The following is a 47,223-nucleotide window of genomic DNA, read 5'->3' on the forward strand; positions in this document are numbered from 1 at the left end:
TCCGCCTGCACGCGCTTTACGCCCAGTCATTCCGGACAACGCTTGCCCCCTACGTATTACCGCGGCTGCTGGCACGTAGTTAGCCGGGGCTTCCTCCTCGGGTACCGTCAAAACTTCTTCCCCGAAGACAAGGGTTTACAATCCGAAGACCTTCATCCCCCACGCGGCATTGCTCCGTCAGGCTTTCGCCCATTGCGGAAGATTCCCCACTGCTGCCTCCCGTAGGAGTCTGGGCCGTGTCTCAGTCCCAGTGTGGCCGTTCACCCTCTCAGGCCGGCTACCGATCGTCGCCTTGGTAGGCCGTTACCTCACCAACTAGCTAATCGGACGCGGACCCATCCAAGAGCGGATTGCTCCTTTGGTTCCCGAAGGATGTCCTCCAGGAACATTATGCGGTATTAGCAGCCCTTTCGGGCTGTTATCCCCCACTCTCAGGCAGGTTATCCACGCGTTACTCACCCGTCCGCCACTAAGAGCCTCCATCGAAACTTCAGCTCTCCGTTCGACTTGCATGTGTTAGGCATGCCGCCAGCGTTCGTCCTGAGCCAGGATCAAACTCTCCACAAAAAATGTAGATAAGCTTGAGTCAAGCTCTGATTGATAAAATTTGTCCGTCCCGCTTGCGCGGGCCGAATTGACTTTAGTTTCGCACGCTTTTGCTTTAACAACTGTTTGATTTTCAAGGACCAAATTTTTCTTCCCGTTTACCGGGGCGAGAACTATAATATCACGCCTGCAAAACTAAATCAACTGGTATTTTCAAGAAATTGTTTTGTTTTTCTTTAAAACCGATAGATTAGTTCGCCTCTTAGATATCCATAAACGTGTAGTCCCTTTGCTGAAAGCAGGCTACTCACCTAAATCAGCTGCAACAGATAGATAGTTTATCAGTGAATACACTTAAAGTCAAATGGGATATTTTGGGACAACAAAGGCTTACGTTTAAGAATCTCCCGTCATCCCGCACAACCGCTGGAGAATATCTTCAGCCCGACGGACCATATCGGGGCAACTGTCAAACAGCGGCTCTCCTTGTAGATCTGCCTGTACTGCCTCAGTGGTATAGGGGAATAGGCCAAGCAGCGGGATGTCTCCCAAGGCATCTTGAATGACCATGGGAGATACTTCGCCGACTTTGTTGGCCACGGCATAAACCTTTTTCACACCTAGATCTTTGGCCATATGGACGACCGATCGGGCTGTGGCAAAGCTGCGCTGTCCAGGTTCCACGACGACGATGAAAGCATCAACCCCTCTGGCCGTACCCCTTCCTAAATGCTCCAAACCGGCCTCCATATCGACAACTAGAGCGTCACGATCATCCAGAACCAAATGCGAGAGCAGCGCCTTTAGCAGCGTACTTTCGGGACAATAACAACCAGCCCCCCACTCGGAGCAGCCCCCATCTGCAACAGCTTGATCCCTCGATAGGCGATTACGTACTTTTCCGGAATATCATCGACAGTCGGATTGAGGCTGAACCACTGCCCCGATGTACCCGGTTCCGCACCAGTTCTCTCTTTGATCAATCTCCGGTCTTGAGCGATCGTGATCGCCTTCGCCATTAAGTCCGGCGGAAATCCCAAGGCCATACCGAGGTTGGCATCGGGATCGGCATCGACAGCGAGCACCTTGTTTCCCTGATTGGCTAGGACATAGCAAAAGAGGGAGGCCAATGTGGTTTTCCCGACGCCGCCCTTGCCTGATATAGCGATTTTCAGTCCTTTTTGTCCCACAAAAAAGCCTCCTTGATCCCATTGGTACGTGTAATGTCACTCGTTTAAGGTCCTCATTCTCTAGGAGGCCATCTTATTCCTTCCCAATATCTTGACAATCTTTCACCTACATCACCGTTTCGACAGAGTCTTTTCTTTCTATTGGACAGGCCTGCACTCAGTTGATACAATTTTTATAGCTGTAATTAAAGGGGAAAAACCAAATGGGAGCTTTGCTTCGGCCATTTATGAAATGGCCAGGAAACAAATATCAAATTCTTCATCACATCCTCCAACGACTGCCTGCAGGTCGACGACTCGTAGAGCCTTTTGCCGGTTCCTGTGCCCTATCGCTGAATGCTCCCTTTGATAGCCATCTTGTATGTGATATCAATGCAGATCTAATCCATATGTACCAGTCACTGGTAGCCCAACCGGATGCCTTTATTGAAGATGTCCGGGCACTCTTTTGCCCGGAAAATAACCAAGGGGAAACATATTATCATTTTCGGAATAAGTTCAACGAGACGGAAGATCCCTATGAACGAGCGCTGCTGCTCATTTACCTAAACCGCCATGGCTACAACGGTCTCATGCGGTTCAATCAAAAAGGAAAATTCAATGTCCCCTTTGGCCGGTATACAAAGCCCTATTTCCCAGAGAAAGAGTTGCGGGCCTTCGTGGAGCGCCTTTCCCGGGCCGAATTTTTAGTGCTTAATTTCGAAGATGTCGAAGAGCTGGTTCAGCCGGGCGATGTTTGCTATATGGATCCCCCCTACCTGCCGCTTTCTTCGACGTCTAACTTCACGACCTATGCCACCAACGGCTTTTCCTTTGTCCAGCAAGAGAAACTCGCCCGCCTATGTGAACGATTGGCCCGAAAAGGGATCCCGGTCCTACTCTCGAACCACCACACCACAGAAGCTCGAGAGTTATATAGCGCCTCCGATATGCAGTTGATTCAGGTCCAACGCTTCATCAGCCGCGACGGAAACAATCGGAACAAGGTGGAGGAAGTGTTGGCCCTCTTCACGGGGGAAACGGTATCTGGGCAGGGAGGTGAACCCGGTGGTCAAAGGGGCGCTGCCTGGTAAATCGCAAGGCAACCAAACCAACAGCACCGGCAATACCTTGGAAAGTGTCGTGCTCAGTGTGCTTGGCAGCAAAGGTTTTGTTGCCGTCCGATACCGTGACTACATATCCTATGTGGAACGGTTTGGACAAGCCGCCGCCGATGCGCACTATGGTCAGGAATTACTCTTCCAAAACGTACCGTACCGAAGTATCTATGGACATAATGGCAATACGGAGTTTCTTCTTCGTTCCAGCTGTTGGAGTTGTCGCATCCGCATCGAATGCAAATGGCAACAAACCGCTGGCAGTGTCGATGAAAAGTACCCCTATTTATATCTAAACTGTCTAGAGGCCATGCTGGAAGAAGAGATTCTCATCTTGTTAGACGGCGGTGGCGCTAAACCCACTGCCGTGCACTGGCTCAAAGATGCCGCCCGGCAAAAACTCTATGCTGTTACGCCGGAACAGCAATCTAAAAACATTGAAGTGATGAACCTAGTCGAGTTTGTCACATGGGCAAATAAACGGTTTCGCTAAGTCTGCTTCGGCAGGCTTTTTTCATTTGTCGGTAGTATGGTCGGGTCATCTATTTTAGAAGAATGCTATCCAAATGCCACCGATAATGATCCCCCATACTGGTACGCTCAGCAGTACCGCTACCAACAGACCTTTAAAAAAGGCCATCGGGAAATCTTCCATACTTCACACTCCTGGAATGAAGTATGGACGGGTGCCCGATGGCATAAACCTTCAAAGCAGTACGACAACGTACAATAACAAATCTTAACTTTTCCGTTCATATCCCAAACTATCCAACAACAGATCTAACGCTCGCTTTGCTTGGATATTCATCTGTGCCATCATCGCTTGAGCGACCTGGGCCAAGATACTATGACGGGTATACTCGAGCATCATTTGTGCGATATCGGCATCCCGTATACGTGATTCGGCAGCAGTGAGGTTTTCTGCCGAGGTCGTGAGGTTATCAATGGTATATTCTAAACGATTTTGCACAGCACCTAAAAGACCCCTTCGGGAAGAAACCTTCCCAATAGCACCATCTACGATGTCCAGGGCGTCACTAGCCCCTTCTGGAGTTTGAAGTTTTGCGAGGAGACTATCCAGGCCTAGCGTAGATTTATCGTTAGACCCTATGCTTAAATCCATAGACTGCCCCGTGTTGGCTCCGATTTGAAAATGTTTATTCTGAAAAGAGCCGTCCAATAACTTAATCGTATTAAACTCTGTTTGGTTTGCGATATCATTAATTCCCTTCAGAAGCTGATCCACTTCATCGGTAATCGCTTGGCGTTCGAGGGATGTGAGAGTTCCGTTTCCTGCTTGAACAGTTAATTCACGGATCCGCTGCAGCATGTCATGAGTCTCATTAAGTGCCCCTTCCGCCGTTTGTACAAGCGATATTGCATCTTGTGCATTACGTGCAGCCATATTTAGCCCTCGGATCTGAGCACGCATCTTTTCCGAGATTGCCAACCCCGCGGGATCGTCAGCAGCCGTCAAGATACGCTGACCCGAGGATATTCGAGCTATATAGTATCCTTGCATTTTCACATGATAATTGTAATATCGACATGCCTGTCTAGCACCCTGAAAGTAAAGGTTGAACATGAAGCAACCCCATTTCGAAGGTGTCCATGACACCGAAGATTATCCTTATACATAGTATCGACAGAAACACTTCGTGGCTTTACTGCATCTGGTGCCAAAAGGGATATTGACGCAGTTAGTCGCCCTAATCTGCCCCACAGGTAAGATAAGGGCTTCTTTTATAGCGCTCCAGCGTTGATACACTTTGTAATTTACCTCACTAAATAGTCTTTCCTTGCCGCCATCCCCATTTATTGTTTAGAATTGTATTATGAACGTATCCAGGAGGTTAAGGAATTGAACAACACCGACAAGGTTTTCCTGTCCAAAAAATCTACACTACAATTTCCCATTGTCATCGCAAACATCGCTATGCTAATAGCAGTACTCTTTTGGGGACTTTCTTTTATCAGCATCAAAGAGGCGGTTGCCGAGGTGCCGCCGATCACTTTAGCCTTGCTCCGGTTTGTGATCGCTTCGATCTTGTTATGGATTGTGGTAAAAATTAGCGAGCCCGCTACGCGGCTCGAGAAGTCGGACCGAATCCCCATGCTCGGTGCCGGTGCCATGGGTATTACACTTTATTTCTTCTTCGAAAACAGCGGTATTAAACTGACGACCGCCTCCAACGCTTCCTTGATCACCTCTATCGTTCCGGTCCTCGCCATCATCATGGATATCGTCATATACAAAACCCGCGTCTCCCTCATTCAAAGCATCGCGATCATAGCCTCATTATTAGGTACATATCTCTCGGTCACCGCAAACGGGCAAGTCGACTTTACATCCAATACTTTTCTCGGCAACCTGCTCGTTTTAGGTGCCATGGTCTCCTGGGCTGTCTATACGATGCAAAACAAGTCTCTTTCTCTCAAATACTCCGGCTTGTATCTCACCATGATTCAGACCCTTTTGGGCACTGCCCTCTTATTCCCCTTATCGCTGCTCGAACGGAACGAGTGGCAGCCTTTTTCTTATGTCGCTTTTGGTCACATTTTGTTTCTTGCCGTGCTCTGCTCGGCTGCCTGTTATTTTCTCTATAATTACGCCTTACCCAAGTTGGATGTGACCGTAACGACGCTGTACTTAAATCTGATTCCCATCGTCGGAGTGTTCGGAGGCTATGTCTATCTCAACGAGACCATCATTCCCATCCAACTGGTTGGCGGTGTCATCATCATCATCTCCATTTTACTGGTGACCTGGGAAAAGACCTTTCGGAAAAAGACTCGTTCATTGCAAGCGGATTAAATTTATCATCATGATGATGTCGGTAAGACGCAGTTTATAAGCGTTAGTAAACTTTCAAGATTCAAGGATAAACGGGGAAAGAAATATACCATTATCATTCGCTCTTGGGAAACCAATTGGCTTGAATTGACCATCTATTTCGCCTTTCCCCAAGCAAAGGAGTAAAAATACCCCGCTCATCCTTGAAGGACGGCGAGGCATTTTATTTTCAACTACCTTTAGAATCAATCCTTTAAAATAAACCATCTTTTAAATCAAATAAATCTCGAATCAACTGTGGAGCGCATAGACACAAGCGTTATGGAGCACCTTCATGCCTGCCTTCTCGGCCACTTCTACAGCTTCAGCACTATCGGCCCCCGGTTGAAACCAGGCATAAGTGATTCCCAGTTTACTGCTTTCCTCGGCCAGCTTCCGACTCACTTCCGGTGGCGTCACCAGGTTGATGACCTGTGGAATTTGCGGCAAGTCTTTGAGTTCCGGGTAGGTCCGATCGCCATCGACCTCTTTTACAGCCTTGTTGAGCGCATAAACAGTGTAGCCTTTGTTTTTTAGCTTGCGGTAAATCTTATAGGCCCATTTTTCTTCGTTCCGAAAAGAACCGGCCACGACCCAGACTTTCTGTTCGAGCATGGATGTAATCAAGTCTTCCATCGCACACACCTCAGTAAAATTTTGCATTCTCTGTTTATCATAACAGCAAAGGACTTTCCTGGTAAGTTTATCCAAGCCAAAAATCTTTAAGATATAGGTTCCAACGAATGATTTTTCTCCCCTTAAAATCCCCAAAAGGGAGCATCCTTATCGTTCCACTTTGAAGAGACATGCCAAAAAAGCGGGTTTCAGTTATTGTCCGTAAACAGTCCTCTTCCATTCATACGATGGCCAAAAGAATTATACCGAGAACCTGTCAAAAGGGAGTTTAGTAAAGGGGCTATTAGAATTTTACGCTCTAATAGCCCCTTTCTTTGTGACTTTTACTAAATCGCCTTCGCTGCAGCTAGCGCTTGGTCTAGATCTTCGATAATATCATCCACGTTCTCCAGTCCGACAGAGAGTCGAATCATCCCGGGAGTGATCCCGGCCGCTAAGAGTTGTTCATCGGTGAGTTGCCGATGGGTCGCACTAGCCGGATGAAGAACACAGGTCCGGATGTCTGCCACGTGGACAACGTTAGAGGCGAGTTTCAAGCTATCCATGAATGTAATCGCCTTTTCTCTTCCGCCCTTAATGGAAAAGGAGATCACTCCGCTGCAACCTAATGGGAGATATTTTTTCTGCAGTTCATGATATTTATTTCCCTCTAATATAGGGTAGTTGACGAACTCGATATCTTCACACTGGTTTAGATATCGAGCGACTTTTTCGGCGTTTCGGCAGTGTTTTTCCATCCGGACGGCGAGCGTTTCCAGGCCCAGATTGAGCAAAAAGGCGGCGTTCGCCGACGGATAGGTTCCAAAGTCTCTCATGAGCTGAACTCTCGCTTTGACGATATATGCGGCTGCGCCAAAGTCTTTGGTATAGGTCACTCCGTGATAGGATTGATCCGGTTCCGTAAACTCTGGAAACTTACCATTGGTCCAATCGAATTTTCCACTGTCGACGATCACCCCGCCCACTTGAATGGCATGTCCATCCATATACTTAGTGGTCGAGTGGATCACAATGTCTGCGCCATATTCAATGGGTCTGCAGAGAATCGGCGTCGCAAAAGTATTATCGATGATCAGCGGCACCCCGTTGGCATGGGCAATGCGAGCAAATTTCTCGATATCCAATACAGCCAATGCCGGGTTGGCGATGGTTTCGCCGAAGACAGCTTTCGTATTGGGGCGAAACTCTTTTTGGATCTCCTCTTCGGAGGCGTCAGCATCGACGAAGGTGCATTCAACGCCCAGCTTTTTGAGGGTTACGGCGAAGAGATTGATCGTTCCGCCGTAAATAGTGGAGGCGCTGATAAAATGGTCTCCCGATTTCATGATGTTCAGCAAACTGATCAAAGAGGCCGCCTGTCCCGATGTTGTGCATAATGCACCGACGCCGCCTTCTAATGCAGCAATCTTTTCTTCTACGGCTGCCACGGTGGGGTTGGAGATCCGTGAGTACATATGTCCTTCCGCGGTGAGGTCAAAGAGCTTGCCAATATGTTCTGTGGAGTCATAGGTATATGTAGTGCTTTGGTAAATCGGCAGCGCTCTCGGCTCGCCGTTTCCTGGCTTGTATCCCTCGTGTAAGCATTTCGTTTCGATTTTCATCTTTTACCTCCATAGATTCAAAATTAGTGACTGCGGTTGCTTGACAAATTAACCCCCTTCCTAGAAAGACTACGCAGAAGAGGGCGAAAATTCCGAAGATACCAATTTGGAGATAATTATACCTCCCCCTAAATGAGAATACAATCCGAACGCTCCCATTTATACTGTCGCTATATTTTGCGAAGATACCCAGTTGTTTTTTATCGAAATAATAGCAAAGGGGTTTTGCCTCTTCGCGAAGAGACAAAACCCCTAGAACGCCGGATAGGCCTCTCTGATTTCGAGTTGAACGCTTTACTGAGTCATGAAGTACATAATGCTGTTTTCGATTTTATTTATTTACTGTTACTTTATACTGCACTTTAACAGTGGAGTTATTTTTTGATTGTACAACAATCAATATATCCGTACTGTTTCCTAGTAAATTCACTGACGGTGATATGGAACCGCTCGCAACAACATTACCGGCTACGGTTATCGTTACGTCATTCGGGTACACCGCAGTCGGCTTTACCGTTACACTTGCTACTGAACTGCCTACAGAACCGGTATAAACCAGCGTTGTTTGATTAAACGTGGGGTTGAGTGCCACCGACGTTTTCAGCGCTAAAACCTGAAGCCCTAACAAAAATGCCGTATAGGATAGCCTTGTAACCACTAACGTATACGACTTGGTAGTCCCGTCTTGAGCCGTAACGTCTATCGTTATCGAGTTAGCTCCCGTTGACAAATTAATCGCCTGGGAAGTGCCTCCGCTTGCTACAACCTGCCCGTTAACCCTTATCGTTGCATTTGGATCTGCTGCAGTAGGGGTTACCGTAATGCTGGCTACATCTGCTGTGACCGTATCAGTATACGGCGTACCAGATACACCGGGTGGCGGAGGCACCACCGTTCCGCTGCTTGCGGTGAGGTTAGCTAAATCCGCATTGGAAGACGCCGGTCTTGTCACGGTGACGGTGTATTGCTTACTTGTCGAACCATCGGGGGAAGTCACAGTGACTGTTATCGCATTGCTTCCAACAGCAAGGCTTATTGCTTGGGATGCCGTCCCACTTGTTACGGTTTGCCCGTTGACCTTGAGCGTGGCAGTAGCGTCTGCCGCCGTGGGCGTTACCGTAACGGTGGCTACATCTGCTGTGACCGTATCGGTATAAGAAGTATTACCCGAAGTAAATCCAGGTGTCAACGTACCGTTGCTTATGGTCAGGTTAGACAAATCAACATTTACAGGCGCTTGTCTTGCAACAGTTATGGTATATGTTTTTGTTGTCGATAAATCAGGGGATTTTACAACGACTGTTATGGTATTTTGTCCAACAACAAGGTTTATAGCTTGGGACGCCGTTCCACTCGCTACAGCCTGACCGTTGACGGTAATGGTGGCGTCAGCATCTTGAGCCGTAGGGGTTACCGTAATGCTTGCCACATTATTTGCTACTGTGGCGTTGTATGAAGTAACAGTTGAGGAAAACGCAGGAGTCAGCGTGCCGCTGCTTAAAGTGAGATTCGCCAGGTTTGCGTTATTTGTAAGAGCGTAGCCCATTGCGCCGAAATTGAGTATAGACGCAAGTTGGCTTATAGGCCTTGAATCTCCTTTCATGACGTAAAGCCTCAATGCATTTGCTTTAACTGATACGTTTCGGTTAACTATGTTGGCCATATTCCCCGCCATAACGTCCACATCGATCCACACAGGGCTTGCTATAGAACTGGTATTAACCTGAAGTTTAAAATCACTTAAGTTACAGGTCTGATTCCATCCTGCTTGACCGATGCAAGTAACTCCCCAACTGGTAACTTTGAACATGCCGCCTAGATTCACCATCAGCCAACTAGCCGTCGAAGAGGCGCAAAGCCATCTGCTGTAGGGCGCTACGGAATCATCAAGCGCCCTGGCAGGCTCATATGGCCTTACATAGCCGCTTGCCGAGGCTGGCTTGCCTTGGGTAATGTTCACTGAGTTCGGCAAGTGAAATCCCCCTCTCAATTACGGTCTTACCGGCCAATCGCCAGTGTAGGAAATACAGTACATCATGTGGGGGTCTGGCTCTGCACCTGTTAAGTCAGGCACTGCAAATGTATTTTGCTGTGCATTTCCCCCATAAATGTTGCCGATCAAAGCATAGAGCGGCTGGTATGATTGCCAGTTATACAGGCTTCCATCACACTTTAACCAGCCCTGTGGGACAAATGAGGTGAATGCAAACAGCCTGATTTCGCCCACCATTTGTTCCATCTATAACACTCCTATCGTGTACAAATTAAGGTCTCGGTGGGTAAATCCCCATCGTCGCGATGTAATAGGCACAGTTTGGTGCCGACGGGTTTGTGGACGGAAAAGGAGCAGCATTTCTCAAGTCAGGCAGATTGAACGTGGTTCTTCCATCGCCGCCATACGTATTGCTAATGAGAGAAAATAACGCCTGATTTTGAGCCACCTGGAGTTGTCTTCCATCACATAATGTCCAACCATCTGGAGCGTAGTTGAAAGCGAAAATCTGAATTTGTCCCAAAATAGGTTCCATAAAATCATCCTCCTCATTGTCTTCTAAACGAATGCTCGAACCCTTGACTTAACACCCTTCGTGGAATAAACGTCATTAATTTCGGGATAGCATTGCCTATTAAGTTTGTTTTAGAAAGACTTAGTTGCAACTGCTTTGAAACCTCGCAACACCTCACTCTCTGCCTTCTATTAGATTTTCTAAGCGAGCCGGCAGTTAGATTAACTTTGCCCGATAAAGAGTCAACCAAATGCCGGAACTAGCCTCTTTCAATCTGTTGTTCTATGGGCGGTAAACAGGCAAAGCGGCAGTCTTAAAATCTACGTAATTCTAACAATTACTTTCTCTATATTGGTTATTGTTTCTTTCTAGATATTTACCCGATTTCCTGCTATATCCCAATCCACTCAGCAAATTTCTTACATCAATAATCAAACTTTAACGGCAAAAAAGGCAACTCGTGTCATAACCCTTTTGATCTTATTCACATATAATACCGAAGATTATGAACACCACTGCCACAGACTTATTTATATTTATAATAAAACGTTCATGGCCCATTGGGCCACAGGCTATCATGAAAATGGCTTTTTCATAAAAAAAAGCCCTTACCCGAAAATAGGTAAGGACTCTTACTTTTAAGCATCACCGCCTGCAAATCCCCCGCGACAAGATTATCCTGACGAGCATAGGCCAAATTATATCCCTCAACTGATTTTAGAAAAATAAAAAATCAACGTCTGAGTCGTTCAAACGCTGATTTAACGGGCTTTAATATGGCGGAGAGGGTGGGATTCGAACCCACGAGACGCTGTTAACGCCTACCCGATTTCGAGTCGGGCGCCTTCGACCAACTCAGCCACCTCTCCGTATTAGCTATTCATTTGAAACTACTTCTTCCGCAAGCGTCGAAAAAACGCCTGCATCAACTCGCGGGCTTCTTCTTCCCGGATACCCGAGACCACTTCTACCCGATGGTTTGTCCAGTGGCTTTCCAAGATGTTAAAGCAGGTGCCTGCGGCGCCGCCTTTTAAGTCCATCACCGAAAAGACCACTCGGGGAATACGCGCAAGCACTATCGCACCAGCACACATCGGACAGGGCTCTACTGTAACATAGAGTGTCGTGCCTGTCAACCGCCAACCGTTCAGGTTCCGGGCCGCATCTTGAATGGCTAGTACTTCCGCATGGGCCACGGGATTTTTATCGGTTTCCCGAAGGTTATATCCACGGCCGACGACTTCACCGTCTTTGACGATGACACAGCCGATCGGCACTTCGTCTTGTGTAAAGGCTTTGCGCCCTTCTTCTAATGCCATTCCCATGAATTTGTGGTCATCGGCAAACACTGGAGACCCCTGCTTTCCGGTTGCCCGGCGGATTCTATCGATAACACCTTTATCAGGCGATGCACTCCTGGTGCCCCCGGAGAGAATCGAACTCCCGACGACAGGGCTTAGGACGCCCTCGCTCTATCCACTGAGCTACGGAGGCAAGAATCGAAAAGAAGAATGGCGCGCCCGGAGAGATTCGAACTCCCGACCTGCTGATTCGTAGTCAGTTACTCTATCCAGCTGAGCTACGGGCGCACATGTTACCGGTACTCTCGCACCGCAGAAGAAGTATACCAGTTAACTTGGCTAGAAGTCAAGAACCGGGCCTCTCCAAATCCTGGGGGCAGCCGCGAAATGCAACTAATACATGTTTTCAAAATAAATCGCCGACCAAACGGGAATATCCTATGGATTTTTCTGCTTTCATAACGGACTTTTTTGTTTGGCAGGGGAGCATTTTCAAAGGGAACATTTTTTTAATTGGCAATCCCCAATCGGATCTTCCGCCATATACTGAAGCAAATGTATGTCACGGAGGTGGTCCCTTGCTCATTCATACCGTAGGGCCAGGCGAGAACCTTTATGCCATTTCCCGCCGCTATGGCGTCAGCATTGACGATACCCAGCGGGCCAATCTATTGCCCAATCCGGGCCAATTAATCATCGGCCAGTCTATCGTTATCCCGATTACCGCGCAATCCCATACGGTTCGTCCCGGCGATACCCTGTTTACATTGAGTCAACGGTACGGCGTGACGCCAGAAGCGCTGGCACAGGCCAACAACATTCCTGTAACGGCCCCGTTGATTCCCGGGACGGTTCTGCGCATCCCCCAGCGGGAGAGAACCCCCATCGAGGTCAACGCTTATTTGGAAATCATGGGAGAGCGGGGACGGCAGATCACCCGGGATGTGGGCTTCTTCCTCACCTATATGAGTTTTTTCAGTTATCAAGTCAGAGCGAATGGCGATCTCGTTCCCATCAATGATCAAACAGTGATCAATGAAGCCTTAAATCAACGGGTAGCGCCGTTGATGGTCATTACGAACTTTGCTGAAGGTACCTTCAGTTCCGAGATTGCCCGAGCCGTTTTTACGGATCAGACGGCGCAAAACCGTCTCTTTGACAATATTGAGTCCACCCTGCGTACCAAAGGATATCGTGGGCTGAATATCGACTTCGAGTACATCTTCCCGGAAGACCGAGAACTGTACAACCAATTCCTGCGGCGGGTTGTCGCTCGCTTCCGTCCTCAAGGCTACCTGCTTTGCACGGCCGTGGCGCCCAAAACGAGCGGCACGCAAACGGGAACTCTCTATGAAGCCCACGATTATCCCGTCCATGGGCAGTTGATGGACTTTGTCATCTTGATGACCTATGAATGGGGATGGTCTGGCGGGCCGCCGCTTGCCGTCGCACCAGTCCCTCAAGTCCGTCAAGTCCTCGACTACGCTACAACGGTAATTCCTGCAAATAAAATTATGATGGGTATGCCGCTCTACGGATACGACTGGGTTCTCCCCTACGTTCCCGGAGGACAGTGGGCCCGAAGCATCAGTCCCCAGGAAGCGATTCGCCTCGCCCTTCGCTACAACGCCGCCATTCAATATGACCCTCGGTCCCAGGCGCCCTTTTTCAATTATTATGATGAACAGGGAAGAGAGCACATCGTTTGGTTTGAAGACGCCCGGAGTGCCCAGGCCAAATTTGACCTAGTGAAAGCCTACAACCTGAGAGGGGTCAGTTACTGGGTCTTAGGGGGCGATTTTCCGCAAAACTGGATTCTTCTCGCCGATAACTTCACCATTCGAAAAATCGTTTAACCTCGTAGTGCACCTATCCTATCCTAAAAATTAATCATTTTCATTCCCCTGATGGTACCGCTCTAGCGACATAGACGTCTTATCTATGGGATACCCAGAAATAGCGAAGGCCCCATCCCTCTTATATCGGGGAACGGGACCTTCCTATTTAGATTATGTAAAGGAACTAACCTTTGACTTTTAGGCGTGAACCAAACTGTCGATCAGATCCTGTGCTTTGGAATCCATCGTCATCAACGTTTCTAACTGATCGTCAAACTCCTCCCACATCCCCGCGTAGCCGTTGACCTTTTCATCGAGTTCTTTTAAAAAGCCCGCGATCTCATGGATGCTTTGGGAAATCTCATCCAGCGATCTTCCAATCTGATCGGCAGCCCCATTGGAGTTCTTCGATAAGGCTTGAATTTCTTTGGCCACAATCGAGAAACCAGCCCCATCGGCACCAAACCGGGCCGCCTCGATGGACGCATTGATTCCCAGGAGATTCGTCTGTTTGGCGATCTTCCGGATAAACTCCAACACTTTTTCGGTTTGATAAGAGTTTTGATTCGCCTGTTCGGCGTTACTGCGGACTTCGGCGATGATCGTCACTAATTGCTGGACCGCCTCGGCAATCCCCCGGGAACGCTCTTTCAAATCCTCTGTCACCTCTTTGACCTGCTGAAGCAAGCCTTCGATTGACACTTGCGTCGAAATATTGTAACCAATCCCTAACGCGCCGAGCACATTCCCATGATCATCACGAATCGGGATGGTTTTTCCGAGAAAAGGTACGCCGTAGGCTTCGTCCGGAATCCGCAAGGATGAGGGTCTTCCTTGGAGGGCATCCTGCATCGACTGGTCCTCTTGGGGAACGGGTGTACCCGGCTTGACACCGAGGTTGATGGTCTTACTTGGAATATAAGCTAAAAATTTTTCCTGGTCTACAACCCCAATCATGGCATCTTCGAGCATAACTTGTCCAAAAAAGGGGGCAGCCACGGCAATACTTTCTATTAGGGATTTGGTTTTACTTTCTTCCTGACTCATCGGGTGCTTCTCCTTCTTTCTTTCATTTTGAATAACCAGCATTCAATGTAAAACGTAGGGTTGTATTACTATGTTATCACTCCTAAATGTTAGCTTCCATAAAGAATTTGAATTATTCCGCTGCTTCCCCCGGGCCGATTCTTCCGTACGATAACCAGAAAAACCCCACAAGGCAAAAAAAAACACAAGCCTCTTCGCTTGTATTTTTCGTAAGCCTGTTACAACTTTCTACTGCATAACCAAGGGGACCAACCGTTCCGCCATCAGTTGATATCCTTCCGCATTGGGGTGAAACTTGTCTGCTGCGAGATAGTCGTTCACCTGCGGAGGAAATAAATCAAGGGTAGGTACAAAGGTGGTTTTCGGAAAATCGGCGCAGACTTCGGCACTGGCTGCATTCCAGTTGCGGATGACCGATGAGGTCAATAGCTCATAATCCATTTCGCTGAAGGGATTGTATAAGCCGACATAAAAGATATTGGCATCCTCATTTATGCTTCGAAGCTCGGAAAGAATTTCCGTCAGGTTTTTGACGTATTTGGCCTTATCCGTTTGGATTTCCGTGAAATTCAGATTGGTTAGGGACTGACCCCCATTCAACAGATCGTTGCCTCCGATTGTCATTACAATGATATCGGCCGATTCCACCTGTTTTCGCACTTTCTTCTCTTTGAGCCGGAGGAGCAATTGGTCCGATTTTTCCCCGTTCACAGCGATATTGGATAAAGAGACCTCGTGATGAGAGTTCTCCTTCAATCGATCGACCAGATAACCTACGTACCCTTTCCCCGAAGGGTCTCCCGTTCCTCGCGTCAAAGAGTCTCCCAAAGCAAGTACCCTAAGGTTCTCTTTTTCCACGACGGATGTCTTCGTCACCTTGGCTGTGTCTTTCTCCGCCGTCCTGTTCATCAGCGCATTTATCGATATTCCCTGATAGTCACTCCAGAGAAACCATCCCAACCCGGCGAGGCCGATCACACAGACAGCGACAGTCATCGATATGAAGACTTTTCTCCATTTTCCTTTCAATATCATCGCCCACTTTTTGTTTTACTATTATTATCAAGGCATCATATGCTTATTATAATAAAGAAAGAGCGTTAAAACAAATTTTGTTCTAACGCTCTTCTATCGGCCCCTTTATAGGACCCAGAACAAACTCTTTTTATAGAACCATTATTTAATGGTAGAATTGTTAACGCTAAAGTAGTTTACCCTTCCAACTCGTGAATGACAAACACTAGACGGCTTCCCATCATAGCGGCGTACCTGTGGTGGACCATGACTACTTGAGACATACTTCCCTGCCTTGTCGTGAAAGCTTTACCTACGACTTGATTTATCGAAAAAGCTGCTTCAACTCACCAATTAATGTTTTAAGATTGAGTGCAAAATGACCGAGCACCAAAGCGACCATGCCAAAGCCCAGCCATATGTGCAAATCTTTCATCAACGGGACGGACATGCCTGCAAAGGTCCAACTTTTCGATGCCATGGGACCGTGAGGTGCTACAAACAAGCCGATGCCCGTGATCGCCACTACCAGGGTCAGGAGACCGAGACCCGATGAGAGTATCCCTTTGACTCTGCTGTACGATACCGGTTTCGTCACTACTGTCTTCTTATCGATATTTCCGATTGTTTGATTGGTTAATGAACTCATGAAAAAACCTCCTCTTGATGTCACAAGTTTTCCTTGCCTTGTAAATATACCCGGCAAAACTGAAATTCCCCTGAAAGAGAAATTTCATGGCTCTATTCTAGCGAGCTTTTGTGTTCAGCCTGTGTACTCCCCGTGAACATTCGGAGGTTTTACATCGGAGGTCTTTAAAAAGAAAAAAGAGGCTAGCCCGCCTCCAACTCTTCCCTCTTCGTTGTATCGACCTTTTTTAGATGGCTATGTATTCATAGACATCTTCCGACTCGATGATTTCACAAAACTGCTGAACCAACAGGGGATCCCATTGCACCCCGGCATGTTTGCGCAGAATATCCAAAGCGACCTGTCGGGAAAGCGCCTTCCGGTAGGGGCGATCGCTCGTTAACGCATCAAAGGCGTCGGCGATAGCGAGGATCCGTCCTCCCAGAGGGATCTCGTCTCCCTGCAAACCGTCCGGGTAGCCTTTCCCGACATAGGATTCATGATGGCTGCGGATAAAGGGTAAACAAGGCGCCAGCGACGAGATGGACGAGCAGATTTTTTCGCTCAAGACCGGATGGTTCTTGATGATTTCATATTCCTCCAGCGTCAACTTCCCTGGTTTAGCTAGAATCTCATCACGGATTCCGATCTTGCCGATATCATGGAGAAGCCCGGCGAACTTGATCAGTTCGACCTCTGGATCGTCAGGGACTACCCTGCGGGCCAACCGGTAGGCATATTCGGCAGTCCGTTTCGAGTGATTTACACTGTAATCATCTTTTGCTTCCAAGGCCAAGGCAAGAGATATGACGATATTGTGAAAGTTCTCCAGTTGGTCATGTAACGATTTGATCCGCAGCAACGATTTGACCCGCGCCGCTAGCTCCAGTGGGTTAAGGGGTTTTGTGATAAAATCGTCGGCCCCGTTCTCCAGGCATTTGATTTTCTCATCGATGCCATGTAACGGCGTAATCAGTATCACTGGAATGGGTTGTGTCTTCCGGGCGCTCTTGATGGTCGATACTAGGGAGTAGCCATCCTCTTCCGGCACCATCACGTCTAAAAGCATGAGATCAGGCTTCTCCGAATCTACCTTGTTCAAAGCTGCTTCAGTGCAGTCTGCTTCCACGACGTTATACTCCTTCAAGAGCTGGCAAAGCAGCAGACGGTTCGCCTCGTTCTCATCGACCACTAATATTCTCGGTTTGTCCACGTTGTTCACTCACATTCTGTCCTAACTCTTGATGTCACTGGTCGGACTTATCCCGCAAAAAAGCTCCGATGAACCTCCCCGACTCCCTCTCAAAAATATATTAATTATTTTTGAAAGTGCTTTGTGTTTCTAGTTTACGCCAATTACTAGTCGATAAGCAAGTAAAACCCCTATCTTCTCAATGCTTGTGACCATCTTTTTAAGATGACCTCTTTGATGTCCCTTTATAATCTCCTTTACTGTTGCAAATCTGTATGTTAATAAATTTCATTTGGGAGGGTTCATCGATGGAGAACTTTCTTCCCCTGTCCATTGAGTTATGGAAGCAATTTTTAAATCGATTCGGTATGCCGAACCATATCGCCCCGGACGATATCCTATCAGAGATGGCGCGACAGAAGGATCACATCGACCGTCTAGGTATTTCCAAAGCTCCCTGCGTGCTGATGAAAGGTCCCGGTGGAACGTGCAACTATTTCATCATCAACGACCTCGCCGCTGGTGCCGTATGCGAAAACTGTGGGACAAGCAACTATGTGGTCTTCCTCTATGATCCCAACGCAGGAGAAAATTTAGAAAAGAAAACGTTCCTGCCACGTGCGGAGACCTATGAAGCCCTGGGAATGACTCCGAACCATCCCGACTTTATGCGCTTTCATCCGGTGCCGATATACCCGGACACCGACCTCTGGTTCTGCCCCAACTGCCAAAGCATCCATCGCTTTGCCGTCGATGGAGATGGGCAGTTGTCCATGGTTCAGGATGCATTAGCTCCCGAAGATATGGCCGTCGCCTTTTCCGAATAGAAAAAGCAACCCCTGTGGAGTTGCTTTTTCTTCAGATAACCTGTACCTAGAATTTCTTTAGATCACGCTTTTCTTATGTTTGTCCAAGAACTCTTCTACATCATTATACAACCCGCTTTGATTCGCGTATTTTACATAGTTCCTTATCGTTCGCAACCATTCCAATGTAGAGGGCTTCGTGTTATGTAGAGCTTCTTTTATGTCCGCCATCTCGATTACCCGCTCAATACCTGTCGTCATGATTTCTGAGATGACCTGTTCTGTCGCCGTTTCGATGACGTTCTCAATATCTGCACCAGAGTATAACTCGGTCATCTGGGCGAGTTCATCCGCATCGATCGCTCCTACCGGTTTATCCTTGAGCTTGATTTCAAAAATGGCTTTGAGAGCTTCCCGATCGGGAGGGGCCACAAAGATCATTTTGTCAAATCGTCCGGGCCGCTTAAAGGCGGGGTCTACATCCCAGGGCATGTTGGTAGCGCCAATAATCAGCAGTTGATCGGAAGAGGCGTCGATCCCGGCTATCTCCGTCAGCAGTTGATCCACCACGGTTCACAGGTTTCCAGAATAGGATTTCTGCGATTAAAACCTATGGCATCCAACTCATCCAGGAAGAGAATACTGGGCTTTTGCGCTCGATCCGATGAAAAAATGTCTCGAAGATTCTGCTCACTGACCCCGTGATAGGGGTCCAAGACGTCGGTGATATGTACTGGGATAAACCGGGCATTGCACTCCCCCGCCGTCGCTTTGGCGATGTACGTCGGTAAGAAAATACACCCTATTGGTAATAAAATTCCAACAGCTACATATACATAGATAATGTCCAAACCAAATATCCCCTTTCCGCCTAAATCGCTGGCTGCCGCAGGATCGATTGCGAAAGGGGCTATATTCTGCATGAATCCTATTCTCATGGCTTTCTTACTCTTCTTTTTGGCCGTCGTCGTCCCCGATGTGATTATATCCGTCAGGGACTACATCACCGAACGACACAGTCTTTGTCTTTCTCTACAAAGACCCAGTCCAGTTCCCTCTTGGTCGCCGCCGGAGTACACCTTGGATCCCATCCAAGAATCTGTACCGGGGCGAAGCCCTCCCTTACCTACGGTCTACCTAATTGACGGTGACCAACGACAAATTCCCCTTTCCTCCTAAACTACGCTGGCTGCCGAGACAGTAATGGTGAGGGTGAATTATCTTGAGCCTCATCCTGATTGCCACAGTCCTTATCTTTTTGGGGTTGGCGATTCCAGATGTCGCCGAATCCTTTCAAAACTATGTGAATAAACGGAACAACGGACTTCGCCGACGTTCAAAAGGGAACTCTGTGTTGCGCACCGCTTTGGAAGTCTCCGAAGACTGCAGGCCGGCTAAGTCCCCTGTGTCTGCTCAACGACCTCAAGGCAAACGAAAAATCAGTAAAGAGTAAAAACACTCGCCCCGCACTGTATGCAGAGCGAGTGTTTTCGTTTTTTAGGTACAAAGCAAAAACACAAAGAAACCATACTTCCTTCACATACCGTTCACGAAACGGACACAATCGGGTGGTACATTATAACCACAGCGCAAGACAAAAAACTCCAATCGCAAAGAAAGGAAGTATCGTTACCATGAAAACCTCAAAATTTAACCGGATCCTGAGCGGTCTGTTTGTTGGCGGAGTACTCCTAAGCAGCGGCATCGCCGCTTACGCCGCCACCGATTCCACGCAGACTGCACAAAAACCTCCCTTTGCCATCGGCCAAGGCAAACCGCCGAAGGAACGAGTCAGCCCCGCTGATGTCCTGAAAAAACTCGTCGAGAGCGGGACGCTGACGCAAGCCCAAGCGGATGCGATCTCCAGCGCCATGTCAAAGCCTCCGGAAGACGGTATCAAAAAACTTGTTGACGCTGGCACCCTGTCCCAAGAGCAAGCAGAGGCCATCGGTCGAGCCCTGCACATGGGTCATCGCGGCCCCGGTGGTGAAGGACCTCGTAGCGGAAGCCCCTTTGCGAAACTGGTTGAAAAGGGTACTTTGACGGAAGATCAAGTAAAGGCCATTATGAGCAAGATGCCGAAGCCTAGCGACAATAGTCAGCAAGCTCCGGTAAACCCAGACGATATCATTGCTCAACTGGTCACCGATGGGACGTTGACCCAGGCCCAAGCAGATGCGATCAAAGCCGAAGGACCGGCTGCGCCTAAACGAAACGATGGCACTGCACCGGAGCGAAAAGGTCCCTTTCAACAACTCGTAGCCGATGGAACCATTACGGAAGCCCAAGCGCAAGCCATCATGAGCAAGTTCCCGAAGCCTGAAAAACCGGTCGATGGGACTCAGCCCGCACCGGTAAAACCAGATGAAATCCTGGCTTCTTTGGTCACGGACGGCACGATCACGCAAGAGCAAGCCGATAAGATTCAAGCCGCTATACCTGCCAGAAAGACACCAGCGGAACTCTTAGCCCCGCTCGTTGAAAAAGGGACCATTACCCAAGAGCAAGCCGATGCGGTCGTAACTACTCTTCCCCAACCGGGTGACAAAGAAAAACAACCGCCTGTAAAACCGGAAGATACTTTGAAAACCCTCGTCGATAATGGCACGATCACCCAAGCTCAACTCGACGCGTTCTTAAAAGCCATGCCGATGCCCCAGGGCGGTCCCCACAAAGACCCGCAGCGGAATGGCGGTAACGATAACGCTAAGTAACACTGTTAACAGGTCCAAATGAGAAACAGGAGTGCTGATCATTATCGGCGCTCCTGTTTTTTACTTGGTTATTTGGTTGTACTTTGTTTTTGTACTTTTATCGTTCAAATCGTCTGATTTAGACGGTCCAACACAAAGGGCACAATATCCTTCGAACGAGACAAGGTCCGAGGTTTATGCACGAGCTTCGGAAAACGATTCTTTTTGTCAAAGTAATAAACCAAAGTCTCGTTTCGATCGGCGAAAGTGAGAATAAACCCATAGACCTCGTAGTGCATTTGGGTCGCTCGATCCAGGATTTCCGGCATCCGGCCCTCACAAACTTCGGCACTGGGTGCTTCTACGTTGGCGATTCCCACACGACCATCGGCGTACTCTTTTAAGGAGCAGTGCAGGATCTCGTCAATGCTCATCTGGGTGATGTCATCAGGAACAATCATTTTCCGGGAGATTTCTTCGACAGTTTCCCCGATGGGGTACTGGGAATAAAGATCATCTAGTACGATGCGGTCTTCTTCAGAGGTTTTACTGCTGGTGAGTCCCCGTGTATCGATGATAATTCCGTAGATGAGCGCCTTGACTTGAGCGGCCGATAGGATCACGCCCAGCTCCTTGGCCATCTTGGCGATGATTGTGCAGGTTGCTCCAACCGCTTCGATGCGTATCTCCTTAATGTCGTGATTCACCAGCCTATGGTGGTCCACACAAAGGATCGGCTGCTTGGTGATGCCCAACTGGCCGTAGGATTCAATGGGGTCGTTATGGTCCACCAGAACCAGATCGTTCTTTTCAATGGTTTCGATATCAACAACCGGCGGAATAAACAGATCTAAAAAGGACAGCCGGTACAATGTCTTGTGTTCTATCACATACGGACTGGGGTTAATCAGTACCGCTTGGGCCGGTCGACCCGTTTGGTTTAAGATATCGGCCAAAACGATGGAACTGATCAAACTGTCGGCATCGGTGTATCTGTAGTTGTGGCCGATAACCAGGATCATGAACCTCAACTCCTTTTCGACAATTATAACGCAATCAACCTGATTTGCATCTACTAAGTTGTCGTCAAGACTTATCACATTTGCAATAGATTCAAAAAAGGCAGGCAGGAGTTTTTCGGCGGAAGACTTTGACCGATTCGTAAACCCTCGCTTCTCTCTTTCCGGGGGTTCGCCGTATATCGATTCGGCTTGTTGAAGCCGTAAGGAATTTTCCTGACAAGTAAACAAAAAACGCTATCCTTCAAGATGTCCCAAAGAAAAGCGTTCTCATTTGTATCAAGACTCAGTGTCTTATTTTCACTTTCCCTTTTCTAAGGGCCTAGCGAAGCAAGAAAAAATAAGATGGTTTGAGTTTGATTAAACCTCTTTTAGCAATACATCGTTGAGGGGTATCCTTGGCCTCGGTGCTGGAACATGCTCGGGAATCCCGATGGGCAATAGTGCGACCACATGGTATCGATCTTCTAAGTTCAAGATCTCTTTCAGCTTATCTTGATCGAACATCATCACCCAGCATGTCCCTAAGCCTAACTCTACAGCCCGTAACGTAATGTGATCGATAGCGATGGCTGCATTGAGTCCTAGATAGGCTCTCGCAGCGATGGGATCGCTGTTGCGACGTTTGGCGTAGTCTTCTGGCCGCATTTCTTCGAGGGGTGTCCCTAAAAATGCCCCCGCTTCCTTCAACTCGTGGAACCGAGTACCGACGGATTCAGGAGAAAAGACCTGGGTATCGACACAACAGACGAAAACCACCGGGGCTTTCGGCACGAAGGGCATTGGTGTGGCTTGAGCCAGTTGAGTTCGAATCTCTTCACTTTTCACTACAATAAATCGCCAAGGCTGAATGTTTCCTCCCGATGGCGCCAGACGAGCTGCCTCTAGAAGATCGGTCACTTTCTCATCTGGAATGGGTTCGTCTTTAAATTTGCGGCAGCTCCGCCGTTGGGTTATTGCTTCGATGACATCCAAGGCCCTTCCTCCTTATACGACTGCTGTTGCTTTATCATTCTCTGACTAATCCATACTTTATTATATCACCGAACATGTTATACATCTCTTCCAGCAAAATCGACAACTCAGGCCCCTTTGTTTGGCCTATCAATATGGCTTAATCCCAAAAAATTCGTTGATTGCCGAAAAAGCTGTATCGACCATAAAATCAATATCCCCTTCGGTCACGACATAAGGCGGCATGAAATAGAGAATATTTCCGAGCGGTCGCAGGATGATGCCTTTTTCCAGACCCTTCTTGTATATCTGGTAGCCAATTCGCTTTTTCCAATCAAAACCACGTTTCGATGGCTTATCTTCCACAAGCTCGATAGCCCCTACCATACCTAGTTGGCGATACTCGCCGACATAGGGATGATCGTTGGCCTGCTCCATCACTTTTTGGACTATGTAGGCAGACATTTGTCTGTTCTTCTCGATGACCTGATCATCTTCAAAAATATTGAGCGATTCACAAGCTACCGCGCAGGCGATAGGATTACCGGTGTAACTATGACTGTGCATAAAGGCTTTTTGTTCGATGTAGTCGGCGTAAAAGGCATCATAAATGTGATCGGTTACTACCGTTACGGCGAGTGGCATGTATCCGGCGGTGAGCCCTTTCGATAGACACATCATATCCGGTCGAATCTGAGCGTGCTCACAGGCGAACATCTCGCCTGTCCTTCCGAAACCGACGGCGATTTCATCGGCAATCAGGTGGAGTTGATACCGGTCACAGAGTGCTCGTAGTTTCTTCAGATAAACCGGCGGGTACATCTTCATCCCTGCCGCACACTGAATGAGCGGTTCGATAATGATTCCACACAAGGTCCTATGATGTTCGGCAATCGTTTCTTCCATCTGTTGAAAGCACGGGGCATCGCAATGCGCTCTTGACTCTCCAAACGGGCACCGGTAGCAGTCCGGTCCTTCCACCCGAACGGTATCTAACAACAAGGGCTTAAAGACTTGGCTATAAAGATCGATATGTCCGACCGATAAAGCCCCGAGAGTCTCCCCATGGTAGGCATCGGTCAAGGCGGCAAACCTTTTTTTCTGGCTCATCCCGGCCTGCTGATGGTATTGAAAACTCAATTTCAAGGCAACCTCAATCGCGGAGGAACCATTGTCAGCAAAAAACACCTTATTGAGTCCCTGTGGTGTAATGGAAACGATCTTTTCTGCCAATTTAATAGCCGGTTCGTGTGAAAAATTTGCGAAAATCACATGCTCAAGCTGATCGATTTGCTCTTTGATGGCTCGATTCATCCGTGGGTTGCTATGCCCGAATAAATTCACCCACCACGATGACACCGCATCCAGATAGGACTTGCCGTTGACATCATAAAGATACGGCCCACGGCCTTTTTCAATAATTAAGGGTTTTAACTCTTCATAGTCCTTCATCTGCGAACAGGGATGCCAGATGTATTGTAAGTCTTTTTCTTGCAGTGTGCTCATCATGTTCAAGCAGAACCCCTCTCAACCTACAAAACTTTTGCTGTTTAAATTAAAGCAAAAGGCGTCCTGATTGTAAACCTGTTTTATGTGTAGTCGTCAACAATCAAAAAGGGTTGATCCCTTTGAACGCAAGGCTATAGCTCAAAGATAATACTGCTTTTATGCTGAGGACGATATCCACCCAAAACTAATCTCATCGCTCCCAGGTTTGAGTTCATAGGGCAAGCAACGGCGAAGATACTGGTTCTGATATCGTTGGTGCAGTTAAAATAACCATCTTTTCCTTGACGATGACCCCCTTGATTTATACACTATAAACATAGGTTCCAGCTACGTGAATAACGCGATGGAGTTCGCGGTAAAGCCGTTTAACGGATGATGACTCCTACTCGATTTCTTTCGGGTAGGAGTTTGTTTTTTTCCTGAAGAAGGAGGTGAACGGCATATCGAATAGATTTCTTGAGGATGTCCTCCACGAAGTGCGGGGAATAATCGGATTGTCGGTGCGGCGGTAGCTCTAACCATCTCGGCGGATACCGCGCTCCCATGGAAAGGATATGGACGTTAACGATGAATTATCTGTCAGTTGCGCTTGGCGGGTTTATCGGGGCCATTTTGCGTTACGAAATCGGACAATTCTTTTTGCCTGCCGTTCAAGAAGGCGGTGGATTCCCCTGGGGAACGCTCATGATCAACCTTACGGGATGCTTTGCTTTATCTTTATTTCTTACTCTAACCTTAGAATTCATTTCAGTGGATCCGAACATTCGATTGGGTGTATCGACGGGATTTTTAGGCGCCTATACGACCTTCTCCACCTTTGCGTTAGAAAGCATCAAGCTACTGCAACAAACACAATACTGGGATTTTGGTATCTATCTTTTCTCTAGTGTTTTTCTGGGCATCGCCATGTCTGCCTTTGGATTATTTACCGCAAGGACGTTGGCGAACTATCAGAGAGGCAAAGCCAGCGCAAGCTGAGGAAATAGTGGGACGTCCCTCTATTTGATAGGAGATAATCTATGGAGTTACTTATCATTGGAGTCGGGGGCATTGGCGGCGCATTAAGCCGTTATGCCATCGGGAAATACCTTGCACAAAAATCTTCTCTTTCGTTCCCCTTGGCCACCTTTTTGATCAATGTGACCGGGGCTTTTTTCCTTGGGTTATTAGCTACGAATATGGTAGCCGATCCGGCGGGAAGCCTCATCGAGAAATATGGCTTTCAGGTCGGCTTTTTAGGAGCCTACACGACCTTCTCCACATTCACTTATGAATCGATCCGGCTAATGGAAGATGGCGAATGGTTGCATTTCTTCTTGTACACGGGCGGAAGTACGATCGCAGGCCTTCTCGCTTGTGCCTTGGGAATCAGCATAACCTTATGGTAAAGGAGTCGATGAAGTTGTTAAAACCGGGTAAGGCGAAGTTGTTGAAAATATTTGTAGGTGAAACGGAGAAGTTTGAAAATACTTCTTTATATCATGCGATCCTGTTGAAGCTCAAAGAAAAGGGTTTGGCCGGAGTGACTGTTTCCCGAGGGGTGGAAAGCTTTGGGGCTGCAAACCGTATCCGTACGACTCGAATTCTTGATTTATCAGCTGATTTACCGATGATCATCGAGGCTGTCGATACCAGCGAAAACATTGAGCAGGTTTTACCCGAAATATCGGCGATGGTCAAAAAGGGATTGGTCATCACTTTCGATGTCGATGTGATCAAGCAAGGGTGAGCTTACCCAGCTACCCTGCCGAAGCGCCAAAATATTTTTTTCATGGATAATTCCTATCGTCCACATCGATGTTCACGGTGAAGTGAAACACAAAAACCGTTGTTCCTCAAACAGTCTTGAAGAACAACGGTTTTTTGCGATCGTTTCTTAACCCTATAGAACCGAAAGTATCCCACACAGGGGTACTTTGGATAATACAAGCTGATTTGTTAAAATAAGTTTGTTATGATAAGATCGAAAATGAGGAACTCCGTTGAGTTCAATTTCGGAAAGGTGGATGGGCAATGTCGATTCTCTCCGAACAGGCATTTCCACGCAGCGTCCGTGATGTCAAATTAACTCCACGGGGACAGGTCTTTCCTAGCCCAACAACTTGGCGAGATCAAGTCGTTTATTTCCTACTCCCCGATCGCTTTAGCGATAACCAGGAAAAAAGCCGACCCCTCTTCGACTATCAACAGCCTGAGCAATTTCGAAACTTAGACAAAAAAGTATGGATGGCATCAGGCCAACGTTTCCAGGGTGGGACACTCCGAGGAATAGTAGGAAAACTAGACTATCTAAAAAAGCTCGGTGTCACCACGCTGTGGTTAGGTCCCATCTGGCGCCAGCGACCAGATCTTCAGACGTACCATGGTTATGGTATTCAGAACTTTCTGGATGTAGACCCCCGCTTTGGAACTCGTCAGGATTTGCGCGACTTGGTAGATGGTGCCCATGAACGGGGCATGTATGTGCTGCTCGATATCATCTATAACCACACGGGAAATAACTGGTTCTATGCCGATGAAAATGAACAGCCTGTCGATACACGCCCCTATCGTTATTCACCGCCTTACCCTTTCCACGGCTGGCGATCGGCGACGGGTCAAAGCGTCCAAGAGATCGCTCAAGTGGATGACGGAGTCTGGCCAATAGAGTTCCAAAATTTAGATATCTATCACAGAGCCGGTTCCATCGGCCACTGGGATCCGGAGTCATGGGAAAACCCGATGCACCCGCAAACAGAGTTTCGCCGGGGAGACTTTTTCGACCTAAAAGACCTCGCCCTGGAAACAAACATCATAGAGACCATTATCAAAGTATACCGTTACTGGATTGCGGTGAGTGACTGTGACGGCTTTCGGATCGATACGGTGAAACACGTCCCCTGGGAAGTTTCTCGCTGTTTTTGTGGAGCTATCCGAGAATATGCCGAGTCGATCGGCAAAGAGAATTTTCTGCTTCTGGGTGAAGTGACCGGTGGGGCAGAAATGGAACGCAACTATCTGGAGGTTTTTGGCCGCAACATCGATGCCACCTTGGATATCGGCGACCCGGCTCGCCGGCTCACAGGGATGGTCAAGGGACTTTATGAGCCGAGCACTTTTTTTGACCAGTTTGGTGGTCACGATATTCTAGGCAGCCATCGTGAAACGGGCCGCTATCATGTTTCTATTCTAGACGACCATGATATGGTAGGCAGAGATGGGAAATATCGTTTTTCCGCCCATGTCGATATTCCGAAACGATTTGAGCAGGTTGCACACGCTGTAGGTGTCCAATTGACCACCCTCGGCATCCCCTGTATCTACTATGGCACCGAGCAAGGCTTTGATGGCAATCAGGATCAACACGATGTGCGGTTTGAGCCGTTTGGCGGTGAGGATCGTTACATCCGGGAATCGATGTTTGGCAGTACTTTTGGAGCCTTTGAGACCAGTGGTTGCCACTTTTTCAATGAAAACCACCCGTCGTACCTGCGAATCGCCGCCATCGCCCGTATTCGCAACCGCTCCGACCGGGTCGGCAAAACATTGCGACGCGGACGACAATACTTGCGAGATACATCCTTACTGGATCAAGACTTCACCGTTCCTAGACGGGGCGAACTGATAGGCTGGTCGCGAATACTCTTTGATTGTGAAGTGCTCATCACCCTTAACACCCATGGAACAGAGAGCCGCGGCGCCTGGGTGATCGTCGATTCCGATCTCCATCCAAAAGGAAGTACAATGTCCATTCTTTACAAAGGGGACTGGAGCGACGAAAATCTACAGAATCCACCGCAAGATCAAAGGCTTACCGTTTCTGAGCATAAAGGCCGATGCGCCTTATGGATAGAACTGCCACCGGCGGGCATGGCGATTTTTGCGTCGGAAGTCCTGTCCATCGCAGCAGGCGGAATGTAACCATCGATGTCCGGGCATCCGAGTACATCACGATATTGCTAATTCTGGAGCGTAGCCATTGCGCATCCTTTGTTACATTCTAAACTCTGTCATTACCTGTTCTAATACTAAAGCCACCTGATTTAATTGCTTCGCCGCCGACGCCAACTCAGCCATGGATTTAGCCAGTTTTTGCACAGATGATGCACCTTCGCTGACCATACAAAAAGGACACTACTATTATGTAACTAAATCAGTTATAATTAGAGCTAAATGAAAAGCTTCACAACTTGAATCGAATTATGATATCTTGCAATAAGCAAAGAAGGAGGCGTTTTAGATCATGAAGAAACCTCGCGTCGTTATTTTGGGTTCCGGGTATGCCGGAATTCTCACCACCGTTCGATTACAACGCCTTCTTCATAGACATGAAGCTGAAATTGTTCTGGTCAACAAACATAACTACCACTACATGACCACTTGGCTCCATGAAACAGCGGCCGGCACAGGGGACGATAACATCATTACCATCGATATCGACAGTGTGTTCGATACAAATCGAGTTCGTTTCATCAAGGATACGGTCGTCGATATTCAAAAAGACGCTCAACTGGTCATCTTGGAAAATGGAGATCCGCTCGCCTATGACTATCTGGTTGTGGGCCTTGGATATGAACCGGCTACATACGGCATACCAGGCATCGCTGAGTATTCCCATACTATCCGAAGCATCAACAGCGCTCGTGAGATTCGCACTATAATCGAGAATCGTTTTGCTGAATACGCGATGCGAAAAGACCATCCAGAACGGCTTATCTTTGTGGTCGGTGGTGCAGGATTTACCGGTATTGAATTTGTTGGCGAATTGGCGGAACGAATCCCCCAGCTTTGCACTCGATTCGGCATTCATCCCGATCAGGTTCGCCTTTTGAATGTAGAAGGTGCTCCATCCATTCTTGCGGGATTTGACGAGAGCATTGCCACGTACACTCAGTCATCGTTGGAACAGATGGGCGTAGAGTTTCGACTTTCGACCAAGATTAAATCCGTCGGTCCCGAGCATGTTACCCTCCTTTCCGAACGGGGAGAGGAGACGCTTGCAGCCATGGTGATCTGGACGGGAGGAATTCAAGGGAATACCGTTGTCTGTGATACGGTCTTCGAAGCGGATCGGGGACGGATTCCCGCCGACGAATTCTTACGGATTCCCGGCTACACCAACGCTTTTGTCATTGGCGACTGTTCCTCTTTCTTAAACAAGAAGACGGGGCGTCCTTACCCGCCTACGGCACAAATCGCCATTTTGCAGTCCAAAACCTGCGCCGATAACGTAGCTGCCTTGGTACAGGGTAAGCGAACATTAAAACCCTTTGACCCCTTTATGAAGGGAGCCGTCACCTCTATCGGAAAGCACGACGCAGCCGGTGTGGTCTTTGGAATCAAGCTAAAAGGTAAATTGGCTGTGTTTATGAAAGCGTTGATTGACGTTCGCTATTTATGGATGCTGGGCGGATTGAAGCTGGTCTTTACCAAAGGAAAAATTGCCGAGTTCCTTGCTTCTTCTAAATCGACAATGGAACCCCACGTATCTTCGAACAAAAAGTAGACCTCCCGGTACGGTCTACTGCAATAAATGCCCTCACTTTATGTCAGGGCATCTTTTTTGTGTTGTAACGGTGATAACGGACAAGTGGGCCTTTACGATGTTTTCGCTATGCTGTCACGAATGACAAGCTCTCCTTTTACCATCGTTAACGTAGCCCCTTTGTTCGAAGACGGTTTAACGGAAACTAAAAAACCGTCGCCCTTAATTTGATGGCAACGGTTTAACGTCTTCCCTTTACATTTTTAACGTGGTTTCTGAGACCTTTTCGCGACCTCATTACAGCTAAGAACGCATATTGACGGGCTATGTAAGCAATGGCGGAGAGGGTGGGATTCGAACCCACGGAAGCCTCACGACTTCAACGGTTTTCAAGACCGCCTCCTTCAACCGCTCGGACACCTCTCCATCACTATTCACTCCCCTTGCGGGGACAACAAATAATATAGCACACTCCGTCTGGAAAATCAATAAGGGTAGTTTATTCCAACGCGACTTCGAGGAAGGGACCTATTTAGCCCCTTCCTCCCTTATCCCCTAAACCCAAATAACAATCTTAAAAGGTGCGAAGTTCTACTACTACATCGCCACTTCCACGATAACCTCCACCTCAACCGGCGCATTCATCGGTAGTTCAACCACGCCCACGGCCGATCGGGCATGCTCCCCCTGGGAACCGAAGATTTGGCTGAAGAGTTCAGAGGCGCCGTTGATGACAGCAGGCTGGTTGGTAAATCCGGGAGCACAGTTCACGTAGCCGGTCACCTTGACGATGCGGACAATTCGATCGAGGTCTCCGATGACTGACTTGATAGCCGCTAAGCAGTTGAGGGCGCAGATGCGGGCAGCGATATATCCGTCCTCCATCGATAAGGTATCACCCAGTTTTCCATGGTAGGCCAACACGCCGTTGATAAAAGGCAGTTGTCCCGCCGTAAAGACCAGGTTGCCTGTGGCTACGGCCGGGACATAAGCCGCTACCGGTTTGACGAGGTCGGGCAAGGGAAATCCCATCTTGTTCAACCGTTTTTCGACGGACTCTTCCGATGGAAGTACTACCAGCATTGCCGCCATCTCCTTCCGCTTATTGCTTAGTGACCTTGAGTTTTCGAGGCTCGTCATCCTTCTTTTCCGGTGCTTTCTGAAACCCAGCTACCCGATTTTTCCCTAACCGTTTCGCTTCATAGAGGGCCACATCCGCCCTCTGAATGAGCTTATCGATCGTCTTGCCGTCTTGCGGGAAGGCGGCCACACCGATGCTCAAGGTGACATACTCCAAGTGACCGTCACCGATATCGATAGGTGTTTGTTCGATCCGCCGGCGGATGCGCTCCGCGATGGTCATCGCCATTTCTTTGTTCACATGGTTTAGAACGATCGTCACTTCTTCTCCGCCAAAGCGGACCGCGATGTCCCCTTCCCGGAGGCAGTTTTTGACGTTGGCGGCGACCATGCGCAAAGCGTTATCGCCAGCGTCATGACCGTACGTGTCATTGAACTTCTTGAACTGATCGATGTCTGACATCAAGAGGCAGAAGCTCTCGTTCCGTTCCCTAGCTTGAATCAGCATGCTTTCGAGGACTTGTTCCAGGTACCGGCGGTTGTGAAGTCCCGTGAGAGGGTCGATGAGGGACAGTCGACGGTTGTGTTCGATGAGCCGCATGTTACTGATGGTAGGTGCCGCCAAGGCTAACAGGCCTCGGATCATGCGGACCGATTGTTCGTCAAAAAAGCCCGGCATTTTGCTATAGATGTGCAAAATCCCGACGACCTGGCCGCCGACACTTAAGTTCGTGCAGAAATAGCTTCCCGATTCGGACCGCATGGCTTGGCAAGGGCAGCCATACTCCATCAGCGCATCTTTAACAACTAAATCTACACCGGATACATAGGCCTTGCACCAGTTCAGGTTGTGTTCGTTATTTCGGTGCAGGATGAGTCCTTCTTCCACCCAGTGAATCAGCATCTGGGGATTGTCTCCACCTGCCACAGCTCGCAGCATGACGGCATCAATGCGCCCGTTTCCACGGCGAAGACGACGCAGGTAATGTTCCAAGATGCTGTACACTTCTTCCTCCGTCATCGCTCGGGTCAAATCGAGGGAGCAGGCGAGCAGCACTTCTTCTTGACGCTTACTTTCCATATATTCCGTGAGATCGGTAAAGGTCACGATGATCGATTCGACCGTACCGTCTTCACCAAAAGTGGGTGTCTGGTTCAATATGCCCCAGTGTGTTTTTTCGCCACGGACGATACCGATGACTCGATCTTTGACAGGGGACTTATGTCGATTTCGCTGAAATGAGGCTAATTTGTCTGTGGAAATTTGGTTCCCGTCTTTATCCAAAAAGGTGCATTCAATCGCAGAAATGGGAATCGGCATGGGGATCTCTCCCGTGATTTGGAGAATTCCTCTGGCAGCTGGATTCAGATTGAGTATGTTATCCGACGGATCCAGCAGCACGACCGCCTCAGTGAGGTTTTCAAAGAGCGTGCGGAACTTTTTCTCGGACCGGCGAATTTCCATCTCTTTTAGTTTGCTCGCCGTAACATCATAGTAGGTCAAAACTACAAAACGCTGTCTGGGAATCGGCACGGCACTCGCCATGAGCCACATGGTCCGACCATCATCACGGAAGGTAATCTGCAAGATACGATCATGGATCGCCTGACCTGATTCGAGTACGGTCCCGACAAACAACTTTTCTAACGATACTCGCCCGCCCTGTTCGTCATAAATTCCCGCGTACTTCTCCCAGTTAAGCGCATTGCGAAGTTGGGCACTTTTCTCGGTTAAACCCAAGATATCCAAGGCCCGTTGGTTATGTTCCAACACTTTTCCCGCTCCGTCGAGGATCAGCATCCCCTCCCGGGAAGCGTTGAAGATCGTCTGGATGCGCTCTTTTTCCGCATGTAGGGCATCCTGCGCCGTAGCGAGTTCCGTAATGTCCCGGTAGATGATCCGGATGCGAGGTTCCCCTCGGAAATCCCGGTACATCTGATAAGCCAGCAAAAGATGCTTGGCGCCGGAAGAGGGTAACGATGTCACACCGGTAACGCCGTCCCGTGCGGTCTGTTCCCGGAAGTCTTTGAACATTCGCTCTGCCGCCTCAGGAGCTAGCAGACTAGGAAATTCACGGCCCAATGCTTCCGAGTACGTTTCAAACCCTAGCAGGCGGGCCCCGGCGGGATTCATCCAGAGCACCCGGTAGCTGTGACCGTCTATTTCGGCCACCCCTTCATCGATCATGGTGAGGACTTTGCGCGAACGCATCACCTCTCCCTGCATGAAGGAATGATAGGTGTTTTTTACGGCTTGTACGATTTGATTATTGTCGATCATTCCGCCGATCCGTCCGTCTCGGTTCCGAACTAAGAGACGACGGATGCGATGCTGCTCCATATATCGGGCCACATCAAAAATGGTCATGTTTTGGGAAATCGTCATGGGCGACGGGCTCATCACCTGGACAACGGGGCTTTGCAAATCCAAGCCACTGCGGGTAAACCGGACTACATCCCGTTCCGTCAAGATGCCCACTGTTTTTCCCTGCTGGTCGATGAGCAGACAACCCAGACGCTCTTCACTCATCTTGGCAAAAGCGCCGCCGATCGTGGTGGCCACATCGACCCGGTGCAAATCAGTCGTCATACAGTCCTGAACCGTGAGCGGCTTTTTGAAAAAATCTTCTTCCAGTTTACGGACGATATCGGTATAGGTGACGATGCCCTTCGCTCGGGGAATGCCTTCTTCACCAGCGCGGACCGGTAGAGAATTCTTTCGAGGTTTCGGCCCCGGGCCAGAGTCCTGTTCCGGTTCAAACAGAGTTTCTCGGCGCTCTTGCTCGTCGGCTTCGGTGACGACAAGGTGACGGACACCTTCTTGCTCCATTACAAACAACACTTCATCGAGGACGGCCGTCTCTGGCAAATGAACGAGCCGACTAGTCATCACACTTTCCGCTGTTGTGTTACGGAGATCGACGCCAGATGCGACAAGCCGGACCAAATCCCTCTCCGTGATAATTCCGACAACCACGTCTCCGCGAGTGACCAAAATACTGCTAATATTCTTTTCATGCATGATCGCCACTGCATTAATTAACAGCGCTTCGCCCTGGAGAGTATACATTTCCGGGCTCGCCAAGGAAGCCAAACTGTGCAAAGCTGCCCCCTCCGTTTCGTCCCCTGGAACATCCAATAGCAAGATGATCTGCCAAAAAATAATTATCCATTATCTATCTATGTCTAGGGTTAAGTAATATATTTTCGGCAAAAAACCGCTGAGTCCTGCCGAAAAAAAAAGAAAGAGTCTCCATCAGGGAGAACTCTTTCTCACAAAGTAACGATGTAAACCTATCGGACTTAGCCGTCGGCCACGGACCCATTTATTTTTTGGGCACGATGCGATCCGTTCCCATATAGGGTCGCAGCGCTTCCGGTATGAGGACGGTTCCGTCAGGCTGCTGGTAGTTTTCCAAGATGGCCGCGACGGTTCGTCCGATGGCCAGGCCTGAACCGTTCAGGGTATGGACAAACTCCGGTTTTGCCTTCGGGCTCGGGCGGAAGCGGATGTTCGCCCGCCGAGCTTGGAAGTCCTCAAAGTTCGAACAGGAGGAGATTTCCCGGTATGTCTGGAAGCTCGGCAGCCAGACTTCGATGTCGTAGGTCTTCGCCGACGAGAAGCCCATGTCCCCGGTGCAGAGGGTGATCACCCGATAGGGCAAACCCAACAGTTGCAGGATATGCTCGGCATCGGCCGTCAGCTTCTCCAGCTCTTCGTAGGAGTGATCGGGGTGGGTGAACTTGACCAACTCCACTTTGTTGAACTGGTGCTGACGAATCAGCCCGCGCGTATCCCGACCGGCAGCGCCGGCTTCGGCCCGGAAGCAAGCCGAGTACGCACAGTGGTAAATCGGCAGCTGCTCCGCTTCGAGGATCTCGTTGCCATAGAGGTTGGTCACGGGGACTTCCGCCGTGGGGATGAGGAAGTATTCGGTGCCGCTTACGGCAAACATGTCCTCGGCAAACTTCGGCAACTGTCCCGTGCCGAACATGGACTGCTTGTTCACCATGAAGGGCGGGAAGATTTCCGTATATCCCCGCTGGGCGTGGGTATCCATCATCAAGTTGATGATGGCCCGCTCCAACCGGGCACCCAGTCCTTTATAGACGGTAAAGCGTGCGCCCGTAATCTTGGCTCCCCGCTGAAAATCGAGGATATCGAGCTCTTCCCCTAAATCCCAGTGAGCTTTGACGGGAAAGTCAAAGCTCTCCGGCGTTCCCCATGTGCGCATTTCCACGTTCTCTTCTTCGGAAAGGCCGACCGGGACAGAGGCGTGCGGAATGTTGGGGATATAGTAGAGGAGTTTTTCCATATCCTCTTCGATCTGAGCCAGTTGGTCGTCGAGGTCCTTGATCTGATCGCCGACCTGGCGCATCTCCAGGATCATAGCCTCGGCATCTTCTTTGGCTTTTTTCTTGCGGGCGATTTCTGCGGAGACGGCATTTCGCTGAGCTTTTAACTTTTCCACTTCCACCAGGATAGAACGGCGGCGGCGGTCCAGTTCCAGAAAATCATCGAGGGAGAGGTTGGCGCCTCGGTTTTTGAGCGCCTCCTCCACCACCTGGGGATTGGCCCGGACAAATTTGGTGTCTAACATGGGAACCCTCCTTGGACAGGATGGAACGATGTTGAACGACTGCGGCTACGAGTGCGATTGAGAGTGTATGTTGGAGGTTCTTAGGCGAGAGAGACGTATTTCACGTCTTCCACACCGTCGATTTGGGACAGATCCGCCAGGACCTGTTCGGGTACAGCACCGTCAACGTTGAGGATGGCGATAGCATGTCCACCGGAGACTTTACGGCCGAGATGCATGCCGGCGATGTTGACGTTATGTTCGCCGATGATCGTGCCGGTGCGGCCGATGATTTTCGGCTTGTCTGTATGGGGCATGACGAGCATATGTCCGACCGGCGCCATGTCCATATCGAAGTCGTCAATGCGGACGAAACGAGGCTGGTTCTTACGCAGGAGCGTACCTGTCACTTGACGGGTGGTGCCGTTGGCCAATTCCACCATGGCGCTAATTTGGACAGCGTAATCTTCTACATCGGGTGTTTTGGACTCTAATACCTTGATACCCCGGGCTTTGGCCACATGGGGAGCGTTGACGTAGTTGACGGTCTCTTGCAGGCTGTGCTTAAGCAAGCCTTTGAGCAAGGTCGTCGTGAGAGGGGTTACGTTATATTTGGCCACTTCGCCTTGGAAGGTGATGACGATTTTTTCGATAGCACCACCGACGGTTTGACCGAGGAATTGGCCCATCCGTTCAACCAGGTCGAGGTAGGGTTGGAAGATGGTCATCATTTCGGGCTTGACGGCAGGGATGTTCACGGCGGCGCTGACGACTTCGCCGCGGAGGACCCGCAGGATGTCATAGGCTACATCGATCGCCACGTTGACTTGCGCCTCTTGGGTAGAAGCCCCCAGGTGCGGCGTCACTTGTACTTGCGGGAGGGTGAAGAGGGGGCTGTCGGTGCAGGGTTCTGTTTCGAACACGTCCAGACCGGCACCAGCCACTTTTCCGGCGACGATGGCGTCATAGAGGGCGGCTTCGTCGATGATGCCGCCACGGGCGCAGTTGATGATACGGACGCCGTCTTTCATCTTAGTGATCCGGTCGGCGTTGATCAGCTTGAGGGTATCTTTCGTCTTCGGCATGTGGATGGTGAGGAAGTCCGACTCAGCGATGACAGCATCCAAATCTTTAAGGGTGACGCCCATGTCTTTGGCTTTTTCAGCAGAGGCATAGGGGTCGAAAGCGATGACGGTCATATCGAAGGCGCGGGCGCGCTTCGCCACTTCCGATCCAATTTTCCCCAAACCCAGGATGCCCAAGGTTTTGCCTTTTAATTCAATCCCGGTGAATTTGCTGCGCTGCCATTGGCCCCCTTTGAGGGAGCCGTTCGCTGTGGCCAGGTTCCGGGCCAGGCTGATCATATGGGCGACGGTCAATTCAGCGGCAGCGATGGTGTTGCCTTCGGGGGCATTGACGACGACGATCCCTTTTTGGGTGGCCGCTTCGACGTCGATGTTGTCCACACCGACGCCGGCCCGGCCGATGGCTTTGAGCCGTTCCGCTTTTTCTATGATCCGCTTGGTGATTTTCGTCTCCGAACGAACGACGACGGCGTCATATTCGGCGATGATGTCGACGATCTGGTCTTCCGTTTGCTTGAGTTTCACGTCGACGGCGACTTCGCCGGCTGCTTTCAATATTTCAATACCTTTTTCCGAAATGGGATCACAGACGAGTACACGCATGGTTTAGAGTAGCCCCTTTCTCGACATGATGACTTCTTGTGCGGCTTTGACGCCTTGACCGAGTTCGACGGGAGCACCGAGTTCTTTTAAGGTCATTTCGAGGGCACCGATAGTGGCCAGGATATCGAGATGCTGCACGTAGCCCAGGTGGCCAATGCGGAAGATTTTGTTCTCCAGCTTTTTCTGGCCGCCAGCGAGGACCACGTTGTATTCTTCGCGCATCTTCTTGTTGATGGCTTTCGCTTCGAATCCTTCAGGTGCCCAGACGGCGGTAACCGCGGCAGAGGCGCAGGAATCATCGGCGAGAAGTTTTAAGCCGAGGGCGCGAGCACCAGCGCGGGTGATGTCGCGGAGGTAGAGCTGTTTCGCAAAGACATAGTCGAGGCCTTTTTCCGTGAAGATTTTCAAGGCTTCCCGCAGGCCGGTCAGTTGGGGAAGAGCGGGGGTCACCGGGGTTTGGCCTTTTTCCAGGAACTTTTTCGCCGAGCCCAGGTCCCAGTAAAATTTCGGGCATTTGGACCGTTCGTAGGCGGCCCAAGCTCGGGGGCTCACGGAGACAAAGCAAACGCCCGGCGGGATCATGAAGCCTTTCTGGGCGGCGGTGACGATGACGTCAATCCCCCACTCGTCTGTTTTCACATCCATCACGCCGAGACCGGAGACAGAGTCGACGAGGATCAGGGCCGGGTGATCGCCCCGGATTTTGCTGAGCGCTTGAAGATCGTTGCAGACACCAGTGGAGGTTTCGTTGTGAGTGATCAGGATCGCTTTGTACTCTTGCTGTTTGTCAGCATCGAGCTTTTCTTTGACCAGGTTCATATCGACGGCGGTGCCCCATTCAAAGTCCACCTTGTCGACGATACAGCCGTAGGTCTGGGCGATGGTAGCGAAGCGGTCGCCGAAGGCGCCGATGGACAGAGCGAGCACTTTGTCTCCCGGCGAGAGGAAGTTGACGATAGCCGCTTCCATACCGCCGGTACCGGAAGAAGGCAGGATCAGCACGTCATTTTTCGTCTGGTAGACGTATTTGACGCCTTCGGTCACCTCTTCGATGAGGACTTTGAAGCTGGGACCCCGGTGGTTCATGAGGGGTTCCGATAAAGCCCGCAGGACCCGCGGGGGTACGGGCGTCGGCCCGGGAAGCATCAGATACTCTTTTTCGTACACGGTGAGATTCCTCCTTTAGTTCGTTAGCCTGTATGGCTAAGATATAATTATGTATACAAAGTCGTGAGAAATATAAAAACCCCCCATTCCTGACGATTTTTTGTCAGGGACGAGAGGTTGACCCGCGTTGCCACCCTGCTTGACTTTCTATAAAGAAAGTCCGCTCGACATGTGTAACGGACATGACCGGGCGGTTCATCGCCGCCAGCATCAGGGGTGGAAATTCATCGGTGAATGGGTTGGCTCGCATCGTCCGCCAACTTTCTGAGGCCTTTCTTCCGATTACTGCTCCCCGTCATTGCCTTTTGCATTTACATTGGAGTTTAGCACAGCTCTTTCCCGTTGACAAGAAGGTTCTTGTCAAGTTTTTTGTATACACTCACTAGGAGTTCTGGATGCAGTTACCTTTCCATTATCTTAAAAAATCTTGCCAGAGTCATGCCTTAGCCGCATGGAGTTCTAAGGGCTCGCACCAGCACCGGCAAGGATCGGCCTTGTCGTCTATCAGGACGGCGGCGATAAACTCGGCCAAATACTGATTCACCTCTACCGGATTGTCCAAGTTCGTAGCATGTCCGGCGTGGTTGATCACCTTATGGACCGTACCGGGGATACATTCACAGATGTAGCGGTGCTGCCGGCGCATCATCCATTCGCCGTCCCCTTCAATGACCAACGTAGAACATTGGACTTTCGTTAGTTCGGCCAAAGCTTCCATCCGTGAGACCGCGTTGAAGATTTGCATCCACCGCTCTTTGGAATGAACCGAAGTGACGCCATAGAAATAGTCCTGCAGGGACGGATTATACATACTCAGCGCTTTGGCATGCATCTTGGCGAGGGACTGCATAGAGGAGATACGCATGGTCAAACCGTAGAAGAAAAAGGAGAAAAACTGTAAAGACATATCGACGACTTCCATGACAAATTTCTGCATGGAACGCTGACGAAAGGGGATCTGCAGACGGTTAAACCAGTTGAAGGCGCTCGTCACCGGTGTACCCATGAGCACTAAGGCCTGTACCCGCTCCGGATAAAGGGCAGCCGTCCGCAGTGAAATGTGTCCGCCCATGGAACAACCGACTAAAATGGCCTTTTCAATCGCCAGGTGATCTAACAGCAGAATCAAGTCTCGGCTAAATGTCTCCGCATCAATGGGACCGTCAGCAGCTACCGATTGCCCATGGTAGCGAACATCCCAGACGATGACCCGGAAGTTCCGGGAAAACACGTCGACCTGCGGTTCCCACTGCCGGTGATCCCAGCCGGCACCATGGGTGAAGATCATCGCCGGCGCTGTTTCTGACCCATGCACTTCGTAATAAAGTTGTACGCCTTTTCCGATAACTGTCGCCATGGTTTCTCCTTTCTGGAATCGCCCATTCTGTCCCTGCTTTACAAGTCTTCGTCCAAAGAATAAGATATCGGGCTAGCCCCGGGGCGTGTACCCCGGGGCTACGTTGATCGCTAAGGATCGTTTTTATCAAGCTTTTTGACGGGATTCTCGGACGATGTCCATAAAATAGGCATGGATCCGGCAGTCCTGGGTCAGTTCGGGATGAAAGGCCGACGCCAGGAATGAGCCTTGACGAGCCATGACCACTTTCCCGTTATGTTCGGCCAAAATCTTTACAGACGGTCCGGCCTTCTCGATGAAAGGCGCCCGGATGAATATGGCCGGATAAGGTTCGCTGCTGACCTCGTCGATCGCCAAGGGAACTTCAAAAGAATCCACCTGACGTCCAAAGGCGTTGCGAACAGCAGTGATATCCATGAGACCGAGCCGGTATTGTTCGGACCCGGCGATCTCTTTCGCCATCAGGATGAGGCCGGCACAGGTACCCCAGACTGGCATACCCTGCTGGGCCCGCTCTTGGACGGACTCGGCCAAACCGAAATCCACCAACAGTTTGCCGATGGTGGTGCTCTCACCGCCGGGGATGATCAAGCCGTCCAGATCGGCCAAATGCTCGACCTTGCGTACCTGCACCGTGTCACAGCCCAGCGATTGCAGCATCTGTTCGTGTTCAACAAAGGCACCCTGCATCGCCAGGACACCGATTTTTAGTTTGTCCATCCCTTACCAGCCGCGCTCTTGCATCCGCTGATCGGCCGGAATCGTCGGGATTTCGATACCCACCATCGGTTCGCCCAGGTCTTTCGACACTTCGGCGAGCACTTGGGGATCATTGTAGTGGGTCGTAGCTGCCACGATCGCTTTCGCGCGGCGAACCGGGTCGCCCGACTTGAAGATGCCCGAACCGACGAAGACACCATCGACACCGATTTGCATCATCAGCGCGGCATCTGCCGGTGTGGCGATGCCGCCGGCGGCAAAGTTAACGACAGGCAGGCGGCCTTCTTTTGCCACCATGCAAACCAGGTCATAGGGCGCGCCGATTTCCTTGGCAAAGGTCATCAGCTCTTCTTGGGGCATATTGGTGAGTTTACGGATTTCACTCATAACTTGACGAGCATGGCGCACAGCTTCCACCACGTTACCGGTGCCGGGCTCGCCTTTGGTCCGAATCATGGCCGCTCCTTCGCCGATACGCCGCAACGCTTCCCCTAAGTTGCGGGCACCGCAGACGAAGGGCACCTTGAAATCATGCTTGTTGATATGGTAGAGATCGTCCGCCGGGGTCAACACTTCCGACTCATCGATGTAGTCCGCCCCCAGGGATTCGAGGATTTGTGCTTCCACAAAATGACCGATCCGGGCTTTGGCCATAACCGGAATCGTAACAGCGTCCATGATGCGCAATACGACCGTCGGGTCAGCCATCCGGGCCACTCCGCCGGCGGCGCGAATGTCCGCAGGAACCCGTTCCAGGGCCATAACGGCGCAAGCGCCGGCTGCTTCCGCGATTTTTGCTTGCTCCGGCGTCGTTACATCCATGATCACGCCGCCCTTGAGCATCTCAGCCAAACCTTTTTTGACTGTCCAAGTACCTTTTTCCGTTGTCATTCGAAATATTCCTCCCCGTGCGATTTTCGGGCTCCCTTTAGGCCTCCCGCGCCGGGGTCGCCCCTGATGTCCTTCATCATTATGTCAAGAAAGTAGTCTCTCAATGACTACCCAAATATTCTACAACATTCCAGCGTCATGGACAAGGGCAAGAACCATCGCAATTCACGTTTACCGATTTGTTTTATCGGGTTTATTTTTCAACTGCAACAAGAGGACGCTGCATAAGATGAGCACTCCACCAAGCAATTGAGACCCGTTGAGCGTCTCACCAAAAACGATGAAGGACAGAAATACCGTCCAGGCCGGCTCGATCGTGCTGAGAATCGATGCCTTCGCCGGCCCAATCCGTTCGATACCGGCTGACAAGGCGAGGATAGCCACGACCGTGCAAACGAGGGCGATGGCAAAGATCGCTCCATAGGCTTGCCCGGTAAGGGAAAAATGCAGTTCACCCAAAATCAAGCCCGATAGGGCAAATGTCATCGCTGCGAAGCTGGAAATATAGGTCGTCATGACGAGGGGCGGTACCTCTTTGACGACACGGTCGCTAAGCAGCAAATAAACTGAAAAAATAACGGCTGCGCCTAGCCCAAAACAGATCCCCGAAAGGTCCAAGCGAACCATGTCTAGTGAAGCGCCCAGTACCAGCAAGATGCCGGCGCTGGCTGCTGCTAGGGCGAGCAGATTGGCCCAATGGACTTTTTCCTTACCGAGGAGCAACGAGACTATGTATACGATGACCGGATAGGTATAGAGCAACATGGCCGCCAAAGCGGGGTTGAGTTTTTCTACGGCTGTAAAAAAACAAAAGGACTGACCGCCGTAACAGACGGCACCGAGCAAGAAAAGATACATCCATGTACGCCGGCGAATCGATACCTTTTCTTTTCGCAGGCTGACGATCGCCCAAAGAATTGCTGCTGCAATGGCAAATCGCAACGCCAATAAGGTAGTCACATTGACCCCTTGTCCATAGGCTGCTGCGGCCATGACCGCCATTGAACCGAAGGCTAACGCCGAAAGAAGGACTAACAGGGAACCCATCTACATTTTCCTCCATGACCTTTGCTGGATCAGAGCAACGTAATGTGCCTCTTCTATGCTTTAATTTGCTGCGGTTTCACTTTTTGAGCGTTTTCGTTGGTCCCCCGAAGCGATGGTGAAAGGGTTCCGCAGGCGACTCCAGCGACGACTAGAATGCCCCCGACGAGTTGCGGCCAAGTAACCTGTTCACCCAAAAGGAGCACTCCGAAGAGGCAGCCAAAGAGAGGAACCATGTTGATAAACGGCGCGGCTCGACCAGGGCCGATCTGTTGAATTCCTTCATACCACCAGACAAAACCTAATACGGTCCCTAAGAGAGCTAGTTGGAGAATGGCTAGCCAGCCTTGCAGGGAAAAATGGGCTGTTCCGATGCCCAGCAACTCTTCGGTTAGGGCTGCCGGAATCAATAAGACTGTGCCGAACAGGGTGGCATAAGCCGTAGCCACAAGGGGGCTAAAGCTACCGAGGACTTTTTTCCCGAGAATGGAGTAAAGCGCCCATGACAGAGGAGCCCCCAGCAGGATCATGTCGCCGGGATTAAAAGATAACTGCTGAAGCACCTCGAGAGATCCGCGGGAGATGACTGTCACAACCCCGATAAAGGAGATCACCAACCCGGTCACCTGGGAGGGACGAAGCCGTTCCTTCAGCATCACCGCTGACAGCAGCGCCGTGACCAGGGGGTTTATGGCGATGACTAGGGAACCGTTCGCAGCGGAAGTGAATTTTAAACCCGTAAAAAAAGCGGCGTTATACAAAAATATTCCGGTCAGACCTAATGAAAAGAGGCCGAAAATCTGCCGGCTTCCCCGGGGAATGGGAAAAGGCTCCTGCCTTCCTTTGCCCCACCATTGAAGGACAACGAGGGAAAAGAGCACCAATGTGGCAAGGGTGAATCGAAAGCTTGCAGCATGAAAAGGCGGCGCCTCCAGGACGGCCAATTTGGCCGCTACGAATGTGCCTCCCCAAAAACAGGTCGTCATGACCAGTTTGGCATAGGTCATGGCCAGCCCGGGTGTTTTCATCATTTTTCACCTATTCGTACATGATCTTTACAACATCATTTTTTGCAGCAGCGTCAGAATTCATTGCAGCATTTGTTCAGTCATAACAGTGTCTAGAAGATTATATCATCTCTCCAGCTTTATAGATTTCTCCTTGAGCTTTTGTATAAAGATCTTTCAAAAAAAAAATCCTCCCGTTATTAAGGGGGAGGATTCGGAATCAACCTTTTCATGCAATTCTACTTATCGGTACCCATACAACGAACTGAGCAGGAGCAAGGGAAAAATCACCCGGAAAACTCCAGGGCCGGGTCCGTAACCGAATCCTGGTCCATAGCCATACCCATATCCGGGGCCATAGCCGAATCCCGGCCCATAGCCAAATCCGGGGCGACCATAGAAACCATAGGGTACGGGGACGATCTGCTCCGCCTGAACTTTATCTTCCTGTTCCGATGCGGTTACAGGGGGGTTTGCCACCTCGATTTCGGCATAGTCCTCTCCCACATTGACAAGTCGTCCCGTGTACGTCCGCATTCCGTCGGGATATCGGACTTCGGCTCGCACGTTTTGACCCACTAAATCCCTCATGCGATCACACATCATGGGACGCACCGCAGGATAGTTCATTCCGGTAGACAGGCTGCTCTCCATTCGTCATCTCTCCTTGCCACTGACCTAAATTCAGTGGCAATGTATTCCATAACCAATAGGAATGTGACGACGAATCTATAAACGGACTCTCGGCTTCCTATTCAGACCTACCTACACACATAACGACCTGGCAAACCTGATGATTCGCCACACACATGAACGTACTTTTATAACTCTTACCTTAATGCCTCTACCGCAATACCCTCTTCTTCTAACCGGCACCTTAGTATCCGGGCCATCTCTATAGCGGAAGGGGTATCGCCGTGAATACAAACGGTGTCAGCCTCCAGCGAAATGCTCGACCCATCGACAGCCTGCACTGTTTGGGAGGAAATCATTTGCATCACCCGGCGTGCCGCTACCCCTGGGTCATGGATGACCGCCTGAGGATGAGAACGGGGTGTCAATGTCCCATCGGCCTTATAGCTGCGATCGGCAAAGACTTCTTGGGCTACCCTTAACCCCACCTTTTTCCCTGCCTTAACCAGCCGAGAACCGGACAGTCCATATAGGATCAGGTTGGGATCGACTTTTTGAATTCCTTCGGCAATGGCCTCGGCCAGTTCATCCATTTGTGCGGCCATATTATACAAAGCACCGTGGGGCTTCACATGGTTCAACTTTCCGCCTGCTGCGCGGACAAAGGCTTGCAATGCCCCTACCTGGTAGACGATCAGGTTTGTTACTTGGGCAGGTGCCATCTGCATTTCCCGGCGGCCAAAACCCGCCAAATCGGGAAAACCCGGATGGGCACCGATGGCTGCTCCTGCCCGCAGTGCCCTATCCACCGTTCGAGCCATCACATCGGGATCGCCGGCATGTAACCCACAAGCGATATTGACAGACGTCGCGATCGCGATCATTTCTTCATCGCAACCGATTCGATAGGCTCCAAAGCTCTCCCCGAGATCGCAGTTCAAATCGACCCTCATTCGGCTAGAACACCTCCACGGAATGACATGCTCCGTTCACAATCCCGTTACGTAAAATATCCCTTTGCTGTCGCAGAATTGAATGGGCTTTTGGGATGTCGCACGGGATAAACTGTACCGTGTCTCCCATCTTCGCTTGGGCCAGCAACGGAACATCGGCGGTGATCACCGTAACGATTTTCGGATAGCCGCCTGTCGTTTGCCGGTCAGCCATGAGCACGATGGGCTGTCCATCGGGAGGAACTTGCACCGCCCCCAGAGTTGTCGCATCAGAGATCATCTCTTTATCGGTTTGTCGATTCAAGCGGGGCCCCTCCAAACGGTAGCCCATGCGATCGGACAGCGCACTGACCCGATACGTTTTTGAGAAAAAGGTTTCTATCGCATCTTTCGCAAAAAAGTCTTCTTGCGGGCCTAAGATCGCTCTCACCGTAACCTGTCGGGAATAGACAGGAATAGCATCGGGACAAAGTTGTCGAGTTCCTAACTGGTCTATCCTTTTTCCCGGATGAAACTGCAGCTGGTCTCCCTCTTTTAGTGCCCGTCCCTGGAATCCACCCAGTTGACCGCGCAAATATGTAGACCGGCTTCCTAACACCGGCTCGACGGCCCAACCGCCCGATACGGCGAGATAGGAACGGCATCCGCTGCGAGGTGTACCAAAAGCTAATATACTGCCTCGTCCCACCGGACAGTTTACCCACATAGAAAGAGGTTCTCCATCCAATGTAGGTGACAAATCTGCCCCGGTAATGGCGATAACGCCTGGGGATAAAAAACGCAACCTTGGACCGGCAAGAGTGATCTCGAGTGCTCCGTCGCCAGGATTATTGCCGACCAGAAGATTTGCTGCTTGCAAGGAAAAGGTGTCCATGGCGCCGGCTACGGGCATTCCGGAGGCTTGGTGTCCATAGCGCCCCAGGTCTTGCACCGTAGTCAATAAACCGCCCTTGATGACCTCCACTGTTCCCATTGCTCTTCGTCCCTTCTATCGGCGTAGGTTGCCAGCCCATTTTCACTTTCTGCGATACCATGTGATACGTAGCCAGATCGATAGGTTTGAACCGAACCCCATCTCCCGCTTTTACGAATACCGCCTTTTCTCGTTTGGGATCGTAGAGCCCAAAGGGTGTACGTCCAATAATCTGCCAACCGCCAGGAGCCGCTATAGGATAAATCCCGGTCTGAAGGCCAGCGATGCCAACAGACCCCGCCGGAACCGACTTGCGGGGATTATCCAACCGAGGTACAGCGATTTTGGGCGATACTTTACCGAGATAGCAAAAACCCGGAACAAAGCCGAGCATATACACATGATATGTGGAGTGACTGTGGATCGCGATTACCTCTTCCGGCTTTAACCCCACACGTAAAGCTAGGGACACTAAGTCCGGGCCCCATTCGCCTCCGTATAAGACGGGAATTTCCCATATGACGGAGGAGGCCATCATCGCATCGTTTAACAAGTTTATCTCCGCCCAGAGATAACATTCTACTTCATAGGCTTCGATTTGAAAGGGATCGTAATACACAGCCAAAGAACAATAGGTAGGGACGATCTCCCGAACCCAAGGGGGCTGGGCTCGCTCTAACACTTCTGCCAGAGCCTGCACTTTTCTGTTGATGTCGAGGGAAATCTCTTGCTGAAACTGCACAAGCCAACAACTATCCCCCATGGGAATTAAGCTGGCATTCTTCGATTGGTCATTCATAAAGTCCATTTGGCTGGCCACACATCCCTATCCTTTGTCTGATTGTTCTAAATTTTACAAGCAATAAACGTCCCGTCAAATTGTAACGAAAAATGTTATAAAAAGATATGGATTGTTTATAAATTGCCCGTACAAAACATATACAAACATAATTCCGGAGACTCATTAGATACTGGCTATGATGAGATCAGCTTTTTATAGAAAAAACCCAAGACTCCCGCTTGGGTGTCTCAGAAAAATAAAAAATCCACGGTCGGAGTTATTCCGCCATGGATTTTGCTTTTTATAAATTCTCTTATTCCAAGAAAACTACACAGAAATATTTTGTAAAGCATAAGGTCAAGTCCTCGACCGATTCGTACCCGTCGACTGAACGCCTCACGGCGTGTACATCTCGGGCCGATCGACCAGGTCATCTTCCTGGGGTCTTACCTACTTCCGTAGTGGGAAGTCTCATCTTTGGGTCGGTTTCGCGCTTAGATGCTTTCAGCGCTTATCCGCTCCCGACATAGCTAC

The 47,223-nt window shown here is 49.9% G+C and carries 45 protein-coding genes, 4 tRNA genes, 2 rRNA genes, 1 riboswitch and 1 other annotated feature; of the genes, 13 read left to right on the forward strand and 38 right to left on the reverse strand.

Features of this window, described 5'->3' with window-relative positions; genetic code table 11:
- The 3 genes from GJ688_RS15750 to GJ688_RS20805 form a co-directional block, all read right to left on the reverse strand.
- A 16S ribosomal RNA gene (locus GJ688_RS15750) occupies positions 1 to 567 on the reverse strand; the annotation flags it as partial.
- Positions 568 to 942: 375 nt separating this feature from the next.
- Positions 943 to 1,332: an ATP-binding protein gene (locus tag GJ688_RS20800; RefSeq protein WP_235911038.1), complete on the reverse strand. Its 390-nt coding sequence runs from the start codon at positions 1,330 to 1,332 to the stop codon at positions 943 to 945.
- A 17-nt stretch (positions 1,333 to 1,349) separates the two neighbouring features.
- Positions 1,350 to 1,736, reverse strand: coding sequence for a nucleotide-binding protein (locus GJ688_RS20805; RefSeq protein WP_328597385.1), 387 nt, complete (start codon positions 1,734 to 1,736; stop codon positions 1,350 to 1,352).
- Between the two features lie 203 nt (positions 1,737 to 1,939).
- Between GJ688_RS20805 and GJ688_RS15760 the strand changes: the two genes are divergently transcribed.
- Both GJ688_RS15760 and GJ688_RS15765 read left to right on the forward strand, forming a co-directional pair.
- Positions 1,940 to 2,809: a Dam family site-specific DNA-(adenine-N6)-methyltransferase gene (locus tag GJ688_RS15760; protein ID WP_155477510.1), complete on the forward strand. Its 870-nt coding sequence runs from the start codon at positions 1,940 to 1,942 to the stop codon at positions 2,807 to 2,809.
- Positions 2,784 to 3,326, forward strand: coding sequence for a PD-(D/E)XK nuclease superfamily protein (locus GJ688_RS15765; RefSeq protein ID WP_207708828.1), 543 nt, complete (start codon positions 2,784 to 2,786; stop codon positions 3,324 to 3,326). The genes GJ688_RS15760 and GJ688_RS15765 overlap by 26 nt, the downstream gene beginning before the upstream one ends.
- A 246-nt stretch (positions 3,327 to 3,572) precedes the next feature.
- Here the strand turns inward: GJ688_RS15765 and GJ688_RS15770 are convergent, their stop codons facing one another.
- Positions 3,573 to 4,418: a flagellin N-terminal helical domain-containing protein gene (locus GJ688_RS15770; protein ID WP_155477511.1), complete on the reverse strand. Its 846-nt coding sequence runs from the start codon at positions 4,416 to 4,418 to the stop codon at positions 3,573 to 3,575.
- A gap of 276 nt (positions 4,419 to 4,694) precedes the next feature.
- On the opposite strand from GJ688_RS15770, the gene GJ688_RS15775 reads away from it, so the two are divergent.
- On the forward strand, positions 4,695 to 5,648 hold the full coding sequence (locus GJ688_RS15775) for a DMT family transporter (RefSeq protein ID WP_235911039.1): 954 nt from the start codon (positions 4,695 to 4,697) through the stop codon (positions 5,646 to 5,648).
- A 270-nt stretch (positions 5,649 to 5,918) separates the two neighbouring features.
- On the opposite strand, the gene GJ688_RS15780 is transcribed toward GJ688_RS15775, so the two are convergent.
- From GJ688_RS15780 to GJ688_RS15820, 9 genes are all read right to left on the reverse strand, one after another.
- Complete coding sequence (locus GJ688_RS15780; protein ID WP_155477512.1) at positions 5,919 to 6,302, reverse strand: CoA-binding protein; 384 nt, start codon at positions 6,300 to 6,302, stop codon at positions 5,919 to 5,921.
- Between the two features lie 326 nt (positions 6,303 to 6,628).
- Positions 6,629 to 7,903: an O-acetylhomoserine aminocarboxypropyltransferase/cysteine synthase family protein gene (locus tag GJ688_RS15785; RefSeq protein WP_155477513.1), complete on the reverse strand. Its 1,275-nt coding sequence runs from the start codon at positions 7,901 to 7,903 to the stop codon at positions 6,629 to 6,631.
- 331 nt (positions 7,904 to 8,234) lie between these two features.
- Complete coding sequence (locus GJ688_RS15790; RefSeq protein WP_155477514.1) at positions 8,235 to 9,875, reverse strand: cadherin-like beta sandwich domain-containing protein; 1,641 nt, start codon at positions 9,873 to 9,875, stop codon at positions 8,235 to 8,237.
- Positions 9,876 to 9,893: 18 nt separating this feature from the next.
- Positions 9,894 to 10,142 carry a phage tail protein gene (locus GJ688_RS15795; protein WP_155477515.1) on the reverse strand — a complete coding sequence of 83 codons (249 nt, stop codon included), beginning with the start codon at positions 10,140 to 10,142 and terminating at the stop codon, positions 9,894 to 9,896.
- Positions 10,143 to 10,167: 25 nt separating this feature from the next.
- Positions 10,168 to 10,431: a phage tail protein gene (locus GJ688_RS15800; RefSeq protein WP_155477516.1), complete on the reverse strand. Its 264-nt coding sequence runs from the start codon at positions 10,429 to 10,431 to the stop codon at positions 10,168 to 10,170.
- Positions 10,432 to 11,187: 756 nt separating this feature from the next.
- Positions 11,188 to 11,279 (reverse strand) — tRNA-Ser (locus GJ688_RS15805).
- Positions 11,280 to 11,300: 21 nt separating this feature from the next.
- Complete coding sequence (locus GJ688_RS15810) at positions 11,301 to 11,759, reverse strand: nucleoside deaminase (RefSeq protein ID WP_328597386.1); 459 nt, start codon at positions 11,757 to 11,759, stop codon at positions 11,301 to 11,303.
- 68 nt (positions 11,760 to 11,827) lie between these two features.
- Positions 11,828 to 11,904: transfer RNA gene (locus GJ688_RS15815), tRNA-Arg, on the reverse strand.
- 18 nt (positions 11,905 to 11,922) lie between these two features.
- Positions 11,923 to 11,999, reverse strand: a tRNA-Arg gene (locus GJ688_RS15820).
- A gap of 290 nt (positions 12,000 to 12,289) precedes the next feature.
- Here GJ688_RS15820 and GJ688_RS15825 point away from each other — a divergent pair.
- The gene (locus GJ688_RS15825; protein WP_170292073.1) at positions 12,290 to 13,567 is read left to right on the forward strand and encodes a glycosyl hydrolase family 18 protein; all 1,278 of its coding nucleotides are present in this window, start codon (positions 12,290 to 12,292) and stop codon (positions 13,565 to 13,567) included.
- Positions 13,568 to 13,747: 180 nt separating this feature from the next.
- Here GJ688_RS15825 and GJ688_RS15830 read toward each other — a convergent pair whose 3' ends face one another.
- The 4 genes from GJ688_RS15830 to GJ688_RS21415 form a co-directional block, all read right to left on the reverse strand.
- Positions 13,748 to 14,596 (reverse strand): methyl-accepting chemotaxis protein, encoded by an 849-nt coding sequence (locus GJ688_RS15830; protein WP_170292074.1) that lies wholly within the window; start codon positions 14,594 to 14,596, stop codon positions 13,748 to 13,750.
- A gap of 228 nt (positions 14,597 to 14,824) precedes the next feature.
- Positions 14,825 to 15,625 (reverse strand): SGNH/GDSL hydrolase family protein, encoded by an 801-nt coding sequence (locus tag GJ688_RS15835; protein ID WP_170292075.1) that lies wholly within the window; start codon positions 15,623 to 15,625, stop codon positions 14,825 to 14,827.
- Positions 15,626 to 15,935: 310 nt separating this feature from the next.
- Positions 15,936 to 16,259, reverse strand: a complete 324-nt coding sequence (locus tag GJ688_RS15840) for a DUF4405 domain-containing protein (protein ID WP_155477521.1) — start codon at positions 16,257 to 16,259, stop codon at positions 15,936 to 15,938.
- A 226-nt stretch (positions 16,260 to 16,485) separates the two neighbouring features.
- Entirely contained in the window at positions 16,486 to 17,460 is a 975-nt protein-coding gene (locus tag GJ688_RS21415) for an HD domain-containing protein (RefSeq protein WP_155477522.1), read from the reverse strand.
- Between the two features lie 278 nt (positions 17,461 to 17,738).
- Between GJ688_RS21415 and GJ688_RS15850 the strand changes: the two genes are divergently transcribed.
- The gene (locus GJ688_RS15850; protein WP_155477523.1) at positions 17,739 to 18,257 is read left to right on the forward strand and encodes a hypothetical protein; all 519 of its coding nucleotides are present in this window, start codon (positions 17,739 to 17,741) and stop codon (positions 18,255 to 18,257) included.
- A gap of 57 nt (positions 18,258 to 18,314) precedes the next feature.
- Here GJ688_RS15850 and GJ688_RS21070 read toward each other — a convergent pair whose 3' ends face one another.
- Together GJ688_RS21070 and GJ688_RS20815 are read right to left on the reverse strand one after the other, a co-directional pair.
- The gene (locus tag GJ688_RS21070) at positions 18,315 to 18,806 is read right to left on the reverse strand and encodes an ATP-binding protein (RefSeq protein WP_328597387.1); all 492 of its coding nucleotides are present in this window, start codon (positions 18,804 to 18,806) and stop codon (positions 18,315 to 18,317) included.
- Positions 18,788 to 19,159 (reverse strand): AAA family ATPase, encoded by a 372-nt coding sequence (locus tag GJ688_RS20815; protein ID WP_268892089.1) that lies wholly within the window; start codon positions 19,157 to 19,159, stop codon positions 18,788 to 18,790. The genes GJ688_RS21070 and GJ688_RS20815 overlap by 19 nt, the downstream gene beginning before the upstream one ends.
- Here GJ688_RS20815 and GJ688_RS15860 point away from each other — a divergent pair.
- The 3 genes from GJ688_RS15860 to GJ688_RS15870 all read left to right on the forward strand — a co-directional run bounded on the left by GJ688_RS15860 (position 19,158) and on the right by GJ688_RS15870 (position 20,950).
- Positions 19,158 to 19,415: a hypothetical protein gene (locus GJ688_RS15860; protein ID WP_170292076.1), complete on the forward strand. Its 258-nt coding sequence runs from the start codon at positions 19,158 to 19,160 to the stop codon at positions 19,413 to 19,415. The genes GJ688_RS20815 and GJ688_RS15860 overlap by 2 nt on opposite strands.
- 43 nt (positions 19,416 to 19,458) lie before the next feature.
- The gene (locus tag GJ688_RS15865) at positions 19,459 to 19,689 is read left to right on the forward strand and encodes a hypothetical protein (protein WP_155477525.1); all 231 of its coding nucleotides are present in this window, start codon (positions 19,459 to 19,461) and stop codon (positions 19,687 to 19,689) included.
- A gap of 181 nt (positions 19,690 to 19,870) precedes the next feature.
- Positions 19,871 to 20,950 carry a hypothetical protein gene (locus GJ688_RS15870; RefSeq protein WP_155477526.1) on the forward strand — a complete coding sequence of 360 codons (1,080 nt, stop codon included), beginning with the start codon at positions 19,871 to 19,873 and terminating at the stop codon, positions 20,948 to 20,950.
- A 104-nt stretch (positions 20,951 to 21,054) separates the two neighbouring features.
- Here GJ688_RS15870 and GJ688_RS15875 read toward each other — a convergent pair whose 3' ends face one another.
- The 3 genes from GJ688_RS15875 to bioA form a co-directional block, all read right to left on the reverse strand.
- Entirely contained in the window at positions 21,055 to 21,951 is an 897-nt protein-coding gene (locus GJ688_RS15875; RefSeq protein WP_155477527.1) for a DHH family phosphoesterase, read from the reverse strand.
- 357 nt (positions 21,952 to 22,308) lie between these two features.
- Positions 22,309 to 22,923: a nitroreductase family protein gene (locus GJ688_RS15880; RefSeq protein WP_155477528.1), complete on the reverse strand. Its 615-nt coding sequence runs from the start codon at positions 22,921 to 22,923 to the stop codon at positions 22,309 to 22,311.
- Between the two features lie 129 nt (positions 22,924 to 23,052).
- Positions 23,053 to 24,408 carry an adenosylmethionine--8-amino-7-oxononanoate transaminase gene (bioA, locus tag GJ688_RS15885; protein ID WP_155477547.1) on the reverse strand — a complete coding sequence of 452 codons (1,356 nt, stop codon included), beginning with the start codon at positions 24,406 to 24,408 and terminating at the stop codon, positions 23,053 to 23,055.
- 333 nt (positions 24,409 to 24,741) lie between these two features.
- Positions 24,742 to 24,803: riboswitch (Fluoride riboswitch) on the forward strand.
- 175 nt (positions 24,804 to 24,978) lie between these two features.
- Here bioA and crcB point away from each other — a divergent pair.
- The 5 genes from crcB (at position 24,979) to GJ688_RS15910 (ending at position 29,896) form a co-directional block, all read left to right on the forward strand.
- Positions 24,979 to 25,389, forward strand: coding sequence for a fluoride efflux transporter CrcB (gene crcB / locus GJ688_RS15890; RefSeq protein ID WP_170292077.1), 411 nt, complete (start codon positions 24,979 to 24,981; stop codon positions 25,387 to 25,389).
- Positions 25,390 to 25,430: 41 nt separating this feature from the next.
- A complete protein-coding gene (locus GJ688_RS15895; RefSeq protein ID WP_155477530.1) occupies positions 25,431 to 25,799 on the forward strand; it encodes a fluoride efflux transporter FluC in 369 nt (122 codons plus the stop codon).
- Between the two features lie 8 nt (positions 25,800 to 25,807).
- A complete protein-coding gene (locus GJ688_RS15900; RefSeq protein ID WP_155477531.1) occupies positions 25,808 to 26,140 on the forward strand; it encodes a DUF190 domain-containing protein in 333 nt (110 codons plus the stop codon).
- 284 nt (positions 26,141 to 26,424) lie between these two features.
- On the forward strand, positions 26,425 to 28,311 hold the full coding sequence (locus GJ688_RS15905; protein ID WP_155477532.1) for an alpha-amylase family glycosyl hydrolase: 1,887 nt from the start codon (positions 26,425 to 26,427) through the stop codon (positions 28,309 to 28,311).
- Between the two features lie 322 nt (positions 28,312 to 28,633).
- The gene (locus GJ688_RS15910; protein WP_155477533.1) at positions 28,634 to 29,896 is read left to right on the forward strand and encodes an NAD(P)/FAD-dependent oxidoreductase; all 1,263 of its coding nucleotides are present in this window, start codon (positions 28,634 to 28,636) and stop codon (positions 29,894 to 29,896) included.
- A gap of 315 nt (positions 29,897 to 30,211) precedes the next feature.
- Here the strand turns inward: GJ688_RS15910 and GJ688_RS15915 are convergent.
- The 16 genes from GJ688_RS15915 to GJ688_RS15990 all read right to left on the reverse strand — a co-directional run.
- Positions 30,212 to 30,301: transfer RNA gene (locus GJ688_RS15915), tRNA-Ser, on the reverse strand.
- A gap of 171 nt (positions 30,302 to 30,472) precedes the next feature.
- A complete protein-coding gene (locus tag GJ688_RS15920) occupies positions 30,473 to 30,958 on the reverse strand; it encodes a RidA family protein (RefSeq protein ID WP_155477534.1) in 486 nt (161 codons plus the stop codon).
- A 19-nt stretch (positions 30,959 to 30,977) separates the two neighbouring features.
- Positions 30,978 to 34,058, reverse strand: coding sequence for a diguanylate cyclase (locus GJ688_RS15925; RefSeq protein WP_155477535.1), 3,081 nt, complete (start codon positions 34,056 to 34,058; stop codon positions 30,978 to 30,980).
- A 223-nt stretch (positions 34,059 to 34,281) separates the two neighbouring features.
- Positions 34,282 to 35,556 carry a serine--tRNA ligase gene (serS, locus tag GJ688_RS15930; RefSeq protein ID WP_155477536.1) on the reverse strand — a complete coding sequence of 425 codons (1,275 nt, stop codon included), beginning with the start codon at positions 35,554 to 35,556 and terminating at the stop codon, positions 34,282 to 34,284.
- 80 nt (positions 35,557 to 35,636) lie between these two features.
- The gene (gene serA, locus GJ688_RS15935) at positions 35,637 to 37,223 is read right to left on the reverse strand and encodes a phosphoglycerate dehydrogenase (RefSeq protein WP_155477537.1); all 1,587 of its coding nucleotides are present in this window, start codon (positions 37,221 to 37,223) and stop codon (positions 35,637 to 35,639) included.
- Positions 37,224 to 37,226: 3 nt separating this feature from the next.
- Positions 37,227 to 38,390 (reverse strand): pyridoxal-phosphate-dependent aminotransferase family protein, encoded by a 1,164-nt coding sequence (locus GJ688_RS15940; RefSeq protein ID WP_170292078.1) that lies wholly within the window; start codon positions 38,388 to 38,390, stop codon positions 37,227 to 37,229.
- A 102-nt stretch (positions 38,391 to 38,492) separates the two neighbouring features.
- Positions 38,493 to 38,698 (reverse strand) — a binding site (T-box leader).
- A 128-nt stretch (positions 38,699 to 38,826) separates the two neighbouring features.
- Entirely contained in the window at positions 38,827 to 39,747 is a 921-nt protein-coding gene (locus GJ688_RS15945) for an alpha/beta fold hydrolase (protein WP_155477538.1), read from the reverse strand.
- Between the two features lie 126 nt (positions 39,748 to 39,873).
- Positions 39,874 to 40,467 (reverse strand): pyridoxal 5'-phosphate synthase glutaminase subunit PdxT, encoded by a 594-nt coding sequence (gene pdxT / locus GJ688_RS15950; protein ID WP_155477539.1) that lies wholly within the window; start codon positions 40,465 to 40,467, stop codon positions 39,874 to 39,876.
- 3 nt (positions 40,468 to 40,470) lie between these two features.
- Positions 40,471 to 41,358 carry a pyridoxal 5'-phosphate synthase lyase subunit PdxS gene (gene pdxS / locus GJ688_RS15955; protein ID WP_155477540.1) on the reverse strand — a complete coding sequence of 296 codons (888 nt, stop codon included), beginning with the start codon at positions 41,356 to 41,358 and terminating at the stop codon, positions 40,471 to 40,473.
- Positions 41,359 to 41,529: 171 nt separating this feature from the next.
- A complete protein-coding gene (locus GJ688_RS15960) occupies positions 41,530 to 42,405 on the reverse strand; it encodes a DMT family transporter (RefSeq protein ID WP_155477541.1) in 876 nt (291 codons plus the stop codon).
- 53 nt (positions 42,406 to 42,458) lie between these two features.
- Positions 42,459 to 43,430: a DMT family transporter gene (locus GJ688_RS15965; protein WP_170292079.1), complete on the reverse strand. Its 972-nt coding sequence runs from the start codon at positions 43,428 to 43,430 to the stop codon at positions 42,459 to 42,461.
- A gap of 222 nt (positions 43,431 to 43,652) precedes the next feature.
- Positions 43,653 to 44,063 (reverse strand): hypothetical protein, encoded by a 411-nt coding sequence (locus GJ688_RS15970; RefSeq protein WP_207708829.1) that lies wholly within the window; start codon positions 44,061 to 44,063, stop codon positions 43,653 to 43,655.
- A 176-nt stretch (positions 44,064 to 44,239) separates the two neighbouring features.
- Positions 44,240 to 44,995 carry a LamB/YcsF family protein gene (locus GJ688_RS15975; RefSeq protein WP_155477543.1) on the reverse strand — a complete coding sequence of 252 codons (756 nt, stop codon included), beginning with the start codon at positions 44,993 to 44,995 and terminating at the stop codon, positions 44,240 to 44,242.
- A gap of 4 nt (positions 44,996 to 44,999) precedes the next feature.
- Positions 45,000 to 45,926 (reverse strand): 5-oxoprolinase subunit C family protein, encoded by a 927-nt coding sequence (locus GJ688_RS15980; protein WP_328597389.1) that lies wholly within the window; start codon positions 45,924 to 45,926, stop codon positions 45,000 to 45,002.
- Positions 45,823 to 46,728, reverse strand: a complete 906-nt coding sequence (pxpB, locus tag GJ688_RS20820) for a 5-oxoprolinase subunit PxpB (protein WP_328597388.1) — start codon at positions 46,726 to 46,728, stop codon at positions 45,823 to 45,825. Before pxpB ends, GJ688_RS15980 begins: the two co-directional genes overlap by 104 nt.
- 314 nt (positions 46,729 to 47,042) lie before the next feature.
- Positions 47,043 to 47,223, reverse strand: a 23S ribosomal RNA gene (locus GJ688_RS15990); the annotation flags it as partial.

Origin of the sequence: Heliobacterium mobile, from assembly GCF_009720735.1 — a bacterium.
Taxonomy (GTDB): domain Bacteria; phylum Bacillota; class Desulfitobacteriia; order Heliobacteriales; family Heliobacteriaceae; genus Heliobacterium; species Heliobacterium mobile.

Bases quoted from the DNA above. Each gene is read 5' to 3' on its own strand.
- GJ688_RS15760 (WP_155477510.1), top strand. From the start codon at position 1,940: ATGGGAGCTTTGCTTCGGCCATTTATGAAATGGCCAGGAAACAAATAT.
- GJ688_RS15770 (WP_155477511.1), bottom strand. From the start codon at position 4,418: ATGTTCAACCTTTACTTTCAGGGTGCTAGACAGGCATGTCGATATTAC.
- GJ688_RS15780 (WP_155477512.1), bottom strand. From the start codon at position 6,302: ATGGAAGACTTGATTACATCCATGCTCGAACAGAAAGTCTGGGTCGTG.
- GJ688_RS15785 (WP_155477513.1), bottom strand. From the start codon at position 7,903: ATGAAAATCGAAACGAAATGCTTACACGAGGGATACAAGCCAGGAAAC.
- GJ688_RS15795 (WP_155477515.1), bottom strand. From the start codon at position 10,142: ATGGAACAAATGGTGGGCGAAATCAGGCTGTTTGCATTCACCTCATTT.
- GJ688_RS15800 (WP_155477516.1), bottom strand. From the start codon at position 10,431: ATGGAACCTATTTTGGGACAAATTCAGATTTTCGCTTTCAACTACGCT.
- GJ688_RS15830 (WP_170292074.1), bottom strand. From the start codon at position 14,596: ATGAGTCAGGAAGAAAGTAAAACCAAATCCCTAATAGAAAGTATTGCC.
- GJ688_RS15840 (WP_155477521.1), bottom strand. From the start codon at position 16,259: ATGAGTTCATTAACCAATCAAACAATCGGAAATATCGATAAGAAGACA.
- GJ688_RS15850 (WP_155477523.1), top strand. From the start codon at position 17,739: ATGGAGAACTTTCTTCCCCTGTCCATTGAGTTATGGAAGCAATTTTTA.
- GJ688_RS15860 (WP_170292076.1), top strand. From the start codon at position 19,158: ATGAATCCTATTCTCATGGCTTTCTTACTCTTCTTTTTGGCCGTCGTC.
- GJ688_RS20815 (WP_268892089.1), bottom strand. From the start codon at position 19,159: ATGCAGAATATAGCCCCTTTCGCAATCGATCCTGCGGCAGCCAGCGAT.
- GJ688_RS15870 (WP_155477526.1), top strand. From the start codon at position 19,871: ATGAAAACCTCAAAATTTAACCGGATCCTGAGCGGTCTGTTTGTTGGC.
- GJ688_RS15875 (WP_155477527.1), bottom strand. From the start codon at position 21,951: ATGATCCTGGTTATCGGCCACAACTACAGATACACCGATGCCGACAGT.
- bioA (WP_155477547.1), bottom strand. From the start codon at position 24,408: ATGAGCACACTGCAAGAAAAAGACTTACAATACATCTGGCATCCCTGT.
- crcB (WP_170292077.1), top strand. From the start codon at position 24,979: ATGAATTATCTGTCAGTTGCGCTTGGCGGGTTTATCGGGGCCATTTTG.
- GJ688_RS15895 (WP_155477530.1), top strand. From the start codon at position 25,431: ATGGAGTTACTTATCATTGGAGTCGGGGGCATTGGCGGCGCATTAAGC.
- GJ688_RS15900 (WP_155477531.1), top strand. From the start codon at position 25,808: ATGAAGTTGTTAAAACCGGGTAAGGCGAAGTTGTTGAAAATATTTGTA.
- GJ688_RS15905 (WP_155477532.1), top strand. From the start codon at position 26,425: ATGTCGATTCTCTCCGAACAGGCATTTCCACGCAGCGTCCGTGATGTC.
- GJ688_RS15910 (WP_155477533.1), top strand. From the start codon at position 28,634: ATGAAGAAACCTCGCGTCGTTATTTTGGGTTCCGGGTATGCCGGAATT.
- GJ688_RS15920 (WP_155477534.1), bottom strand. From the start codon at position 30,958: ATGCTGGTAGTACTTCCATCGGAAGAGTCCGTCGAAAAACGGTTGAAC.
- serS (WP_155477536.1), bottom strand. From the start codon at position 35,556: ATGTTAGACACCAAATTTGTCCGGGCCAATCCCCAGGTGGTGGAGGAG.
- serA (WP_155477537.1), bottom strand. From the start codon at position 37,223: ATGCGTGTACTCGTCTGTGATCCCATTTCGGAAAAAGGTATTGAAATA.
- GJ688_RS15945 (WP_155477538.1), bottom strand. From the start codon at position 39,747: ATGGCGACAGTTATCGGAAAAGGCGTACAACTTTATTACGAAGTGCAT.
- pdxT (WP_155477539.1), bottom strand. From the start codon at position 40,467: ATGGACAAACTAAAAATCGGTGTCCTGGCGATGCAGGGTGCCTTTGTT.
- pdxS (WP_155477540.1), bottom strand. From the start codon at position 41,358: ATGACAACGGAAAAAGGTACTTGGACAGTCAAAAAAGGTTTGGCTGAG.
- GJ688_RS15960 (WP_155477541.1), bottom strand. From the start codon at position 42,405: ATGGGTTCCCTGTTAGTCCTTCTTTCGGCGTTAGCCTTCGGTTCAATG.
- GJ688_RS15965 (WP_170292079.1), bottom strand. From the start codon at position 43,430: ATGAAAACACCCGGGCTGGCCATGACCTATGCCAAACTGGTCATGACG.
- GJ688_RS15970 (WP_207708829.1), bottom strand. From the start codon at position 44,063: ATGGAGAGCAGCCTGTCTACCGGAATGAACTATCCTGCGGTGCGTCCC.
- GJ688_RS15975 (WP_155477543.1), bottom strand. From the start codon at position 44,995: ATGAGGGTCGATTTGAACTGCGATCTCGGGGAGAGCTTTGGAGCCTAT.